56 protein-coding genes (1 of these 56 only partly in view) are annotated in these 55,186 nt (G+C 70.9%); 34 read left to right on the top strand and 22 right to left on the bottom strand.

Annotated features, from left to right (window positions below):
- Nucleotides 1-660: the 5' portion of a BON domain-containing protein gene (locus tag AB0M82_RS03565; protein ID WP_364717355.1), read on the bottom strand. It extends 15 nt beyond the left edge of the window; 660 of the gene's 675 nt are visible here — the first part of the coding sequence; its start codon is at nt 658-660; the stop codon falls past the left edge of the window.
- Between the two features lie 191 nt (nt 661-851).
- On the opposite strand from AB0M82_RS03565, the gene AB0M82_RS03560 reads away from it, so the two are divergent.
- The gene (locus tag AB0M82_RS03560) at nt 852-1,838 is read left to right on the top strand and encodes a hypothetical protein (RefSeq protein ID WP_364717353.1); all 987 of its coding nucleotides are present in this window, start codon (nt 852-854) and stop codon (nt 1,836-1,838) included.
- Nucleotides 1,839-1,876: 38 nt separating this feature from the next.
- Here AB0M82_RS03560 and AB0M82_RS03555 read toward each other — a convergent pair whose 3' ends face one another.
- From AB0M82_RS03555 to AB0M82_RS03545, 3 genes are all read right to left on the bottom strand, one after another.
- Nucleotides 1,877-2,806, bottom strand: coding sequence for a universal stress protein (locus AB0M82_RS03555; protein WP_364717350.1), 930 nt, complete (start codon nt 2,804-2,806; stop codon nt 1,877-1,879).
- Nucleotides 2,803-3,243 carry a flavodoxin domain-containing protein gene (locus tag AB0M82_RS03550; RefSeq protein ID WP_364717348.1) on the bottom strand — a complete coding sequence of 147 codons (441 nt, stop codon included), beginning with the start codon at nt 3,241-3,243 and terminating at the stop codon, nt 2,803-2,805. Before AB0M82_RS03550 ends, AB0M82_RS03555 begins: the two co-directional genes overlap by 4 nt.
- Before the next feature lie 80 nt (nt 3,244-3,323).
- Nucleotides 3,324-4,196, bottom strand: a complete 873-nt coding sequence (locus AB0M82_RS03545) for a universal stress protein (RefSeq protein WP_364717346.1) — start codon at nt 4,194-4,196, stop codon at nt 3,324-3,326.
- Between the two features lie 402 nt (nt 4,197-4,598).
- Between AB0M82_RS03545 and AB0M82_RS03540 the strand changes: the two genes are divergently transcribed.
- The 4 genes from AB0M82_RS03540 (at nt 4,599) to AB0M82_RS03525 (ending at nt 9,562) form a co-directional block, all read left to right on the top strand.
- Nucleotides 4,599-5,717, top strand: coding sequence for an acetate kinase (locus AB0M82_RS03540; protein ID WP_364717344.1), 1,119 nt, complete (start codon nt 4,599-4,601; stop codon nt 5,715-5,717).
- A gap of 63 nt (nt 5,718-5,780) precedes the next feature.
- Complete coding sequence (locus AB0M82_RS03535; RefSeq protein WP_364717342.1) at nt 5,781-6,401, top strand: CBS domain-containing protein; 621 nt, start codon at nt 5,781-5,783, stop codon at nt 6,399-6,401.
- A gap of 37 nt (nt 6,402-6,438) precedes the next feature.
- Nucleotides 6,439-8,856, top strand: a complete 2,418-nt coding sequence (locus AB0M82_RS03530; RefSeq protein WP_364717339.1) for a phosphoketolase family protein — start codon at nt 6,439-6,441, stop codon at nt 8,854-8,856.
- 241 nt (nt 8,857-9,097) lie between these two features.
- Complete coding sequence (locus AB0M82_RS03525) at nt 9,098-9,562, top strand: STAS domain-containing protein (RefSeq protein WP_364717337.1); 465 nt, start codon at nt 9,098-9,100, stop codon at nt 9,560-9,562.
- Between the two features lie 6 nt (nt 9,563-9,568).
- Here AB0M82_RS03525 and AB0M82_RS03520 read toward each other — a convergent pair whose 3' ends face one another.
- Entirely contained in the window at nt 9,569-9,748 is a 180-nt protein-coding gene (locus tag AB0M82_RS03520) for a hypothetical protein (protein ID WP_364717335.1), read from the bottom strand.
- A 593-nt stretch (nt 9,749-10,341) separates the two neighbouring features.
- Here AB0M82_RS03520 and AB0M82_RS03515 point away from each other — a divergent pair.
- From AB0M82_RS03515 to AB0M82_RS03505, 3 genes are all read left to right on the top strand, one after another.
- On the top strand, nt 10,342-10,905 hold the full coding sequence (locus AB0M82_RS03515; protein ID WP_364717333.1) for a hypothetical protein: 564 nt from the start codon (nt 10,342-10,344) through the stop codon (nt 10,903-10,905).
- Between the two features lie 264 nt (nt 10,906-11,169).
- The gene (locus AB0M82_RS03510; RefSeq protein WP_364717331.1) at nt 11,170-11,916 is read left to right on the top strand and encodes a GAF domain-containing protein; all 747 of its coding nucleotides are present in this window, start codon (nt 11,170-11,172) and stop codon (nt 11,914-11,916) included.
- A gap of 20 nt (nt 11,917-11,936) precedes the next feature.
- Nucleotides 11,937-12,683 (top strand): GAF and ANTAR domain-containing protein, encoded by a 747-nt coding sequence (locus AB0M82_RS03505; protein ID WP_364717329.1) that lies wholly within the window; start codon nt 11,937-11,939, stop codon nt 12,681-12,683.
- Between the two features lie 15 nt (nt 12,684-12,698).
- Here AB0M82_RS03505 and AB0M82_RS03500 read toward each other — a convergent pair whose 3' ends face one another.
- Entirely contained in the window at nt 12,699-13,319 is a 621-nt protein-coding gene (locus AB0M82_RS03500) for an ATP-binding protein (RefSeq protein ID WP_364717327.1), read from the bottom strand.
- Between the two features lie 81 nt (nt 13,320-13,400).
- Nucleotides 13,401-13,799 carry a hypothetical protein gene (locus tag AB0M82_RS03495; protein ID WP_364717325.1) on the bottom strand — a complete coding sequence of 133 codons (399 nt, stop codon included), beginning with the start codon at nt 13,797-13,799 and terminating at the stop codon, nt 13,401-13,403.
- A gap of 128 nt (nt 13,800-13,927) precedes the next feature.
- Here AB0M82_RS03495 and AB0M82_RS03490 point away from each other — a divergent pair, with 128 nt between their 5' ends.
- Nucleotides 13,928-14,338 carry a hypothetical protein gene (locus tag AB0M82_RS03490; RefSeq protein ID WP_364717322.1) on the top strand — a complete coding sequence of 137 codons (411 nt, stop codon included), beginning with the start codon at nt 13,928-13,930 and terminating at the stop codon, nt 14,336-14,338.
- Here the strand turns inward: AB0M82_RS03490 and AB0M82_RS03485 are convergent.
- A complete protein-coding gene (locus AB0M82_RS03485; protein WP_364717320.1) occupies nt 14,323-14,754 on the bottom strand; it encodes a metalloregulator ArsR/SmtB family transcription factor in 432 nt (143 codons plus the stop codon). The genes AB0M82_RS03490 and AB0M82_RS03485 overlap by 16 nt on opposite strands.
- 135 nt (nt 14,755-14,889) lie before the next feature.
- On the opposite strand from AB0M82_RS03485, the gene AB0M82_RS03480 reads away from it, so the two are divergent.
- Entirely contained in the window at nt 14,890-15,294 is a 405-nt protein-coding gene (locus AB0M82_RS03480) for an arsenate reductase ArsC (RefSeq protein ID WP_364717318.1), read from the top strand.
- Between the two features lie 26 nt (nt 15,295-15,320).
- Nucleotides 15,321-16,391, top strand: a complete 1,071-nt coding sequence (arsB, locus tag AB0M82_RS03475) for an ACR3 family arsenite efflux transporter (RefSeq protein ID WP_364717317.1) — start codon at nt 15,321-15,323, stop codon at nt 16,389-16,391.
- A gap of 118 nt (nt 16,392-16,509) precedes the next feature.
- Here the strand turns inward: arsB and AB0M82_RS03470 are convergent, their stop codons facing one another.
- A complete protein-coding gene (locus AB0M82_RS03470) occupies nt 16,510-16,944 on the bottom strand; it encodes an SRPBCC family protein (protein WP_364717316.1) in 435 nt (144 codons plus the stop codon).
- Between the two features lie 179 nt (nt 16,945-17,123).
- Between AB0M82_RS03470 and AB0M82_RS03465 the strand changes: the two genes are divergently transcribed.
- Genes AB0M82_RS03465 through AB0M82_RS03455 form a run of 3 tightly spaced genes read left to right on the top strand, consistent with a single transcriptional unit; the run spans nt 17,124 to nt 19,554 of the window.
- Entirely contained in the window at nt 17,124-18,116 is a 993-nt protein-coding gene (locus tag AB0M82_RS03465) for a zinc-binding dehydrogenase (RefSeq protein ID WP_364717314.1), read from the top strand.
- Nucleotides 18,117-18,174: 58 nt separating this feature from the next.
- The gene (locus AB0M82_RS03460) at nt 18,175-18,510 is read left to right on the top strand and encodes an EthD family reductase (protein WP_364717313.1); all 336 of its coding nucleotides are present in this window, start codon (nt 18,175-18,177) and stop codon (nt 18,508-18,510) included.
- A 48-nt stretch (nt 18,511-18,558) separates the two neighbouring features.
- Nucleotides 18,559-19,554 carry an RNA polymerase subunit sigma-70 gene (locus AB0M82_RS03455; protein ID WP_364717312.1) on the top strand — a complete coding sequence of 332 codons (996 nt, stop codon included), beginning with the start codon at nt 18,559-18,561 and terminating at the stop codon, nt 19,552-19,554.
- 64 nt (nt 19,555-19,618) lie between these two features.
- Here AB0M82_RS03455 and AB0M82_RS03450 read toward each other — a convergent pair whose 3' ends face one another.
- Entirely contained in the window at nt 19,619-20,353 is a 735-nt protein-coding gene (locus AB0M82_RS03450) for an SDR family NAD(P)-dependent oxidoreductase (protein WP_364717309.1), read from the bottom strand.
- Between the two features lie 208 nt (nt 20,354-20,561).
- A complete protein-coding gene (locus AB0M82_RS03445; protein ID WP_364717307.1) occupies nt 20,562-21,899 on the bottom strand; it encodes an FAD-binding oxidoreductase in 1,338 nt (445 codons plus the stop codon).
- A 44-nt stretch (nt 21,900-21,943) separates the two neighbouring features.
- Here AB0M82_RS03445 and AB0M82_RS03440 point away from each other — a divergent pair, with 44 nt between their 5' ends.
- From AB0M82_RS03440 to AB0M82_RS03420, 5 genes are all read left to right on the top strand, one after another.
- Nucleotides 21,944-23,128, top strand: a complete 1,185-nt coding sequence (locus AB0M82_RS03440; RefSeq protein WP_364717305.1) for an ROK family protein — start codon at nt 21,944-21,946, stop codon at nt 23,126-23,128.
- A gap of 84 nt (nt 23,129-23,212) precedes the next feature.
- Nucleotides 23,213-24,562, top strand: a complete 1,350-nt coding sequence (locus AB0M82_RS03435) for an aspartate aminotransferase family protein (protein WP_364717302.1) — start codon at nt 23,213-23,215, stop codon at nt 24,560-24,562.
- Nucleotides 24,563-24,585: 23 nt separating this feature from the next.
- Nucleotides 24,586-25,623 carry a phosphotransferase gene (locus AB0M82_RS03430; RefSeq protein WP_364717300.1) on the top strand — a complete coding sequence of 346 codons (1,038 nt, stop codon included), beginning with the start codon at nt 24,586-24,588 and terminating at the stop codon, nt 25,621-25,623.
- A 115-nt stretch (nt 25,624-25,738) separates the two neighbouring features.
- On the top strand, nt 25,739-27,184 hold the full coding sequence (locus AB0M82_RS03425; RefSeq protein ID WP_364717297.1) for an NAD-dependent succinate-semialdehyde dehydrogenase: 1,446 nt from the start codon (nt 25,739-25,741) through the stop codon (nt 27,182-27,184).
- A gap of 46 nt (nt 27,185-27,230) precedes the next feature.
- The gene (locus AB0M82_RS03420; protein ID WP_364717295.1) at nt 27,231-27,899 is read left to right on the top strand and encodes a haloacid dehalogenase type II; all 669 of its coding nucleotides are present in this window, start codon (nt 27,231-27,233) and stop codon (nt 27,897-27,899) included.
- A gap of 74 nt (nt 27,900-27,973) precedes the next feature.
- On the opposite strand, the gene AB0M82_RS03415 is transcribed toward AB0M82_RS03420, so the two are convergent.
- Nucleotides 27,974-28,651, bottom strand: a complete 678-nt coding sequence (locus tag AB0M82_RS03415) for a GntR family transcriptional regulator (protein WP_364717292.1) — start codon at nt 28,649-28,651, stop codon at nt 27,974-27,976.
- A gap of 166 nt (nt 28,652-28,817) precedes the next feature.
- Here AB0M82_RS03415 and AB0M82_RS03410 point away from each other — a divergent pair, with 166 nt between their 5' ends.
- The 8 genes from AB0M82_RS03410 to AB0M82_RS03375 all read left to right on the top strand — a co-directional run bounded on the left by AB0M82_RS03410 (nt 28,818) and on the right by AB0M82_RS03375 (nt 37,468).
- Nucleotides 28,818-29,492, top strand: a complete 675-nt coding sequence (locus AB0M82_RS03410) for a haloacid dehalogenase type II (RefSeq protein WP_364717290.1) — start codon at nt 28,818-28,820, stop codon at nt 29,490-29,492.
- Nucleotides 29,493-29,498: 6 nt separating this feature from the next.
- A complete protein-coding gene (locus AB0M82_RS03405) occupies nt 29,499-30,776 on the top strand; it encodes an FAD-binding oxidoreductase (RefSeq protein ID WP_364717287.1) in 1,278 nt (425 codons plus the stop codon).
- The gene (locus tag AB0M82_RS03400) at nt 30,773-32,248 is read left to right on the top strand and encodes an aldehyde dehydrogenase family protein (RefSeq protein ID WP_364717285.1); all 1,476 of its coding nucleotides are present in this window, start codon (nt 30,773-30,775) and stop codon (nt 32,246-32,248) included. Before AB0M82_RS03405 ends, AB0M82_RS03400 begins: the two co-directional genes overlap by 4 nt.
- A 79-nt stretch (nt 32,249-32,327) precedes the next feature.
- Nucleotides 32,328-33,263, top strand: coding sequence for an ABC transporter substrate-binding protein (locus tag AB0M82_RS03395; RefSeq protein ID WP_364717282.1), 936 nt, complete (start codon nt 32,328-32,330; stop codon nt 33,261-33,263).
- Nucleotides 33,264-33,295: 32 nt separating this feature from the next.
- Nucleotides 33,296-34,165 carry an amino acid ABC transporter permease gene (locus AB0M82_RS03390; protein WP_364717280.1) on the top strand — a complete coding sequence of 290 codons (870 nt, stop codon included), beginning with the start codon at nt 33,296-33,298 and terminating at the stop codon, nt 34,163-34,165.
- Complete coding sequence (locus AB0M82_RS03385; protein WP_364717278.1) at nt 34,162-34,929, top strand: amino acid ABC transporter ATP-binding protein; 768 nt, start codon at nt 34,162-34,164, stop codon at nt 34,927-34,929. The genes AB0M82_RS03390 and AB0M82_RS03385 overlap by 4 nt, the downstream gene beginning before the upstream one ends.
- Nucleotides 34,929-36,086, top strand: a complete 1,158-nt coding sequence (locus tag AB0M82_RS03380; RefSeq protein WP_364717276.1) for an FAD-dependent oxidoreductase — start codon at nt 34,929-34,931, stop codon at nt 36,084-36,086. The genes AB0M82_RS03385 and AB0M82_RS03380 overlap by 1 nt, the downstream gene beginning before the upstream one ends.
- 98 nt (nt 36,087-36,184) lie before the next feature.
- Complete coding sequence (locus AB0M82_RS03375) at nt 36,185-37,468, top strand: aminotransferase class III-fold pyridoxal phosphate-dependent enzyme (RefSeq protein ID WP_364717274.1); 1,284 nt, start codon at nt 36,185-36,187, stop codon at nt 37,466-37,468.
- Between the two features lie 20 nt (nt 37,469-37,488).
- Here the strand turns inward: AB0M82_RS03375 and AB0M82_RS03370 are convergent, their stop codons facing one another.
- Nucleotides 37,489-38,655: an epoxide hydrolase family protein gene (locus AB0M82_RS03370; protein ID WP_364717272.1), complete on the bottom strand. Its 1,167-nt coding sequence runs from the start codon at nt 38,653-38,655 to the stop codon at nt 37,489-37,491.
- A 102-nt stretch (nt 38,656-38,757) separates the two neighbouring features.
- On the opposite strand from AB0M82_RS03370, the gene AB0M82_RS03365 reads away from it, so the two are divergent.
- Complete coding sequence (locus AB0M82_RS03365; protein ID WP_364717269.1) at nt 38,758-39,333, top strand: CGNR zinc finger domain-containing protein; 576 nt, start codon at nt 38,758-38,760, stop codon at nt 39,331-39,333.
- Nucleotides 39,334-39,336: 3 nt separating this feature from the next.
- Here the strand turns inward: AB0M82_RS03365 and AB0M82_RS03360 are convergent, their stop codons facing one another.
- The 3 genes from AB0M82_RS03360 to AB0M82_RS03350 form a co-directional block, all read right to left on the bottom strand.
- Nucleotides 39,337-41,346 (bottom strand): RICIN domain-containing protein, encoded by a 2,010-nt coding sequence (locus AB0M82_RS03360; protein ID WP_364717266.1) that lies wholly within the window; start codon nt 41,344-41,346, stop codon nt 39,337-39,339.
- Nucleotides 41,347-41,851: 505 nt separating this feature from the next.
- On the bottom strand, nt 41,852-42,544 hold the full coding sequence (locus AB0M82_RS03355) for a LuxR C-terminal-related transcriptional regulator (RefSeq protein WP_364717264.1): 693 nt from the start codon (nt 42,542-42,544) through the stop codon (nt 41,852-41,854).
- 662 nt (nt 42,545-43,206) lie between these two features.
- The gene (locus AB0M82_RS03350) at nt 43,207-44,154 is read right to left on the bottom strand and encodes a GNAT family N-acetyltransferase (RefSeq protein WP_364717263.1); all 948 of its coding nucleotides are present in this window, start codon (nt 44,152-44,154) and stop codon (nt 43,207-43,209) included.
- A 132-nt stretch (nt 44,155-44,286) separates the two neighbouring features.
- Between AB0M82_RS03350 and AB0M82_RS03345 the strand changes: the two genes are divergently transcribed.
- Complete coding sequence (locus AB0M82_RS03345) at nt 44,287-44,670, top strand: DoxX family protein (RefSeq protein ID WP_364717261.1); 384 nt, start codon at nt 44,287-44,289, stop codon at nt 44,668-44,670.
- Nucleotides 44,671-44,695: 25 nt separating this feature from the next.
- Nucleotides 44,696-45,580 (top strand): RNA polymerase sigma-70 factor, encoded by an 885-nt coding sequence (locus tag AB0M82_RS03340; RefSeq protein ID WP_364717258.1) that lies wholly within the window; start codon nt 44,696-44,698, stop codon nt 45,578-45,580.
- Nucleotides 45,581-45,592: 12 nt separating this feature from the next.
- On the opposite strand, the gene AB0M82_RS03335 is transcribed toward AB0M82_RS03340, so the two are convergent.
- Nucleotides 45,593-46,564 carry a transcriptional regulator gene (locus tag AB0M82_RS03335; RefSeq protein WP_364717256.1) on the bottom strand — a complete coding sequence of 324 codons (972 nt, stop codon included), beginning with the start codon at nt 46,562-46,564 and terminating at the stop codon, nt 45,593-45,595.
- 293 nt (nt 46,565-46,857) lie between these two features.
- On the opposite strand from AB0M82_RS03335, the gene AB0M82_RS03330 reads away from it, so the two are divergent.
- Both AB0M82_RS03330 and AB0M82_RS03325 read left to right on the top strand, forming a co-directional pair.
- Nucleotides 46,858-47,253, top strand: coding sequence for a hypothetical protein (locus AB0M82_RS03330; RefSeq protein ID WP_364717253.1), 396 nt, complete (start codon nt 46,858-46,860; stop codon nt 47,251-47,253).
- Nucleotides 47,254-47,332: 79 nt separating this feature from the next.
- Entirely contained in the window at nt 47,333-49,663 is a 2,331-nt protein-coding gene (locus AB0M82_RS03325) for a LuxR C-terminal-related transcriptional regulator (RefSeq protein ID WP_364717250.1), read from the top strand.
- 548 nt (nt 49,664-50,211) lie between these two features.
- Here the strand turns inward: AB0M82_RS03325 and AB0M82_RS03320 are convergent.
- From AB0M82_RS03320 to AB0M82_RS03305, 4 genes are all read right to left on the bottom strand, one after another.
- Nucleotides 50,212-51,057: a haloalkane dehalogenase gene (locus AB0M82_RS03320; protein ID WP_364717247.1), complete on the bottom strand. Its 846-nt coding sequence runs from the start codon at nt 51,055-51,057 to the stop codon at nt 50,212-50,214.
- Between the two features lie 11 nt (nt 51,058-51,068).
- A complete protein-coding gene (locus tag AB0M82_RS03315) occupies nt 51,069-51,524 on the bottom strand; it encodes a MarR family transcriptional regulator (protein WP_364717245.1) in 456 nt (151 codons plus the stop codon).
- A 77-nt stretch (nt 51,525-51,601) separates the two neighbouring features.
- Nucleotides 51,602-52,798 (bottom strand): aminotransferase class V-fold PLP-dependent enzyme, encoded by a 1,197-nt coding sequence (locus tag AB0M82_RS03310; RefSeq protein ID WP_364717242.1) that lies wholly within the window; start codon nt 52,796-52,798, stop codon nt 51,602-51,604.
- Nucleotides 52,799-52,843: 45 nt separating this feature from the next.
- Nucleotides 52,844-53,215, bottom strand: a complete 372-nt coding sequence (locus AB0M82_RS03305; protein WP_364717240.1) for a DUF5997 family protein — start codon at nt 53,213-53,215, stop codon at nt 52,844-52,846.
- A 41-nt stretch (nt 53,216-53,256) separates the two neighbouring features.
- Between AB0M82_RS03305 and AB0M82_RS03300 the strand changes: the two genes are divergently transcribed.
- Nucleotides 53,257-53,976, top strand: coding sequence for a LysR substrate-binding domain-containing protein (locus AB0M82_RS03300; RefSeq protein ID WP_364717237.1), 720 nt, complete (start codon nt 53,257-53,259; stop codon nt 53,974-53,976).
- 7 nt (nt 53,977-53,983) lie between these two features.
- On the opposite strand, the gene AB0M82_RS03295 is transcribed toward AB0M82_RS03300, so the two are convergent.
- Entirely contained in the window at nt 53,984-54,265 is a 282-nt protein-coding gene (locus AB0M82_RS03295) for an isoamylase (protein WP_364717534.1), read from the bottom strand.
- Between the two features lie 237 nt (nt 54,266-54,502).
- Here AB0M82_RS03295 and AB0M82_RS03290 point away from each other — a divergent pair, with 237 nt between their 5' ends.
- Nucleotides 54,503-54,985, top strand: a complete 483-nt coding sequence (locus tag AB0M82_RS03290; RefSeq protein WP_364717234.1) for a hypothetical protein — start codon at nt 54,503-54,505, stop codon at nt 54,983-54,985.
- The last annotated feature ends 201 nt before the right edge of the window (nt 54,986-55,186 follow it).

Raw genomic sequence — 55,186 nt, 5'->3', positions numbered from 1 at the left:
CACTTGGTTGTCGACCGCGGTCACCCCGGCGGCGAACCAGGCGGCCTGTTCGGCCGCCCGGCGCTCGGCCGAGGAGGAGACCGTGCCCGAGAGCGTGACGTGGCTGCCGAGCACGTCGACCTCGATGTGCGGGGCCTCCGGAGCCGCGTGCCGGCGCAGCGCGGCCTTGATCCGGCCCTGGGTTTCGGCAGGCGGGACGAGCGTCGCGGCGGTCAACGTGATCAGGTTCCGGATCCCGCTCACACCCGGCAGCGTGGCCATCGCGTGCCGGGCGGCCTCCCGCTGGAACTGCCAGTCCACGTTGCCGCGCAACGTGATCACGTGGTCGGTGACTTCGGCCCGCACCGATCCCTTCGGCACGACCACCGTGTGGCGATCGAAGACGATCGCGGCCTCCCGGGCGAGGTCGTCGTCCGACGGCGCGCCGTCGGCGTGCCGGACGACTATCCGGTCGGCGGACACGGTGACGCCGTGGACGCGGGTGGCGGCGCGCAGGGCTTCCTCCAACTCGGGGTAGGTCCCGACGTTCCCGGACAGCGTCGCCGCGCCGTCGGTGACGCTCACGCCGATCTCCCGGGCGTCGACGCTGGGGGTCCAGGCCAGCTCATCGGTGATCGCGGCCTCGAACTCGTGGTCCGCCCTGTGCTGGGTCTGTGTCATACAGCGACCGTCCTCGCGTCGGCGGCCTCGACCTAGAGTCCTGCGGCACCTCTTCCGAGGTCGTTCGCCGAGCGGCGCTCCGCGACCAGGGGGCCTTAATCCCGGCTTCTGGTGACCAACGGCCGCCGCGGATGACGGCCGCCGCGGGTCATGCTGGGGGCGATACCCACCCTTGACGTCCGGAGTCCGCGATGAGCCGACCGCACGCGACGATGTTCGAGCAGGCCCTCGCCTCGGCCGTCCGGGCACCGTCTCCGCACAACACCCAGCCCTGGCGGTTCGTCCTCGACGGCGAAACGATCGAGGTGTGGCTGGACCGCGAACGAGTGCTCCGGGTGGCCGATCCGCTCGCGCGGGAAGCACGGTTGTCCTGTGGGGCGGCCGCGTTCAACGTGGTCGCCCACCTGAGGTCGGAGGGGATCGCGACGGTCGTCCGGACGATCCCGGACCCGGGCGAACCCGACCTGCTCGCCGTGATCCGACTCGACGGCAACGCGAAGGTCACGCAGGCCGACCGCGATCTGGCCGAGGCCGTGTTCCGGCGGCACACCAACCGCAGGCCGTTTCTCGATCGGCTGGTGCCGCCCGCCACCCGCGTCGCCCTCGAGTCGGCGGCGCTCGAGGAAGGCGGGCAGGTGGAGTTCCTCGATACCTCCGGGCGCTTCTCCACGGTGACGACCTTGGTGCGCCGCGCCGAGGCGCTGCAGGAGAACGATCCCGCGTTCCAAGCCGAGACCGCGTCTTGGATACGGCACGAAACCGAGGCGCCGGACGGCGTGCCGGACAGCGCGGCCGGGCCTCCGCCGTACGGGACCAGAGCAGTGTCACTGCGAGCCTCACACGCCAACCACGAGCTGCCGCCGCGTGAATTCGAGCAGGACCCGGTGCTGGCGGCCGTGCTCACCCGGGACCGCGGGCCGCACGCCGAGGTCCGGGCCGGGATGGCCATGCAGCACGTGCTGCTCACCGCCACCGCGGCGGGCTTGGCGACTTCGTTCCTGTCACAGCCCTTCGAGACGCCGCAGACCCGGGACGCGCTCGATCGGATCTTCGACGGTCTCGGGCAGGCCCACACGCTGCTGCGCATCGGCTACGGCCAGCCGACCGCGAACACGATGCGACGCGCGGTGGCCGACGTGCTGACCCATCGCGAAACCCCGGATGTTCCGGTGCGGTAGGGAAAGCGTCCGGTCGCCCACCACGAACGTCCGGTCCTTCACCGGGTCTCCTCGCTTCGCGCGTCCTGCGACCGGACCACCGCGACCGGGCACGGCGAATGCACGATCAGCGCCTGGCTGGTCGAGCCGAGCAGCATCCCGGTGAAGCCACCACGGCCCCGGCAGCCGACCACGATCAGCTGCGCGTGCTTCGCGTGCTCCAGCAACCTCCGGGCCGGGCGCCCACGGGTCACGTCGAGGTCGATCGTCAGGCTGGGGAACTTGTCCTGCCAGGCGCTCACCTGATCGGTGAGCCTGGCGCGTTCGGCCTGTTCGATCTCGGCGTCGTTCGAGGCGTGCACCACGGTCAGCGGGACGCCTCGCAGCCGTGCCTGTTCACACGCGAACGCCAGTGCGCCGTCACTGTCGGACGATCCATCCGCGCCGGCGATCACCGGGCCCGTGAGCGGCGGCGGATCCTGCGGCCGCCGGCCACGCACCACCACGATCGGGCAGCACGCGTGAGCGACCACGGAAACGGCCGTGGAGCCGACGAGCATCCCGGTGAAGCCGCCGAGCCCGCGGGACCCGAGCACCACCAGTTCCGCGTGCCGTGACTCCTGGACGAGGGCCGCGACCGGGCTCCATTCCCGCGCGGCGGTACCGATTTCGAGGCCGGGAGACTCCGCGAGCACGGCTGTCCGCGCCTCGGCCAGCCAGCCTTCGGCACGCTCGGTCAGCCCGGCACGCACCTGTTCGTGGGTTCCGACCGCGATCGGGACGTGCACCTGCGGCAACGCGTAGACCTGCACCAGACGCAGCGGACGTCCCCACCGGAGCGCTTCGGCGCCCGCCCAGACCGCCGCGCGTACCGCGGAGCCCGAGCCGTCGATGCCGGCGACGACGGCGCCGTGCGGTGTCCGAGCCGTCTCCTGGCCGTCGAGAGGCGCCGGCCAGACGCGGCCCTGATGCCCGGGTGGCGACATCACGACGCGCTTCCGGCCACGGCCGTGGCGGTCAGTGTCGCGCCGATCTCGTGGCCCCAGGCCCGGACCAGCGCCCGGTCGGCCGTCCGGTCGAACACCCGGTGGTCGCGGGCCGCCAGCTGCCGGCCGAGTTCGCGGGCGGGCTCGTCCGCCTCGCCCGCCGGACCGCTGGAAAACAGCCAGAGGGGAAGACCTCGCAGGTCGTCCGAGAAGGATCTCGCGAAATTCCGGGCCGGCTCGAGCCACTGTCCCAGGTAGCGGGCGCTGCCGAGGACCACCGCGTCGAAGCCGTCGAGTGAGGAGATGAGCCCGACGTCGCGCACCTCGACCTCGGGCGCCACTTCGGCGCCGGTCAGCGCGGAGCCGAGCGCCGTGGCGAGGTGCTCGGCGATTTCCCGGGTGGCGCCGTGCCGGGTGGCCACCGCGACGAGGATTCTCATCTTCCCAGCCTCATCCGGCCGCGGCGCAGGCAGCAGAGTCCGACGACCTCGCCGGTCCGGCGAAAGTCACCGAGGCCTGCTCAATGGACGACGGCGACCGGGCAGGTGGCGTGCGCGAGCAGGTCGTTGCCCGTCGACCCCAGCAAACCACCGGCGACCGGGCCGCGGCCCCGGCTGCCGACCACGATCAGCTGGGCGTCGGGGGCGACCGCCATGAGCGCACGAGCCGGCTCACGGTCGTCGACGACCCGCGTCGTGATCTCCAGCTCCGGATGCTTCCGCGTCCAGCCGGTGACCAGTTCCTCGATCTCGCGCCGGTCCTCGGCCCGCTGGTCGGCGAAAGCGGGTTCGATGCTGGGTGTTCGCCGGTGGCCGGCGTGCGTCACGACCAGCGGTACGCCCCGCGCGGCCGCCGCGTCGGCCGCGAAGTGCAGCGCTTCCTCGCTCGCCGGTGAGGAGTCCACGCCGACCACGACCGGGCCCCTCGGGTCGGCCTGGCCGCGGAAGACGACCACCGGGCACCGCGCGGCCGCGGCGACCCTGAGCGCGACCGAACCGACCAGGGCGCCTCGCAGGCCGCCGAGGTCGTGCGAGCCGAGCACGATCAGGCGCGCGTGGGCGGACTCCGCGAGCAGCAGGTCGACCGCGAGCCCGAGCCGCACCTGGATTTCGACTTCGAGCCCCGGCGCCGCGGTGCGGGCGATCTTCGCCGCGTGGCGCAGCGGCCGGTCCACGTGTTCGGGCAGGGTTTCGGAGCCGGCCGGATCGACCACGCACGCGTGGAACAACCGCAGGGACGTGTCGCGTCGAGCCGCCTCCTGAGCTGCCCACCGGACCGCGCGCAGCGAGCCTTCCGAAGCGTCCACCCCGACGATCACCGTGGCCTGCGCGCTTCCGGCCATCGCCGCCTCCTGCTCCTCCGGCGCCGCCCGGACGGCGACCCCGGCCAGCATGTCCGACGGCGCCTCCGCGCGTCAGAGCACGAAGACCCTTTGCCCGGGGACCAAATCCGGGGAGGCATCCCGGCGAGTTCGTCGAGCACGCTGGACAAGCCCGCAGGAGGGCCCGATCGCGTACGCTGTGCGGCGAGTGCCCCGGACCACGGCGCGACGACAGCCGACCCAGGGACTCGCCATGGCACCCGTCGACCTCGCGGGGATCGCCGAGCAAAGTCGCTTTGCGCCGCATCCGGGCGGCCTCACCACGCGGCTTGGTGTCGCGAATGACTCATTCGGAACCAAGGAGCCCCACGCAGCCACCCCTCCGCGACCGGATGCCCCGATACCCGTCGCGCGGCTGCCGCGCGACCTCCGCCCCACCCCCGAAGGGCTGACTTCGCCCGCGAGGGGTGTCCGATGAGAGTGCTCACGGTGAACCCGGGCTCGTCGAGCGTCAAGCTGTCGGTCGTCGACGACGGGCTGGAGGTCGACCTGGCCACGGTCGGGGCCGCGTCCGCCGCCCAGGCCCGGCAGCCGCTGGCCGACCTGGTGGTCCGCCGGCACCCGATCGACGCGGCCGGCGTGCGGTTCGTGCACGGCGGCCTGAGCACCGAGCCGGTCCCGCTGGACCACGCGGAGACCGCGCGGCTGACCGCCTTGACTCCGCTGGCGCCGTTGCACCAGCCGTTGTCGCTGGAACTGGCCGCGGTGGTCGCCGAGATCGTGCCGGGGCCGGTGTACGCGTGCTTCGACACCGCTTTCCACGCCCAGATGCCGGAAGCCGCGGCGCGCTACGCGCTGCCGAAGAGCTGGGTTCGCGAGCACGAACTGCGGCGCTACGGCTTCCACGGGCTCTCCTGCGCGTCCGCCCTGCGCCGCACGGCCGAGCTGCTCGGCCGGGACCAGGCCGAGCTGCGGCTGGTCTGCTGCCACATCGGGGCCGGCGTTTCGGTGACCGCCGTCCGTGATGGCCACGGTGTCGACACGTCGATGGGCTTCACCCCGCTGGAAGGGGCGGTCATGGCCACCCGCTCCGGCAGCGTCGACCCGGGTCTGCTGCTGTACCTGCTGCGATCCGGCGTCACCGACGTGGCGGGTCTCGACGACGCGCTCGACCGCGGGAGCGGCCTCGCCGGGATGACCGGCACCGGCGGAGATGTGCGGGACGTGCTGGCCGCGCGGGATCGCGGCGACCCGGACGCCCGCACCGCGATCGAGGTCTACCTGCACCGGTTGCGCCGGGAGATCGGCGCGATGGCGGCGTCTCTGGACCGCCTGGACGCGCTGGTGTTCACCGGCGGCGTCGCGGAACACCAGCCGGCCCTGCTGGCCGAACTCTGCGGACGGCTGGGGATCTTCGGGGTCGAGGTCGATTCCGGGCGCCTGGCCGCCGAAGGCGACCGGGAGGTCGGCCGGGCGCACGAGGCCGTGCGGGTGCTGGTCGTGTCCGCGCGGGAGGGCCTCGAGATCGCCCGGCAGACGACCTTGGCGATGGCCGCCCGGACCGTGGGTGCCGGAGGACCTCGCGATCGGTGACGAACGACAGCAGCGCGCCCCCGGCCACACCCCTAGCGTGAAGACCGACGGAAGAGGACTTCGATGCAAGCACGCGACATCATGAGCAGCCCCGTCGTCACCGTGACACCGGACATGACGGTGAAGTACGCCGCGAACCTGCTGGCCGCCCACGGCTTCACCGCGCTCCCGGTCCTCGACGCCGACGGCCGGCTCATCGGCGTGGTGACCGAGGCGGACCTCGTGCGGGACCGGTTCCCGCGCGACGCCCGCTACCACCCGGGCGAAGACACCGCGCCGGACAAGCCGTCCGATCCGCCGTCCGGGACCGTCGGTGGGGTGATGACCACGCCGGCCGTCGGGATGGGCGCAGGCACCGACGTGGTCGACCTGGTGCGGGTCCTGCTCGACGACCGGATCCGCAGCATGCCGATCGTCGACGGCGCCCACGTCGTCGGCGTCGTCACCCGGCGCGACCTCGTCCGGGCGCTCGCCCGCGACGACGCGGTCATCTCGGCGGACGTCCGCCACCAGCTGTCGATCTACGGCGGGCCGCGACGCTGGACCGTCGAGGTGCACGACGGCGCGGTCGAGGTCGTGGACGCGTTCGACGACGAGACCGACCGGCACGTCGCGACCGTGCTGGCGGAGGCAGTGCCCGGGGTCACCGCGGTCCGCGTGACCGGCACGAGCCCGGCCGGCTGACCGGCCGGCCCGATCGTCTCTGGAAGGCCACCCCGCGATGCAGCAGTCCACGACCCTGACCGGCACGATGACCACGACTTCGCCGTACGACGAGCACGACCGGGACCTGGACCTGAGGTGGTGGGCCGCGGCGAATTACCTGACCGTCGCCCAGATCTACCTGCAGGACAACCCGTTGCTGCGCGAGCCGCTCTCGGTGGAGGACATCAAGCCGCGCCTGCTCGGGCACTGGGGCACCAGCCCGGGGCTGTCCCTGATCTACACCCTGCTCAACCGGCTCATCCGCGACACCGGCACCGACTGCCTCTACGTCGCCGGACCCGGCCACGGCGGACCGGCCCTGCTCGCGAACGCCTACCTCGAGGGCACGTACGGCGAGGTCTATCCCGCCGTCTCCGCCGACGTCGCCGGGCTGACCAGGCTGGTGCGGCAGTTCTCCACACCCGGTGGTGTGCCGAGCCACGTCGGCGTCCAGACGCCCGGGAGCATCCACGAGGGCGGCGAACTCGGCTACGCCCTCGCCCACGCCGCGGGCGCCGCCTTCGACCACCCGGATCTCCTCGTGGCCTGCGTGGTCGGGGACGGTGAGGCGGAGACCGGGCCGCTGGCGGCGTCCTGGAAGATCCCCGCGTTCCTCAATGCCCGCCGCGACGGCGCCGTGTTGCCGATCCTGCACCTCAACGGGTACAAGATCGCCGGACCCACCGTGCTCGGCCGGGCCGACGACACCGACGTGCTCGGGCTGCTCACCGCGCAGGGCTGGGACCCGGTCCTCGTGGCCGGGGACGACCCCGCCGCGGTGTTCACCGAACTGCACCACGCCCTCGCCGCCGCCCACGACCGGATCCGCGACAACCAGCGGCACGCGCGCGCCGGCACGGCCGAGCCGTTCCGGCCGGTCCGCTGGCCCGCCATCGTCCTGCGCACCCCGAAGGGCTGGACCGGCCCGGACGTCGTCGACGACGCCGTCGTCGAAGGCACGTTCCGGGCGCACCAGGTCCCCCTGACCCAGGTCCGGGAGAACGTCGGGCATTTCCGGCTGCTGGAGCGGTGGTTGCGGTCCTACGCCCCGGAGACCCTGTTCGACGCCACCGGCCGGCTCGTCCCGGAGCTGGCCGCGCTCGCCCCTGAGGGGGACAAGCGGATGTCCGCCGGCCCGTACGCCAACGGCGGCCGGCTGCTGGAACAGCTCGACATCCCCGCACTGGCACCGTACGCGGTCGCCGTGCCGGCGCCCGGTGTCGTGCACCACGGCAACACCCGTCCGTTCGGTGAGCTGCTGCGCGACGTCTACCGCGCCAGTACGCGGAAATCCGACGGCGGCGGCACGTTCCGGTTGTTCTGCCCGGACGAAACGGCCAGCAACCGGCTCGGCGCCGTCTTCGAGGCCACCGACCGCTGCCTGCAGGCGCCGATCCTCACCACCGACGACCACGTCTCACCCGAAGGCCGGGTCATGGAGGTGCTCTCGGAACACCTGTGCCAAGGCTGGCTGGAGGGTTACCTGCTGTCGGGCCGGCACGGCGTGTTCGCGACCTACGAAGCGTTCGCGATGGTCTCGGCTTCCATGCTGATCCAGCACGCCAAATGGCTGCAGCACGCGGTGGACCTGCCGTGGCGGCGTCCGGTCGCGTCGCTCAACGTGCTGCTCACCTCGACCTGCTGGCGTAACGACAACAACGGTTTCTCGCACCAGGGACCGGGCCTGATCGACATCGCCGTCCCGCTCGCGCCCGGTGTCGTGCGCGTCTGGTTCCCGCCGGACGCCAACACCACCCTGTCGATCGCGGATCACTGCCTCCGCAGCCGCGACCACGTCAACCTGATCGTCGCCGACAAGCAGGAGCACCTGCAGTACCTGGACCTCGAGGAAGCGGCCGCCCACTGCGCCGCCGGAGCGTCCACATGGGACTGGGCCGGCACCGAGACGACCGACGGCGAACCCGACATCGTGCTCGCCGCCGCCGGCGACGTGCCGACACTGGAGATCCTGGCCGCCGCCCGGCTGCTGCGCGACTACGTCCCGTACCTGCGGGTGCGGGTGGTCAACGTGGTCGACCTGATGGGTCTGCTCCCGCCCGACGACCACCCGCACGGGTTCGGCGAGCGGAAGTTCGAGCGGCTGTTCACCGCCACCGCCGACGTCGTCTTCGCCTTCCACGGCTACCCACGGGCCGTGCACCAGCTGCTGCACGGCCGCCCGGGCCCCGGCCGGTTCCACGTCCGCGGGTACACCGAGCAGGGCACCACCACCACGCCGTTCGACATGGTCGTGCTCAACCGGATGAGCCGCTACCACCTCGTCCTCGAAGCACTGCGCAGGTCCGCCCGGGTGCCCGAAGGCGGGGCGGCGCTGGCCGAGCACTGCCACGCCATGCTGGTCCGCCACCACGGCTACATCCGCGAACACTTCGAGGACATGCCGGAAATCCGCGGCTGGACCTGGGCCGGCTGACCGGTTCAGCGAACCTCCGACGGCGCACGCGTCGCCCTGGAGCGCACATTTGCCTGTCAGGACACGAAGTTGGGCTGAATGATCAGGCTCATCGGCGCCGGCACGCGGTATGCTCGGGAGGACAACGCCGAAGTGCCCAGCCCCCGCTCTGCGACGACCGACAGCCGATGACCGGACGTCCCTATCGGGCCCGTGCAATGTCCGATGCGGCGAGCCGGACGGCGACGTCTGGAGCGAACCCATGAAACTCAGCACGCTGGCCACCCGCCGCCGTCACGGCCTCGCATCGGAATCGTTGGTATTGCTCATGTTCGGCCCGCACGGGACACCGGCGCTCCCGTCCGGGCTGAAGCTGTCGGAGGAGCTGATCGGCCGCACCGCGATCCTGGCTCTGGACGGCGAGTTCGACCTGCGCACCGCGCCCGAGGTCGACCGCGCCCTCGACCTGATCCTGCGCCGGGCCCCGCGGCGGCTCGTGGTGGACCTTTCGGAGGTCTGCTTCCTGAATTCGGCGGGGCTCGAGGTGCTGCTCGCCTGCCACCGGCGCGCCGCCCCGCGGACCGACCTGCGCGTCGTGGCGACGACGCGATCGACGTGGCGGCCGCTGCAAATCGCCCGGCTGCACGAAACCCTGGTCATCCACACCTCGCGCGCGGCCGCCGTCGCCGCCCCGGTGTCCAGGGAGCAGCGCGCTTTGTCGCCATGATCGTCGTCAGTTCCGGGCACGCTCGCCGAAGCCGGGTGGGTGGGCGTCGACGATGTCGGTCGCCCGGACCAGGGTGGCCTGCTCATCGGAGGCCGCCCCCGGTGGGCGGACGGGCACCCAGGTGGTGCTGGTGTGCTCGTCGCGCAGACTGTGCCCCGCGACAGTCCCGACGTGCTCGCGCCACATCGGCGCCGAACACGACGCCGGACCGGTCCGACCGACGCGGCTGCGGTAGCGGACGAGCCAGCCGGGTGGGTAACCACCGCTGCGACGCGCGGGCCAAGCCCGGTGCGGGTTACCCGTCTGGCCTGACACTTGCCGATCGGTCTGCTCGCCATCCACCGGCGCCCGCCTTCGCTCGCGGTGCACCGGGGTGCACGTCGTCGGTCGCCGGGGTCCGGGGCTCGGTTTGCCAGCCTAGGACGGGCAGCGCCGGGAGCGGTTCACCCAGGCGAGTGGTTTCCCCGCGAGCCGGCCGGCGAGCCTTGCTGTCGGCCGCGAACGTGACCTGAACCGTCGCGGTCCCGAAGCGGAGCCGGCTCGGTTCCAGCCCCACGACCGGGACCGGTGCGGGCTCCACCGCGACCTCGTTCTCCCTGGCCGCGGGGCTATAGTGAAGACGACGCCCCAGACCTCGGCGGTCGTGGTTTCCGTGGCGCGGGCCCTCCGGCTCGGCGCCCGACCGGACGGCGAGGCGCACGGTGTCGGCACGCGTGGCAGGAACGCTCCTGATTGTCCCGGGCTGTGTCCTGGCCATGATCGGTGCGAGGAACACCTCCGTGGACGCCCTGATCGGCTGGAGCCTGGTGGGCGCGAACGTGGGGGCTCTCGTCGCCATCGGCGCTCCCCGGCTGCGGCGTGGGCGACCGGTCGGGGTGAGCAGGCCCGATATGCCGGCGGGCGTTGTCGCCGCGGCGGCGTTCGTCGCGGCCTACCTGGTGATCGCCGGGCTGCTGGCCGCGTTGGGCGGCGGCCTCACCGCGGCCGTCCTGATCCTGCTCGCCGTTGCCGGGCTGCGAGCCGGGCATCGCGACCGGACGGGGCTCCGGGACGCGCCGCCCGCCGCGCCGAAACCGTACGACGTCCTGACCTCGGCCACACTGCCGGCGCCATCCGTGGCGGTGGCCGACATGGCGACCGAGGATCTGTGCGTGGCTTGGCGGCGCAGCTACTTCCTCCTGTTCATCACCGCCGACGACTCGGCGCACCAGGTCGTCGTCCAGCGACGGCAGGACTTCCTCGACGAGATCGAACGCCGGGATCCCCGCGGGTTCCTCCGCTGGCTCGACAGCGGCGCGAAGGCCGGCAGCGATCCGGCTCCGTACCTCACCGCCCGAGGCTGACCGAGCGGGGAAGGGACATCATGACCATGGTCGACGGCGGGCTCCTCACAACGGGCGCTGACCGCGCTGCGCCGGCACATCACCGCCGCGCCGGTGTCGTGATGCCGGGCGCCAGGCGGGGGGCGTGGGTACGATCTGGGCGCGTGGCCGCGGCTGCGGTGCTGATCCGGGCTTGGTCGTGTCCGAGTTGCGGTGGCGATGACGGGTGCCTGCTCGGAGGGGACCGGAGGGTGGATCGGGTGGCCGGCGGGTGGTGGGTGCGTGGTGGCTGAGGTCGAGGTCCTGCGTGCGAGTGTGCTGGCCGCGTTGGTGGAGGGTGGGGCCGGTAGCGGGGTTGATGTTGTCGGCCGGGTGTGCCGGGCGTGTGTGCGTCTGTTGCCGGTGGATGGTGCGGCGGTGTCGATGATGGTCGATGCCGGGCATCGCGAGGTTGTCTACGCGAGTGACGCGGTGAGTTCGGCGTTGGCGGAGTTGCAGTTTTCCCTTGGCGAGGGGCCGTGTTTCGAGGCCTATGTCGCGGGTGGGCCGGTGTTGGTGCCGGATCTGGTGGCTGGGCCGCCGGCGGGGTGGCCGGTGTTCGCTGCTGAGGCGGTGGTGCATCCGGTGGCGGCGTTGTTCACGTTTCCGGTGCAGATCGGGGCGGTGCGGGTGGCGACGTTGGATACCTATCGGGGGACGCCTGGTTCGTTGCGGCCTGGTGAGTTGTCGATGGCGTTGCAGGTGGCCGACGTCGCCGCGCTGGCGTTGTCGGGACTGCGGACCGGCGGTGACCACTGGCTGGATGGGGACGGGCGGTGGATGGAGGGTGCGGGGATGCGGTACCGGGAGGTGCATCAGGCCACCGGGATGTTGATCGCGTACCTGGATTTGCCTGCTTCGGCTGCGTTGGCGCGGTTGCGGGCGTATGCGTTCGGGCACGGACGTCCGCTGCTCGAGATTGCGGGCGATGTCGTGGCCGGGCGGCTGCGATTGGACGAGGAGTTCGGTGAGGGTCACGATGCAGGCAGCTGAGGTACGAGGAGATGGTGGGCATGGCCGACCGTGAGCGACAGGTGACCCGGGCGTTCGTCGCGTTGGCGGACACGTTGGTCGATGACTACGACGTCGCTGATCTGCTGCACACGCTGGTGAAGCAGTGTGTGGAGCTGCTCGACATCGAGGCGGCCGGGCTGACCCTGGTCGACGAGCGGGGCGGGCTGCAGGTGCTGGCCTCTTCCACCGAGCAGGCGCGCCTGATCGAGCTGTTCCAGCTCGACACCGAAGAGGGCCCGTGCGTCGATTGCTTCACCTCCAGCACCCCGGTGCTGGTGGCCGACATCGCGGCGGAGGCGGGGCGGTGGCCGCGGTTCGCCGCTGAGGCGGCCAGTGACGGGTTCGCGTCGGTGCATGCGTTGCCGTTGCGGTTGCGTAGGCAGACGATCGGGGCGCTGAACCTGTTCGGGCACACGGCGGGTGAGTTGTCGGCTGATGATGTGGCGTTGGCGCAGGGGCTGGCCGACACCGCGACCATCGGGATTCTTCATGAGCGAGCCTTCCGCAAGGGGGAGATCCTGTCCGAGCAGTTGCAGACGGCGTTGAACAGCCGGGTGATCATCGAGCAGGCCAAGGGTGTGCTCGCTGTCAGTGGGCAGTTGAGCATGGACGCGGCTTTCACGGCGTTGCGTGGTTATGCCCGGCGGACCAACCGGCGGCTCAGCGACGTGGCTCGTGCCTTGGCCGAGCGTGAACTCGTGCCCGCGGTCGTACTGGCCCCGGCGGCGGCGATCCATCGGAGCTGACCGGGCAGGCCGGTTTCAGCGCAGATCGTTGACCTCGACTGACAAATGTGGCGACGACACCGTCCAGCTCAGCAACTCGTCGACCTTCACGTCGCCCATTGCGCGAACGGCCTCAGCCGGACGGAAATGGACAGCCGTTCCCGTGGATCCGTCCGCGGTGATCGGGATCAGATCTGTCACCGGCAGTGCGTTCTCGTAGCGTTGGGTCCAGGAACCGTTGTCTCGCCTGTTGGTGTGCACCAGCCACTCGCTGAGCGCGGCCACCACCGAGATCCCTCTGCGCGGGTGGCCGTCCGGCAGACACGGCGTGTCGGGCGCGTCGAAGAATCGGAGATCCCTCGACACCATGACCGGCTTCTTGACGACCTGTCCCTGCCGGTCGACCACGGTGGCGGTTCCCCTCCCGCCGTCCGACACCGCTATCGACCCGTCGGCGTGCAGCGTGATCGAACACCGCCCGCCACTGTTGGCCTCGGCCTCCTCCTCGGCGTAAGCGACGACCTCGAGGATCAGATGTGCCGCCCCGCCCGGGGCGAACAGCGCCGGCGCTTCGCGGATGCGCTCAAGGTGGTCGACGTCCACCTGGCTCGTCCAGTCATGTGTCGTGGTGCGTCCCGGATTCCTTGCCTGGTCCATCCGGCAAGCATTCCAGGCTGGTCCATCGATGAGTTCTCCAGTGTTCAGCGGAAAGCACCGCGTTGCTTGCCGGCGCCGTTGTCAGGTGCTTCTGCTGAGCAGATCGAGGTTTTCCGCCGCCTGCTCGTCGCCGTGCTCGGCGGCCCTGCCGTACCAGGTGATCGCCGTGTCGCGCTCGTCGAGGAAGTCGTAGATGTCCCCCAGCAGGCTCATGGCGTCGACCTCGCCCAGATCGGCGGCGCGAAGTAGCCACGGCAGCGCTTCCTCGTCGTTCTCCTGAACGTGCCAGAGAAAGGATCCCAGTTCGGCGAGCGCTCGAGGCAGACCGTGCTCGGCCGCACCGAGCAGCAGGTTCTCGATCTCCTGCTCCGCTTCGGTGTTGTCGTCGGCGTACGGGTCCAGTTCGGCCTCCAGGCGCAGGGCCAGTGCCAGCATCGCGTCCGGCGCGCCGGCCGCCGCCTGCGCACGAAGATCGTCCACCCCTACCTCCTGCTCGCGGGCCGGGCACGAGGCTAGATCATCGGTCACCTGCGGTCGTCGCCGAGCCGCGAGTTTCTCAAGCGGTCCCCGGCCTGCCGGTGCGCGACCGGGCGGGTGATAATCGGCCGGTGATCATCGTCGCCACCCGTCAGATGGGGGAGTGGGCCGCGGAAATCCGGGACGACGAGGTGGTCTTCCGGTTCGCTCCGCCGGCCGAGGACCCGGACGCCGCCGTCGAGCTGCCGCGCGTGTGGCCGGGCCGCGGGCTCGGCGTGCTCGAAAGCGCCCTCCCCGGCCTGCGGGCGGCGCTGGGCGAGGTGATGAAGACACCCAGGTACTGGCGTGGCCGCGCGGCGAACCGGCCCGGGCCGGGCTGGCAGGCACCGACGCGGGATCCCGAGGACGGTTTCGTCTACCTGGCCGGCCCCGCCGAAGCCAGGAGCACATCAGCTGGGTACCAGGCCGTCCCCTCCTTCACAGTCGCCCTGGCGGACATCCGCGACCTGCGCATTCGCGTGACCGCCTACCTGGCGTCCTGACGCCGGCGCCGGACGCGGCCGGCGCGTTCGGACAGGGGTGCGGGGCGGTCGGCGAGCGGGCCGCCTTCGCGGAGCAGGTGTCCCAGGGCGGCAAGGGGCTCGGGCACCAGGCTGTACCAGCTCCAGGTGCCACGGCGTTCGCGCGTGAGGATGCCGGCGGTGACGAGGACCCGCAGGTGGTGGCTCAGTGAGGGCTGGGGCATGTCGAAGTCCTCGGCGAGGTCGCAGAAGCACGCCTCGCCACCGGGTGAGTGCCGGATCAGGGACACGAGCCGGATCCGTACCGGGTCGGACAGCGCCTTGAACAGCTTCGCGGCCGTCTCGGCCTCGGTGCCGGAGACGACGGCGGCGGGCTCGGCGAGCAGGAGGGTCACCGCGACCGGTTTCGAGCGGACGTGACCGTTGTGCGCGGCCATGGCTCCTCCTCGGTGGTCGGCGGTGTCGATCGTACCTCAGCTGAATTGACAAGAGTCGATCCAAGCGTCTTCAATCGCATCGGCGGACTTCGATCCAGCCGCTCGGCAGCCGACCTGACACCGAAAGGACCGTCCATGTCCCGCACTCCCGAGGTGCTGTTCGTCTGCGTGCACAACGCCGGCCGCTCCCAGCTGGCCGCCGCGCTGCTGCAGCACTACGCGCTCGGCCGGATCGCGGTGCGGTCGGCCGGGTCCGAGCCCGCCGGGAAGGTCAACCCCGCCGCGGCACAGGCGCTCGCCGAGTGGGGCCTGGACATCACCGCCGAGGTGCCGAGCAAGCTGTCCGCCGAGGACGTCGAGGCCTCCGACGTCGTGATCACGATGGGCTGCGGCGACACCTGCCCGGTCTTCCCGGGCAAGCGGTACCTCGACTGGCCCCTCGAAGACCCGGCCGGGCAGGGCGTGGACGCGGTCCGCCCGATCCGCGACGAGATCGACCGCCGCGTCCGCGGCCTCGTCGCCGAACTCCTCGACAACTGAACATCCCGAACCAGGAGGCCCGGTCCGTGACCCAGACCGCTGACGCCGACGTTCTGCACCGACTGTCCTTCTTGGACCGGTTCCTGCCCGTCTGGATCATCGCCGCGATGGCCGTGGGCCTGCTGCTCGGCAGCGTGGTTCCCGGTCTGCAGGGCGTGCTCGAGGCCGTCAAGATCGGGCAGGTGTCGCTGCCGATCGCGCTCGGGCTGCTGCTGATGATGTACCCGGTGCTGGCCAAAGTCCGCTACGACAAGCTGGACACCGTCACCCGCGACCGGCGCACCATGGTCCTGTCGCTGGTCCTGAACTGGATCCTCGGCCCTACCTTGATGTTCGCGCTCGCGTGGCTGCTGCTGCCGGACCTGCCGGACTACCGGACCGGGCTGATCATCGTCGGGCTCGCCCGCTGCATCGCCATGGTGATCATCTGGAACGACCTCGCCTGCGGCGACCGGGAAGCCGCCGCCGTGCTCGTCGCGCTCAACTCCGTGTTCCAGGTGATCATGTTCGGCGTGCTGGGCTGGTTCTACCTGGATCTGCTGCCCGGCCGGCTCGGCCTCGACACGACAAGCGTCTCCTTCTCGCCGTGGGAAATCGCCCTGAGCGTCGTGATCTTCCTTGGGATTCCGCTCGCCGCCGGTTACCTGTCCCGGCGGGCCGGAGAGCGTGGCAAGGGCCGCGACTGGTACGAGGGCAAGTTCCTGCCGAAGATCGGCCCGATCGCGCTTTATGGGCTGCTGTTCACGATCGTCGTGCTGTTCGCGCTGCAGGGCGAGACGATCACCTCCCGGCCGCTGGACGTCGCGCGGATCGCGTTGCCGCTGCTGGCCTACTTCGCGATCATGTGGGGCGGCGGCTACCTGCTCGGCAAGGCCTCCGGATTGTCGTACGCGCGGACCACGACGCTCGCGTTCACCGCGGCGGGCAACAACTTCGAACTCGCGATCGCGGTGGCGATCGGCGTGTTCGGCGTGACGTCCGGCCAGGCCCTCGCCGGTGTCGTGGGGCCGCTGATCGAGGTCCCGGCCCTGGTCGGGCTGGTTTACGTGAGCCTGTGGCTGCGCAAGAGGTGGGTCGAGAAGACCCCGAAGTACTAATCCGGCCAAAAGTAGGCCGACCCTCACGCGGCACGTAACTGTTGCTGCTAAGCCATTCGGCCGTGGCTGTGGTCGGATTAGTAACGATCGACACAGTGACCGTCCGCTGCGGGCGTCGTCAGCCGCTCTCCAGGCAGCGTCGCAGCCGGTCGAGGTCGGCGGTGATGCTTTGGCGGACCTTGCGAGCCATCAGCGCGGTGGCCCAGCCGAAGAAACGGCCGGGCGCTCCGGTGGCGTGGATGGTCACCAGGGTGCCGTCGGGGTGTGGTTCGAGTTCGTAGCGGACGGTCATGGGGAAGGGGCGATCGACCTTCAGTTCCACGAGCCGATCCGGTTCGTGGCGGGTGACCACGTAGCCGTAGGTGAAGGTGCGGCCGAGGAACCGTGCGGTCCGCTCGACGGTGGCGCCTTCGATCAGCGGGCCGGGCTGTGCGGGTGTGCTGGCGGTGATGCCGCCGGTCCAGCGCAGGTCGTTGGCGGGGTCGAACATGAACGCGGCGACCTCGGCGGGCGCGCGGCGCACCAGCTTGCGGGGGCTGACGTCGACCGCCATCGGCATCCTTTCGTCTCATCGAGTCTCGTTGAGACGGTGCCGGTCGAGCGTAGCCGCCGGACAGGGGTGGTGCGAGTCGACGGTGGCCGATTCCTTTCCGGGGTGGCCGGGATCTACCTGGCAGGAGGCGCGGGCCGCGCCTCCCGCCGGGCACGCCGAAAACGAAAGGCCGATCGCCGATGGACACTCCCGCGACCATGCGCGCGTTGCAGCAGACCTCCCTCAACGGCCCCCAGGACATGCGGCTGGTCACGGATGCCCCGGTGCCCGTTCCCGGTCGGGGCGGGGTCCTGATCCGCGTCGGCGCCGCCGGCGTCAACTTCGCCGACATCTCGAAGGCCCACGGCACGTTCCTGGATGGCCCGCGGCCGCCGTACGTGGCCGGTTTCGAGGCGGCAGGGGAAGTCGTGGCGGTGGGCGAGGCGGTGACCGGCCCGCGGCCGGGGGCCCGCGTCGTCGGCGTCGGAAACGGCGCTTTCGCCGAGTACATGCTGTTGCCCGCGGCGGCGGCGATGCCGGTGCCGGCCGGCTGGACGGAGCAGGAGGCGCTGGGCCTGGTCGTGAACCGGCCGACCGCGCTGGCCGCGCTCAAGCCGCTGGGCGGCCTCACCGCCGGGCAGACCGTGCTGGTCCACGCCGCGGCGGGGGCGACCGGCCAGGCCGCGGTCACGATGGCCAAGCACTACGGTGCGACGGTCATCGCGACCGCCTCGCCGGGCAAGCACGAGACCGTGCTCGCGCTGGGCGCCGACCACGTCCTGGACTCCCTTGGCGGCGATCTCGCCACCGAGGTCCTGCGGCTGACGGGTGGCGCCGGCGTCGATGTGGTGCTGGAGTCGGCGGGCGGCGCCACCTTCGAGGCCAGCTTGGCCGCGGCCAAGCGGGTCACCGGCCGGGTCGTCGTCTACGGCGTGGCGGGCGGGGAAGCCTCGATCTCCAACTGGGAGCTGGTGTACCAGCACCAAGTTCACGTCATCGGCCTCAACATCGGGACGCTGATCCAAGCCGCGCCGCGGATCTTCGGCGAGGTCATGGGCGAGCTGTCCGCGCTGATCACCGCCGGCGTGCTGACCCCCGGCCGGCCCACCGCGTACGACCTGGCCGACGGTCCGAAAGCGCTCGCGGAACTGGAAACCAGAGCCACCGTCGGAAAACTGGCCCTGCTGCCCTGAGAAACCCTTCGTACCGAGCCGGTGCCACCCCAGGTTCCCATGACAGGAGTCGAAACAGATGACCGTCGATCCAGCCGTCACGCCGAGGGCGCGATTCGTCGTGATGTACGACGAGCCCTCCGACATCGACGCGTTCGAGCGCCACTACAACGAGGTCCACATCCCGTTGGCGAAGCAGTATCCGGGCCTGCGCCGTTACACCCGCAGTCACGAGCCGGCAGCCGTGATCGGCGAGCCGTGCTACCTGGTCGTGATGCTGGACTGGGACGACCTGCCCGCGCTCGAAGCCGCGCTCGGGTCCGAGATCGGCCGGCGCACCGCCGAGGACGCCGCGGCGAACCTGGCCCGCTATACGACTTTCCGCGGCATGATCCTGCGGCTCGATGAGGTCTGATCGTCCGATGCCGCCTCCGCGAAAATGCCGCCGCACTAGGCTCGCGGCGTGACATCGGAGGTGCGGGCGCCGCGGGAGCAAGATCGGTTCGAGGCCGAGACGGCGCGGTTCCGGCGGGAGTTGCTGGCGCACTGCTACCGCCTGGCGGGCTCGGCGCACGACGCCGAGGATCTGGTGCAGGAGACGTACTTGCGGGCGTGGCGCTCCTACCCGGGATTCGAGCACCGCGCGTCGATCAGGTCCTGGCTCTACAAGATCGCCACCAACGTATGCCTGCGGGCGTTGGAGCCGCGCCGGATCCGGCTGCTGCCGTCGGGACTGGCCGGCCCGGGTGACGAACCCGGCCGCGTGCCGGGTCCGGTCGCGCCGGGCGAGGTCTCGTGGCTGGAACCGTTGCCGGACTCGTGGATCAGCCCGCCCGCCGATGATCCGGCGGCGGTGGTGGTCGCGCGCGAATCGGTGCGGCTGGCGCTCATCGCGAGCTTGCAGCACCTGCCCGCCCGGCAACGAGCGATCCTTCTCCTGCGCGAAGTGCTCGCGTTCTCCGCGGCCGAGACCGCGGAGATCCTCGACACCACCACCGCGGCGGTGAAGAGCGGTCTTCAGCGCGCTCGTGCCCGGCTGGACGAACTGGAGCCGGCGCCCGAGCACCTGCTCGAACCGACCGACCAGCGGGCGCGGGCGCTGCTCGACGGCTACATCGCGGCGTTCGAGGGCTCCGATGCCGCCTTGCTGGAGCAGGTGCTGCGCGCCGACGCCACCCTGGAGGCGACGCCGTTCCGCGGCTGGCAGGCCGGCCGGGCGATGTGCGTCCACGTGCTGGCCGCGTACGTGCTGGGTACGCCGGGCGATTGGCGGATGATCGCCACCACCGCCAACGGCCAGCCCGCGGCCGTCGTGTACCACCGGGACGCGCACGGCACGCTCCGAGCCGACGGCGCCGTGGTGCTGGCCCCCACCGCCACCGGCGTCGCCCGCGTGATCAAGTTCCACGATCCCGCGCTCGTCGCGACGTTCGGCTTCCCGGACGTGCTCGCGCACTGAGCCGCCGGCCGATCCCCGCTGAACGGGCTACGGGGGCGGGCCGACGTCGGAGGCTCCGGAGTGTTCAGAACGCGGTGTAGCCGCCGTCGACCGGGAGGACCGCTCCGGTGATGTAGGACGACTCCGGTGACGCGAGGAAGAGGATCGCGTCGGCGATCTCTTCGGGGCTGGCGAGCCGTCGGAGGGGGATCTGGTCCTCGCGTTGGCGGCGGTAGGCCTCGGGGTCGGGCCTGCGCCGGAACGACGCTTCGATGATCGGGGTGGCGGTCAGGCCCGGCGCGACGACGTTGACCCGGATGTCGCGCGGGGCCCATTCGATCGCCGCGCCCTTGGCGAGCATGATCAGGCCGCCCTTGGCGGCGGAGTACAGGACTTCCTCGGACTTGCCGACCATGCCGAGCCGTGAGCTGACGCAGACGAACGAGCCTCCCGCGGGCGGCATCAGCGGCGCGAAGTGCTTCATCACCAGGAACGCGCTGAGCAGATTGCTGTGGAGCACGTTCTTCGCGTCGTCGTAGGCCATCTCGGTGAGCGGGCCGCTGACCTGCAGGCCGTGGTTGAGGACGACGACGTCGACGGTGGCGAAGGACTCGGCGGCCTGGCGGGCCAGCCGCTCGACGAACGCTTCGTCATTGAGGTCTCCGGGGACGTACAGGTCGCCGGGCTCGGCGGTGTCGAGCCGCTCCCGGCGGCCGGTGAGGAGCAGCCGTGCGCCTTCGCGGCGGAACCGCGCGCTCACCGCCTCCCCGATTCCGCTGCCGGCGCCGGTCACGAGGGCGGTGACGTTCTCGAGTCTCATGTCAGGCATTCCTTCGGGGGATGGGCCGGGTCAGCTGAGGAATCCGCGGGCGTCGACCGGCCACCGCCGCGGTGACGTGCCCGCCCTGTCGGTGACGATCAGCTCATCGAAATTGATCACGACCGGGCAGACGTGGTTCGGCCCCACCGGGACTGCTCAGTAATGAGTGTCCGCGACGAATCGTCAACTGTCAACAGTTGACGAGGGTCTACCCGATGAGGTCCCGGAACTTGTAGTAAGCGCCGGCGAAGGGCAGGAACCACGGCGGGCCGAAATGTCCCGGGATCCGCGTGAACGCCAAGTCTCGCCAGGGGTTGGCCTCCGGCCGCCCGTCGAGGTATTCGGCCATCTGCTTGCCCATGTGCGTGGCCATCTGGACGCCGTGGCCGGAATAGCCGGCCGAGTAGTACAGGCCGTCCTGCCGGCCGGCGTGCACCATCCGGTCCATGCTCATGTCGACCAGGCCGCCCCAGCAGTAGTCGATGCGGGCGTGCGCCAGCTGGGGAAAGGCGTCGGTCATCGCCTTTCGCAGGATCTGCCCGCTCTTCTCGTCCGACTGGGGGCTGGACATCGCGAACCGGGCGCGGCCGCCGAACAGCAGCCGGTGGTCCGGGGTGATCCGGAAGTAGTGCAGGAGGTTCTTGGTCGTCGAGGCCATCCGCCGGTTCGGCAGCAACCGGTCGCAGACCTCCTCGCCCAGTGGTTCGGTGACGATGATGAAGCTGCCGACCGGGGCGATCCTGACCTGGAGCCAGCGGAACGGCCGGCCGGTGTAGCCGCTGGTCGCGACGAGGACCTGATCGGCCTGGACGGTCCCGCGCGGTGTCACCAGCTCGTGCTTCGTGCCGCCGAGTCGCTTGACCTGCTCGACGGGTGCTTTCTCGTGGATCGTGGCGCCGGCCCGCGCCGCGGCCTCGGCGAGCCCTTTGACGAACTTGCCGACGTGCAGGCCGCCACACCGGGGGTCGATGAGCCCGCCGTGATAGGAGCCGGATCCGATCTCGGCGCCGAGTTCGCTCTTCGGCACCAGGTGGGTCTCGCGGCCGAGGTGGTCGGCCAGCGCGGCTTGGGTCTTGCGCAGGCCGTCGAGGTGGGCCGGCTTCGCCGCGAGGACCAGCTTGCCGGAACGGGCGAAGTGGCAGTCGATTCCTTCGTCGGCGACGAGCTTCTCGACGGTGTCGAGCGCTTCGATGTACGCCAGGTAGTACGCCTTGGCGGCGTCGACCCCGTAGCGGTCGATCGCGTCGCGGAACCCGATCGCCATGCCCGTGGTCGCCATGCCGCCGTTGCGGCCCGAAGCGCCCCAGCCGACCGTCTCGCGCTCGAAGACGTGCACGTCGGCACCTTTGCGCGCCAGGTGCAGTGCCGCCGACAGGCCGGTGAGGCCGGCTCCGACGATGGCCACGCCGACGCGGCCGCCGATCTCGGTTCCCGACCGGTCGGGTCCCTTCGGTGCGGTGTCGAGCCAGTACGGGGTGAACTTCATCGCGCTTCTCCTGCCGTCGCTCCAGGTCGAGCTGTCGTCGGCGGGGAGCGTATCACTCATGGTTTCAGTTCCAATCTGAAACTTTTTACCGCTATGGTCACGAGGTGACGAGCAACCCCACATCGCGTGACTACAACAAGGCCGCGGTCCTCGAGGTGGTCCTTTCCCAGGCACCGTTGACACGCAACGAGGTCATCGAACTCACCGGCCTGAGCAAGGCCACGGTGTCGCGGGCGGTGGAAGAACTCCGTGCGGACGGTTTCGTCGCCGACGGCGGGGTCGGCGCGGTCACCGGCCGAGGCAGGCGATCGACCTATCTGGACGTGCCTGACACGACCGGGCACGTGGCCGGGGTCAGTTTCGGCGTGCTGACCACCTGTGTCCTGGTCGCCGACCTGCGGGGCCGCGAGGTGTGCCACGTGGTCGCGCCGACCCCGAACCACGACGAGGTCGGCGCCGCCGCCGTGTGGCTGGCCGGCCTGGTCGAGAAGACCGCCGCGGCCGCGCGAGGACCCCTCCGCCAGATGGTCGTCGCGGTGCCCGGCCGGGTCCGCGACGGCACGGAGATCTTCAGTCCGTCGCGGTCGATGAAGATCTTCACGGGCTCCGGCCTCCATCGCGCCATCGTGGATCTGGTCCACGCTCCCGTGCTCGTGGACAGTGACGCCAACGCGTCCTTGCTGGGCATCCTGGCCGAGGACACCGGAATCAGGAACGCCGCGCTCTTCAACGTCAGCAGCGTGCTGAACTTCGCCGGCTGCACCGAACACGAACTCGCCCGGGGGCGCACGCCGGCTTTCGGCGGGATCGGTGTCCTCTGCGCCGGTGCCGGCCAGGAGACGCTCGAGGGGCTGATGAGTGCGCGCGGCCTCCTCAAGTTCGCCCGTGGCCGGGGACTGGATCTGACGCGCGTCGAGGAACTCTGGCGAGGGCGGCGGGACGACGCGGCGCGCGCCGGGGTGCTGGACGCGTTCACCGCGGCGATCGTGACCGCCACCAGCGCTGTCGCCGTGACGCTGGACCCGGAGACGGTCTACTTCGCGGGCCGGTTGTGCCCGCTCGTCGAGGAGATTCTTCCCGAGGTGCGCAGCCGCCTCGACCGGATCCTCCCGGCGGCTCCCGAGATCAAGACCGTGCCGCAGGTCGTCGGTCTGTCCACGGCACGCGGGGCGGTGTTCGCCTGCCTGGCGCCGGCCCGGGAACGGCTGCGGGATGCGGTGCTCGGGGCGCGCGGCCGACGCGGGGCTCCGTCCAAACGGGACTTTCCCGGCGGAAGCACCCGAGGTTAAAAGTTTCAGGTTGGAACTGGAACGAACTGTGCTATGGTCGGTCCATCAGCGAGCAACACCGACCGAGACTGAAGGTAACCGCCGATGACTTCGACGTTGAGTCGGGCAATCGCCAACTACCCCAACCGGTTCGACCCCCGGGTGCTGGGCGAGCTTCCCGCGACCCTCCGAGAGACCATCCGCCGCCGCGGCGAGGTGCTCGGTCCCGGCTACACGCTCATTTACCGGGAGCCGGTCGAGTTCGTCTCCGGGCACGGGGCGCACCTGATCGACCGCGACGGCAACGACTACCTGGACGCGTACAACAACGTTCCCTGCGTCGGCCACGCTCACCCGCACGTGGCCGAAGCGGTCGCCCGCCAGGTGGCGACGGTCAACACCAACACGCGCTACGTCCAGGAGTCACTGGTCGCCTACGCCGAGCGGTTGCTCGCGACCTTCCCCGAAGGACTGAGCAGGCTGAGTCTCGCCTGCAGCGGTTCGGAAGCCAACGATCTCGCGGCGCGGGTGGCGAAGTTCCACACCGGCGGCACCGGGATCATCGTGACCCGGTGGGCTTATCACGGCATCACCAGTGAGGTCGCGAGCTTCTCACCCACGCTGGGCGCAGGCTCACCCCTGGGGCCGAACGTCCGCGTCATCGATCCGCCCGACCCGCGGCTCGCCGCGCCCGGGGTCTCGCTCGCCGAGCACATGCGTGGTCAGATCCGCGGCGCGATCGACGATCTCGAGCGCCACGGGTTCCGGCTCGCGGCTCTGATCACCGACGGCGCGTACTCCAGTGACGGGATCTTCACCGACCCGGTCGGCTACCTGCGGAGCATGGTCGAAGAGGTGCACGCGGCAGGCGGGGTCTACATCGCGGACGAGGTGCAGGCGGGGTTCGCCCGGCTCGGGGAGACGATGTGGGGCTTCAGCCGCCACGGCGTGCTGCCGGACATCGTCACCATGGGCAAGCCGATGGGCAACGGGATGCCGATCTCCGGTGTCGTGTTCCGCCCCGAGGTCTCCGACGAGTTCGGGCGGAACGTCCGCTACTTCAACACCTTCGGTGGCAGCTCGATCCCGGTGGCCGCCGGTGCCGCGGTGCTGGACGTCTTCGAGGAGGAGAACGTCCAGCAGCGCGTCCTCGAGAACGGCACGGCCCTCCGGAAGGGGCTCGAAGAGATCACGAAGGACTCCGCGCACGTCGCCGAGGTCCGCGGCAGCGGCCTGTACGTCGGTGTGGAGATCGTCGGGGACCGGCAGGCGAGCGAGCCGGATCGAGCGCGTGCCGAGGAGGTCATCAACGACCTGCGCGATCGCCGGGTCCTCATCAGCGGCACGGGCCAGGCCGCGAACGTCCTGAAGATCCGTCCGCCCCTGGCTTTCACCGCCGCGGACGTGACCCGGTTCCTGGAGACCTTCGCCGAGGTCGCGAAGGTCCGGCTGTAGCGGCCCGCCCGAAGGAAACGATCGTGACCACCGCACCGGACGCGAGCTTCGCTCAGTGGCTCTTCGAGGAGAGCGGCCTGGCGTCGTCGCACGAGCCCATGGACGTGGCGCTCGTGAGCGCCCTCGTCGAGAAGCACTACCACGTCGAGGGAAACCTCGAGAGGCTGGCGACGGAGAAGGACGACACCTTCCGGCTCAGGACCGGCTCGGGGGACTACCTCGTGAAGGTCTCCCCGCCGGACGAGCCGGAGTCCGTCGTCGCGCTCCAGACCGCCGCGATGCGCTTTCTCGAGGACGCTGCCCCGGAGCTGCCGGTCCAGCGGGTGAAGATGACGGTGGATGGGGCCGACAACGTCGTTCTCGCGGCGCGCGACGGCAGGACCCGCGTTCTCCGGGTACTCGGCTTCGTCGACGGCGAGGTCCTGGCGCGGACGAACGCGGAACCGGGTCAGCTCGCCCGCGCCGGTGAGATGCTGGGCCGGGTCGACCTCGCGCTCGCGGCGTTCACCCATCCCGCGGACCGGCGCGGGCTGGTGTGGGACATCCGCCATTTCCACCGGCTGACCGGACTCGCCGAGCACACGCCGGACCCCCGGCACGCCCGGCTGGCCAGGGAGGTCTTCCGCCTCTTCGACGCCGCGGTCGTCCCGCACCTGGGTCACCTCGAAACGCAGGTGATCCACGGGGACTTCAGTCCCCACAACGTCGTCGTCGACCCGGAGCGCGAGGACTTCGTGATCGGCGTGATCGACTTCGGCGACGCGGTGCGCAGTGCCGTGGTCTTCGACCCCGCGGTGCCGATGGCGAACCTGCTCGGCCGGACTCCGCACGACCCGTGGCTGGAGGCGCGCGCTTTCGCTGCCGGCTACACCCGCGTGCGCCCGCTCGGGGGCCGGGAACTCCTGGTGCTCCCGGTGGCCGCACTCGCCCGGCTCACGCTGCGTGCGCTGATCACCGACTGGCGCGCGGAGCGCGCACCGAACCGGCGTGCCTACGCGCTCAGCCACGCCAAGGACGACTGGACCAACGTGGAGCGCGCACTCGCGGCTCGCCGAGAGTGAATCGGCGACGACTCAATGTAAACTGTTGACAGTTGACGATAATCGTCGACAATCAACACAGCTTCTTCCGCCCGGCCCCCGCTCCTGACCCCGGCATTCCGAACGGAGACCACCCATGAACGTCATCGACCAGGTCCCCAAGCAGCTCTTCATCGCCGGTGCCTGGCAGGACGCGGAGGCGGGCCGCACACTGTCCGTCGACGACCCGGCGACCGGGAAGGAGCTCGCCCAGGTCGCCGACGCCTCACCCGCCGACGCCAAGCGGGCTGCCGACGCCGCGGCCGCCGCCCAGCCCGGCTGGGCCGCGACCCCGCCCCGCGTGCGCGGCGAGATCCTGCGGCGCGCCTACGAGATCGTCGTCTCCCGCACCGAAGAGCTCGCCCTGCTCATGACGCTGGAAATGGGCAAACCGCTGGCGCAGTCCCGCGGGGAGGTCGCCTACGCCGCCGAGTTCTTCCGCTGGTTCTCCGAAGAGGCGGTGCGGATCGACGGCGGGCTGTCCACGGCCCCGGACGGCGGAAACCGCATCCTCGTCATGCGCCAGCCGGTGGGACCCTGCTTGCTGATCACGCCGTGGAACTTCCCGCTGGCCATGGGCACCCGCAAGATCGGCCCGGCGGTGGCGGCGGGCTGCACCATGGTGCTCAAGCCGGCGCCGCAGACCCCGCTGTCCACCCTGGCCCTCGCCGCGATCCTGACCGAGGCCGGGCTGCCCGACGGTGTCCTCAACGTCGTCCCGACCTCGGACGCGGCCGGGGTCGTCGAGCCCCTGCTGCGCGGCGGGCAGATCCGCAAGCTCTCCTTCACCGGCTCCACCCAGGTCGGCCGGATCCTGCTCGCCCAGTGCGCCGACACGGTCGTCCGCACGTCGATGGAACTGGGCGGCAACGCCGCGGTCCTGGTCTTCGACGACGCCGATCTCGACGTCGCGGTGGAAGGCACGATGCTCGCGAAGATGCGGAACATGGGAGAGGCGTGTACCGCCGCCAACCGCATCTTCGTCCACCGCTCGGTCGCCGGGGAGTTCGCGTCCCGGGTGGCCGCCCGGATGGCCGCGCTCACCGTCGGGCCGGGCACCGAGCCCGGCGTGGACGTCGGGCCGCTCATCGACGACGCGGGCCGGCACAAGGTCGACAGCCTCGTGCGCGACGCCGTGGCGCACGGCGCCGAGGTCCTCACCGGCGGCGAACTGCCGGCCGGGCCGGGCTGCTTCTACCCGCCGACCGTGCTGACGGGCGTTTCCGGCGACGCCGCTCTCATGCGGACGGAGATCTTCGGCCCGGTCGCCGCGATCACGGCGTTCGACACCGAAGAGGAAGCCCTCGCTGCCGCCAACGACACCGAGTGGGGCCTGGTCGGCTACGTGTTCACCCGCTCGCTGGACCGGGCGTTGCGGGTCAGCGAGCGCCTGGAGACCGGCATGGTCGGTCTCAACACCGGCCTCGTGTCCAACCCGGCGGCGCCCTTCGGCGGCGTCAAGCAGTCCGGCCTCGGCCGGGAAGGCGGCCGCGTCGGGATCGACGGGTTCCTCGAGGACAAGTACGTCGCCATCCCCTTCTGACCCCCACGGTCCCGGCGTCCGGCCGGGCCACGAAAGGAAAATCGCCATGATCGAGTTCGAGCCGAAGTACATCACGTTCGACATGCACGGGACGCTGATCCGGTGGCACATCACGGACCTGACCCGCAAGCTGCTGGCCGACATCGTCCCCGACGACCGGATGGACGAAGTCCTGGCCAGGTTCAAGTGGCAGCGTCTCGACGAGGTGCTGAACCCCTGGAAGCCGTTCCCCGACATCATCCACGACTCGCTGCGCAAGGCCCTGGAACGCTTCGACCTGCCGTACCGCAAGGCCGACAGCCAGGCCATCGTGGACGCGATCCCCACCTGGGGTCCCTACCCCGAGGTGCCCGAAGCGCTGCGGACGCTGGCCTCCCGCTACCCCCTGGTCATCCTCAGCAACGCGGCCGACAACCAGGTGATGAGCAACGTCGAGAAGCTCGGTGCCCCGTTCCACGCGGTCTACACCGCCGAGCAGGCCCAGGCCTACAAGCCCCGGTACCAGGCGTTCGAGTACATGCTGGACCAGCTCGGCTGCGGGCCGGAGGAGATCCTGCACGTCTCCGCCAGCCCCCGCTACGACCTGATGGCCGCGAACGACCTGGGCATCACGCACAAGGTCCACGTCAACCGCGGGTTCGAGCCCAGCACCCCCGGCTACGGCTACTACGAGGTCAACCTGCTCTCCCAGGTTCCCCCGTTGCTGGGCCTCTAGACGTGGTCTGCCGCGGCTCGTCGTGAGTGGTAAGTCGGGTTCCGACCCTCATTGCCACTCACGACGGATCCGCGTCAGCCGCGCCGGCTCTGCCCCGTGTTTTCCGTGAGCGTCTGCAGGTAGTGGAGGTCGAGTGCCCGGGTGAAGGCGGCTTGGTCCCGTGCCACCAGCGCGTCGACGATGGCTTGGTGTTCCGCGAGGAGCGAGTCGTCGGAGGGATACCAGCGCTCGAGCCGGTTGATCGACAACGACGACTCGGCGATCAGTGTGGAGTAGGCGCGCTGGATCCGAGAGTTGCCGGACGCGGCCACCAGGGTGCTGTGGAAGCGCAGGTCGAGCTCGACGACTTCGCGCCACCGGCCGGATCGCTCGGCCGGGCCGATCTCGTCGACGATCGCCTGCAGTTCCCGCACGGTTCCTTCGAGGGCGCCGTCGTCGGCGGCCAGCACCTTCGTCCCGCAGCGGGCTTCCAGTGTCTGGCGGGCCTCGTAGATCTCGGCGATGTCCTCGGGCGTGATGTCGGTGACGAAGACGCCGCGGTTGGGGATGCGGACCAGGAGCCCCTCCTGGACCAGCCGCTGCAGTGCCTCGCGCACCGGGCCGCGTGACACGCCGAGCTGCTTGGCGATCTCGGACTCGGACAGCGGCTGGGATGGCTGCAGGATGCCGCCGAGGATGTTGTTCCTGATCTGAGTGGCGATCGTGCCGGACACCGACTGGTAGTCGATGGCCTGGAGGTTCAGGTTCTTCATTCGTTCCCCCTGTTGTGAGACCTACGGTGGTTGTTCGTTCACTGAAGACTGTTGACGATACACCAGTCGACACACAACGTTCACAGCAAACTGTTGACAGTTTACAGTGACCCGGCTTACTGTCTCCTCCTGCCGGACACCTCCGCTTCACCTGGAAAGGGCCACCGTGATCGACTCAGCCTTCCGGCCGAAGTACGTCTCGTTCGACTGCTACGGCACGCTCATCGACTTCCAGATCACCCCGGTCACCCGCGAGCTCGTCGGCGACCGGCTGACGCCCGCGCAGTTCGACCGGTTCGTGACCGACTTCCGGGCGCTGCGGTACGACCAGGTCTGCGGCGAGTTCTACGCGTACAAGCAGGTCCTCCACGACGCCTTTGCCCGTACCTGCAAGAAGTGGGGCTTGGCGGTCGCCGAGGACGCCGGTCAGCGCTTCTCCGACGCGGTGCTGTCGTGGGGGCCGCACGCCGACATCCCCGACCCGCTGAAGAAGCTGGGCGAGCACTACCCGCTGGTGATCCTCTCCAACGCCGACACCAGCTACCTCGACGTCAGCGTCCCCAAGCTCGGAGCCGAGTTCCACGCCGTGTACACCGCCGAGCAGTCCGGCTTCTACAAGCCCCGCTACGCCGCGTTCGAGTACATGCTCGACCAGCTGAACACCCCGCCGGAGGAGTTCCTGCACGTCTCCTCGCACACCCGGTACGACCTGATGCCGGCCTACGACCTCGGCTTCACGAACACCGTGCTGCTCGACCGCGGCTACGACCCGCCGGCGCCGGTGTACGGCTACACCAAGGTCGATTCGCTCGATGAGCTCAACGGCTTGCTGGGGCTCTGAGCGACGATGAAACTGACTTCCTACTGGCAGGACACCGCCGTTCCCGGCGCGGACCACCGGCGTACGGCGATCCCCGAGCGGGTCGACGTCGCGGTCGTCGGCGGCGGCCTCACCGGGACCTCGGCGGCCGTGGAGCTGCGCAAGCTCGGCGCGTCGGTCGCGGTGCTGGAGCAGAACACCATCGGCTGGGGTGCGTCGGGCCGCAACGGCGGCATGGCCACCACCGGACTGGCGATCGGCTTCGGCACCGCCGTCAAACGGTACGGCGCCGACCGCGCGGTCTCGATGTTCCGCACCTACAACGACGCGATCGACAGCATCGAGAAGCTGGTCGCCGAGCACGGGATCGACTGCGACTTCGAGCGGTCGGGCAAGCTCACCCTCGCCTACCGCCCGTCGCACTTCCAGGCGATGCTGAAGACCCAGAAGGCTCTCGCGGACCTCGCCGGGCACGAGGTCGTCACCGTCCCCAAGGCGGAGATCCACCGCGAAATCGGCTCCGACTTCTACCACGGCGCCACCGTCGACCCGCTCGCCGCGGGCCTGCACGTCGGCAAGTTCGTCCACGGCCTCGCGGCCACCGCCGACACGCTCGGCGCGACGATCTGCGAGAACGCCGAAGTCACCGTGCTGGACCGCGACCCGGGCGGCGGGCACGTCCTCCAGACGACCCGCGGCCGCCTGCACGCGGACCAGGTCCTGATCGCGACCAGCGGGTACACCGGCAAGGTGACGCCGTGGCTGCGGCGGCGGGTGATCCCGGTCGGCAGTTTCATCATCGTCACCGAGCCGCTCGCCCAGGACGTCGTGGACCGGATCCTGCCCCACCGGCGGCAGGCGTCGGACAGCAAGAACCTCATCTACTACTTCCGGATCACCCCCGACAACCGGCTGCTCTTCGGCGGCCGGGCCCGGTTCGCCATGTCGAGCCCCGACTCCGACGTCCGGAGCGGGCAGATCCTCGTCAAGGCGATGTCCGAGGTGTTCCCGTACCTCGCGGGCACCCGCGTCGACTACACGTGGGGTGGCCTGGTCGACCTGTCGATGGACCAGCTCGTGCACGCGGGCGAGCGCGACGGTGTGCACTACTCGGTCGGCTACAGCGGGCACGGGGTGCAGATGGCCACGTACATGGGCCAGCGGATGGCCCGCTTCATGTCCGGTGACGCCGAGGCCAACATCTGGGGCGACGTCAAGTTCCCGCCCGTGCCGGGGCACTTCGGCCGTCCGTGGTTCCTGCCGCTGATCGGTGGCGGGGCGCGCGTGCTGGACGCGATCTCATGACCGCCACGGCCACGGTGACCGCGTCGTTCGGCCTGCCGGGCGGGGCGCTGGTCGACGGCGAGTGGCAGACCGGCGAGCTCACCCTGCCGGTGTCCGACCCGCACGACGGCGCGCCCGTCGGCTGGGTCGCGCGCAACGACGCGGCCGACGTCGACGCCGCCGTCCGCGCCGCGGCCCGCGCGGTCACCGAGCCGTGGCCGCTGTGGCAGCGGCGGGAGGCCCTGGACGAGGCTGCCCGGCTCGTGCGGGACGAGGCGGCCTGGCTGGCCGGGATCATCCACACCGAAGGCAGCAAGACCATCGTCGAGGCCGAGCAGGAGGTCCGGCGCTGCGCCGAGACACTGCGCCTGTCGGCGGCGGCGGCCGGAGTCCTGCGCGGCGAGGTGCTCGAGTTCGCCGACAGCGACCGGGGCGAGGGCAAACGCGGCTGGTTCGTCCGCGAACCACTCGGCGTCGTCGCGGCGATCACGCCGTCCAACGACCCGCTCAACCTCGTCGCTCACAAGGTCGGCCCGGCGCTGCTGGCCGGCAACGCGGTCGTGGTGAAACCGGCGGACGCCACCCCGCACTCGGCGCTGGCCCTGGCGGCGATCCTCCTGCGGGCCGGGGTGCCGGCGACCCGGATCGCGGTCGTGTGCGGCGACGGGGAAACCGGGCACGCGCTCGTCACCCATCCTGGTGTCGCCGCGGTTTCGTTCACCGGCGGGCCGGCCACGGCCGCGCGGATCGCCGCCGCGGCCGGGCCGAAGAAGCTCCTGATGGAGCTGGGCGGCAACAACCCGGTGATCGTGTGCGGCACCGCCGACCTCGACGCCGCCGCCGACGCGATCGTGCGCGGCGCGTTCGGGTGCGCCGGGCAGAACTGCCTGTCCGTCCAACGGGTCTACGCCGACGCATCGATCCACGAAGAACTGCTGGCGCGAATCACGGCCGGCGCCCGCGCACTGAAGGTCGGCCCCAAGACCGACCGGACGACGGACGTCGGCCCGATGATCAGCGAGGCCGAAGCCGCCCGCGTCGAAGCGTGGGTCGGCGCGGCACTCGCCGGGGGCGCGCGTGCGCACACCGGCGCCCGGCGCGACGGCGCGTACTACCGCCCGACCGTCCTCACCGACGTGCCGCAGGACGCCGACGTGCTGGTGCGGGAGGTGTTCGGGCCGGTCGTCACGGTCGTGCCGGTCGAGTCCGTCGCGGCCGCGGTCGCGGCGGCGAACAGCGCCCAGGCGATGCAGGCCGGTGTCTTCACCGGCGTGCTCGACGAGGCACTGTCCACAGCGGACCGGCTGCACGCCGGTGCCGTGGTCGTCAACGGCACGAGCGACGTACGGATCGATTCGATGCCGTTCGGGGGGTTCAAAGGTTCGGGGATCGGGCGCGAAGGCGTCCGGTTCGCGGTGGAGGCGATGAGCGAGCCCAAGAGCACGATCATCATCGCCTCGCAGGATCAGTCCACAGTGAATCGCACACAGTAGACAACAGGAACCCGGGCATGTTCTGCTCGTTCGGCGGCGCTACCGCCGCCCGGGCAGCCCCCGTCGAAGGAGAAATCGAATGCGGGTCAAGGCGGCAATGAGCGTGGTGGTCCTCACCGCGACTATGAGTCTCACAGCGTGCAGCAGCAACGCGGGGACGGTACCGGCGGCGGGCGGCGGCGGTGCAGCAACCACCGAACACACCGACGACATCTCGGTCGGCGTGCAGCCGGACCCGGCGGCGGTCGCCCTGCTGCCCGCCGAGGTGAAGGCCAAGGGCACCCTGGTGAGCGCGGAGGACCTGAGCAGCCCGCCGACCACCTTCATGGCTTCGGACAACAAGACCCCGATCGGGTTCAACCCGGACATCGCCCGGCTCATCGCGGCCAAGCTCGGCCTGAAGCTGGAGATCAAGAACGTCAAGTTCGACGTCATCATCCCCGGCCTCCAGGGCAACCGCTACGACCTCACGGTGTCGACCATGGGGACCTCGGCCGAGCGGCTGAAGGTGCTCGACATGATCAACTACTTCACGAACGGCTCGACGGTCGCCACGGCCCACGGCAACCCGAAGCAACTGGCCATGGACTCGCTGTGCGGCGCCACCCTCGGCGTGCAGTCCGGCAGCACCCAGGAGCTCAAGTGGCTGCCGAAGCTCAACCAGCAGAACTGCGTGAGCAAGGGGAAAGAGCCGATCAAGGCCGTCTCGCTGCCGAGTGTCAGCGACGCGCTGACCCAGGTCGCCTCCCGGCGCATCGACGGCGTCTTCTACGACGCGACGTCGCTCAACTGGGCGAAAGCCAAGCAGCCCAACGCCTTTGACGTTCTGCAGCCGGTGCTGAATCCGTTGCCGGTGGCTGTCGCGCTGAACCTGAACTCGCCGCTGACCCCGGCGGTGCAGGCCGCGCTGCAGTCGATCATCGACAGCCCGAAGTACCAGGAAGCCTTGTCGCGCTGGGGTTTCACCGGTCTGGGCGTCACCAAGGCCGAGCGCTCCAAGCCCCAGCCCAAATGACGCAATCGCTGACGAGGAGCAGGAGGCAACCGGTGACCGGACTCCAGCCAGAGCAGAAGAAACGGATCAGGCCCCCGCGCACCCGGGACTACCTCGCCTGGGTGGTGGCGGTCGCGATCGTCGCCGGCCTGGTCTACGCGCTGATCAGTAACCAGAACTTCCGCTGGGACGTGGTGTTCCAGTACTTCACCGCTTCCTCGATCCTCGACGGCGTCGGCATCACCCTGATGCTGACCGCGGTCAGCATGGTGCTCGGGACGGTGCTCGGGCTCGTTCTCGCCGTGATGCGGATGTCGCCGCAGGCGCCGATCTCGGGCATCGCCCGGCTGTACATCACGTTCTTCCGGGGCACCCCGGTGCTGGTCCAGCTGGTGTTCTGGTTCAACGTGGCCGCGCTGTACCCGAACCTGTCCATCGGCATTCCCTTCACGAACGTGTCCCAGGCGCTGGACATGAACGCGCTGATCACCCCGCTCACCGCGGCGATCATCGGGCTTTCGCTCAACCAGGCCGCCTACATGGCCGAGATCATCCGCGGTGGCTTCGCGTCGGTGCCTCGCGGCCAGTTCGAGGCCGCCGAGTCGCTCGGCATGAGTGGGTTCACCAAGCTGCGCCGGGTGATCATCCCGCAGACCATGCCGGCGATCATCCCGGCGACCGGCAACCAGGTGATCGGGATGCTCAAGGAAACGTCACTGGTCAGCGTGCTCGGCGTCGCGGATCTCCTGCAGAGCGCGCAGTCGATCTACGCGCGGACGTACGAGACGATCCCGCTGCTGATCGTGGCGAGCCTGTGGTACCTGATCATGACACTCTCCCTCAGCGTGCCGCAGTCGATGATCGAACGCCGGTTCTCGCGCTCCTCGCGGCCGGTAGTCAAGGTGAAGGAGTCGTTGCTGTGAGCGCCGACGGGACGATCGTGGCACGGAAGCTGTGCAAGAGCTTCGGGCACCACAAAGTGCTGAAGGAAATCGACCTGACCGTGGCGGCCGGGGAGATCTCCTGCATCATCGGGCCCAGCGGATCGGGAAAATCGACACTGCTGCGCTGTATCAACGGGTTGGAGCAGATCGACCGGGGCGTGCTCCGCGTCAACGGCGAGGACTTCGGCTACGTGGAGCACGCGAGCGCGTACCACGCGGTGACCCCGCAGCGCCTCGCCGAACAGCGGACCCGGATCGGCATGGTGTTCCAGCAGTTCAACCTCTTCCCGAACATGACGGCCGAAGCCAACGTGATGTCCGGGCCGGTACTGGTCAAGAACGTCCCGCGGAAGGCCGCCAGGGCACAGGCCGCCGAACTGCTGGCGCGGGTGGGGCTGGCGGACTGCGGGCAGAAGTACCCGGCCCAGCTCTCCGGTGGTCAGCAGCAGCGAGTCGCCATCGCCCGCGCGCTGGCGATGGACCCCACCATCATGCTGTTCGACGAACCGACGAGCGCGCTCGACCCCGAACGGGTCGGCGAGGTGCTCGCCGTCATGCGCGATCTCGCCGACCTCGGGATGACGATGCTCGTCGTCACCCACGAGATGGGGTTCGCGCGGGAAGTCGCCAAGGACATCCTGTTCATGGACGACGGCGTCGCCGTGGAGCGTGGTGACGCGCGCGAGGTGCTGGCCAACCCGGCCGAGCGGCGGACTCAGGAGTTCCTCGAAAGGGTGCTGTGATGGACGGCAAGCTGGCGGTCGTCGGCGTGGGCAGCGTGGGCAGCATGGCCCTGTGGCAGGCGGCGCGCCGGTCCGGCACCCGGGCCGGCGAGGTCGTCGGGTTCGAGGCGCGGACCACGGGACACACCCGCAGCGCGGTCGGCGGCGACACGAGACTGTTCCGGATGACCTACCGCGGCGGGACCGGCTTTGCCCCGCTGCTGGAACGGGCCAACGTGTTGTGGCCGGAACTCGAAGCCGAGACGGGGCACGAGATCCTGACCCGGTGTGGCGGTCTGTCGATCGGCGCCCGGGACGGGGAGTACCTGCCGGAGCTGCTCGCCACCGCGACGGCGAACGGCACCCCGTTCGAGTTCCTCGACCACGACGAGCTCGCCGCCCGCTACCCGCAGCACCGGCTGCGGCCGGACGACTGCGCGCTGTTCGACCCGCGAGCGGGCTTCGTGCGCACCGACCGCGCGGTCGTCGCCGCGACGGAGGCCGCGCGGGCGGCCGGCGCCGAAGTGCTCGAAGGCACGGGCATCGACGAGATCCACGAGGAAGCGGACTCGGTCGTGCTCAGGTGCGGGACGCGCACCTGGCGGTTCGAGCGGGTGATCGTGACCGCCGGAGGCTGGTCGGCGCGCCTGCTCCCGCCGCCGGTCGCGGCCGCCGTCCACCCGCGCCGGAACTACCTCACGTGGTTCGTGGCCCGGCGACCGGAGGAGTTCACGCCGGAGCGGTTCCCGGTCTTCATCCGGATCGAAAGCGACCGCTCGCTCTACGGGGCGCCGAGCACCGACGGGGTGACCGTGAAGGCGACCCTCGACGGGCGCTCCACGCCCGCCGAACACGCCGACCGGATCCGGCGTGAGCTCACCGAGGAGGAGATCACCGAGACCCAAGAAACGGTGGGCGAGTTCCTGCCCGGTCTGGTCCCGAGCATCGTGCGCGCCGACGCGTTCCCGGACCTCTTCACGGCGGATCACGCCCCGTTGCTGGGCAGTCTGCCGGGGCGGCCGCGCACGGTCTTCGCCACCGGTTTTTCCGGCCTGGGCTTCAAGATCGCCCCGGCGTCCGCCGAAGCCGCGGTCGCGATCGCGTTCGGCGAGCCCGCGACCGAGGCGAACGGCCTCCACCCCAACCGCTTCGACACCACCTCACCATCCCTGCGGTAGTCCGTCGTGGCCCGGCAACGCCGTCAGTCCCGGCTCTTCGAACGTCCTCAATGGACGCTTTCGGCCGCACCGCACACCGAGCAGCCCTGGAGGGCACCATGGTTGAGAACGCGTTCCCCGTCCTCGACGGGCCCGCGCTGTGGAGCGCCCAGGCCCACCTGCCCTCCGTTCTCGGCCGTCAGCTCGTGGTCACCCGCGCCGAAGGCAGTTACGTGCACACCGCCGACGGGCGCGCGTTGTTCGACGGCACCGCCGGCCTGTGGCACGCCAACGTCGGTCATGCCCGCGCCGAACTGGCCGACGCGGCCTACGCGCAGATGCGCCGCCTGGAGACCTACCACGTCTTCGGCCGGTTCCTCAACGACCGCGCGGTCGAGCTGGCCGACCGGCTCGCCGCGCTCGCGCCGTTCCCGGCGGCCAAGGTGATCCTCAACAGCGGCGGTTCCGACGCGATCGACGTGGCCTGCAAGCTGGCCCGCCGGCACTGGCAGGTCGCGGGCCGCCCGGCCAAGACGACCGTGCTGAGCCGGGAGTTCGCCTATCACGGGCTGCACGCCTACGGCACCAGCATCGCCGGCCTCGACTTCAACCGCGCCGGGTACGGCACCGACTCGCTCGTCCCCGAGACCGCCCGGATCTCGGCCGACGACATCGCCGCGGTCGAGCGCACCGTGGCGGAGATCGGCGCGGACCGCATCGCGGCGATCGTGGCCGAGCCCGTCCAGGGCACCGGCGGCGTCAACCCGCCCGCACCCGGTTACCTCGAAGGGCTGCAGCGCATCTGCCGCGACAACGACATCCTGTTCGTCGTCGACGAGGTCATCACCGGATTCGGGCGCACCGGCGAAATGTTCGCCAGTGAGCGATACGGGCTGACGCCGGATCTGCTGACGTTCGCCAAGGGGATCACCTCCGGGTACGCCCCGCTCGGCGGGGTTCTGGTCGCCCCGGCCGTCTGGGAGCCGTTCTACCGCGACTCGGCCGAAACCCCGGTCTTCCGCCACGGCGCCACCTACTCCGGACACGCCACCGCCTGCGCGGTCGCCCTGCGCAACCTCGACCTGCTGGAGGAGGAGAAGCTGCTGCCGCGGGTCGTGGAGCTGGAGTTCCTGCTGGCCCAGGAACTCGAGGGGCTGCGCGCTCTGCCCGGCGTGTCCGGCACCCGCGTCGCCGGGCTGCTCGGCGGAGTCACCCTCGCGGGCGACCTCAGCGCCGAAGCGGTGGCCGACGAACTCGTGGAGCACGGATTCGTCACCCGGCCCCTGCGCGGCAACACCCTGCAGCTCAGCCCGCCGTTCATCACGACCGACGACGAACTCCGCGGTCTGGTCCAGGCGATCGGCGCCGTCGTCACCGAACCCGCGAGGTCTTCGGCCCATTGAGTCGCCGGGCCGCCCACCGATCAGGCGGCCAGCACGGCCGCGAGGCCCTCTCGCAGATCTTTGACGAAATACCCGGGGACCTCCAGTGACGGGAAATGTCCTCCCGTCTCGGGCGACCGCCACCGGACGATCCGCCGGTACCGCTCCCGCGCCCAGGCGCGCGGGCACTTCTCGATGTCGCGGGGGTACATGGTGATCGCCGACGGGACGTCGACCCGGAGGTCGGGATCCAGCGAGTTGTGGCTTTCGTAGTAGATGCGGGCCGCCGACGCGCCGGTCCGCGTCAGCCAGTACAGGGTGACGTCGTCGAGAATCCTGTCCAGGGAAATCGTCTCGAACGGGCTGTCTTCGGTGTCCGACCACTCGGCGAACTTGTCGAGGATCCAGGCGAGCAGCCCGGTCGGTGAGTCGACGAGCGAGTAGCCGATGGTCTGCGGCCGGGTCGCCTGCTGCTTCGCGTACGCCGCGCGGTGGTGCCAGAAGTCGCGGGTTTCCTCGGTCCACTCGCGCTCGGCCGCCGTCAGCCCGTCCGTTGTCAACCCGGGCGGTCCCTCCGCGAACGTCGTGTGGATGCCGAGAACGTTCGCCGGGAACCTGCCGCCGAGAACCGTGGTGATGTTGCCTCCCCAGTCGCCGCCGTGGGCGGCGAACTCGCCGTAGCCGAGCCGTCCCATCAGTTCCACCCAGGCGGCCGCGATCTTCTCGGTTCCCCACCCGGTGGTGGCCGGCTTGTCGCTGTAACCGAAGCCTGGCAGCGACGGGACCACGACGTGGAACGCCGGCGCGGCCGCGTCTTGGGGATCCGCCAGTTCGTCCACCACATCGACGAACTCGGCGATGCTGCCCGGCCAGCCGTGCGTCATGAGCAGAGGGGTGGCGTCCGCGCGCGCGGATCGGCGGTGCAGGAAGTGGATGCCCAGCTCGTCGATGGTCGTGCGGAACTGGCCGATCCGGTCGAGGCGCTCTTCGAACGCCCGCCAGTCGTACCCGGTGCGCCAGTAGTTCACGACATCGACGAGGTCGGCGAGCGGAACGCCCTGTGCCCATCGGCGAGGGCCGGGCGCGGCGCCGTGGACCGTCTCGGCCTCCGGGAGCCGCGCCGCGGCCAGTCGCGCGCGCAGGTCGTCGAGGTCGGCGTCGGTCGCGTGGGGTTCGAATGCTTGCACGTCGCTGGTGGGACGGGGCATGAGACCTCCTGCCATCGCGGAACCGGTCGCATCCTTTCGTGAACCGGCTAAGACGGTTCTAACATGCGTTCGTGCCTGCCTGCAACTTGCTAAGGTGGTTCCATGCGGGTCGAGTTCCCTGACTTTCGCCTCGGCAACGTGCTGGCGACCAGCTTCACGGCGACTCTGACGGAGCGCCGCGGCGACGCGGTGGAGCGCATTCCCACGCCGCGCCGGCTCGTCGACTGGCTGGCCGTGAGCGGCCTCGCCGTGGACTCCTGCACCACCGCCCAGCTCGACCTCGCCCGGGAACTGAGGGAGTCGATTCACGCCGCCGCGACGGCGGCCGCGATCCAGGACGCGCTCCCCGTGTCCGCTGTCCAGGTCATCAACGACCGCAGCGTTCAGGGCCGGGCCGCGGCGGTCCTGACGCCCGATGGCAAGCGGCGATGGCAGCTCAGCTCGGCTTCCAGCGTGGAAGACGCCCTCAGCGTGATCGCCGCCGACGCGATCAGCATCATCGCGGGCGAACGAGACGGGAAATTGGCCTTGTGCGCGTCGCCGACCTGCCAAGCCGCCTTCTTCGACACCAGCCAAAGCCGTACCCGCAAATGGTGTGACATGAACACGTGCGGGAATCGTCAGAAGAAAGCGCGCTTCAATGCCAGCCGGCGCAAAAACCCTGGATCGGCGGAGTGATCGTCAGCTCCCCGCGGCGTCGGTGAGGGTCCACCGCTGGTTCGCGCCGGAGTTGGGCGTCCAGGTGGACACCCGCGCACCGTCCGAAGTGGACTGGCCAGGCACCTCGAGCAGCCTGCCGGTGGCGACGTTGACCAGTGTCCACGTGCCGTCGCCGGTCGTGGACGTGATCCACTGCGCGGTCGTCGCGGGCCACGGAGTGCCGGGATCCGCCAGGACGGCCTGATTGTCCCGCACCGTGAGCCGCTTGCCGGTGGCCGCGTCGACCACCAGGTAGCGTTCGCGGTTGCCGGTGCCCCAGGTCAGCTTGACCACCTTCCACCGCTGGGCCGGGTCGGCGGCGTCCGTGGTGCGAATGACGACGCCGTCTCCGGCCGCGGTCAGGGACTTCCCGCTCTGCGCGCCCTGCAGCCGGTAGGTGTGCCCGGGCTGGACGGCCGCGGCGTCGTGCGCGACGCCGAGCACCCCGTCGACGACGAAGGTCGCGACCGACTTCGCGGGGGCCGTCAGGCTCGCCGTCTTCCCGGTGACCCGGACCGGCGCGCCCTTGACCAGTGCGCCGGCGGCGCTGGTCGTCACCGGCGTCACCGAGGCCCACGGCGTGACCCAGCCGAACCGGGACAGGTCGAGGGTGACGTCCCGCGCGGACGTCGTGCTGTTCACGTGGACCACCGTCGCGCCCAGCCCGTTCTGCTTGACCGCGGCGACGCTGCCGGGGTCGTCGACCTTGACGAGGTGGTCGCCGGGCCGGATGTAGTGGGTGAAGTTGCGGATCGTGTCGAACTTCGTGTTGGTCCGGATCGGACAGGTCGCCAGGGTGTCGGCCGCCGTGCAGGTGAACGGGATGTGGATGCTGCCCCAGTTCTTGCCCGCCTGGGTTTGCGGGCCGGCGTCCTCGACGGGTTGCCAGAGCACCCAGGCGGACGGTTCGAGCTCACGCAGGTCGCCGACCATCCGGCCGGCGATCCCGAGGCCGGGTTCCATGCCGGTGTAGTCGGTTCCGGTGCCCCAGGTGCCCTCGACCTCGCTCATCCACAGGTCCTTGCCGGTGCCCTTGGCCAGGTCCCGGGCACTCGTCCGCTGGCCGGTGCCGTAGGTGTGCACGTTGAGCCGGCTCACCGCGGCGCGCGCCTCCGGCGTGTAGGCGTTCACGTTCTGCGTGAAGATGCCCGGGTTCGTCTCGTCCATCGCGGACACCCGTGCGTGCGTCCGCGCGCCGTCGAGGGCCTGCCGCAGCGCGAGGATCACCTTTTGCTGGAGGGCCGGCCCGGCGTGCGCGCCCTCCTGCCGGCCGCCGACCGGCTGCCCGTCCGCGCCGAGCGTGGTTCCCCAGTACGGCGTGTTCGGTTCGTTGAGCGGGTCGATGGTGTCGAACCTGATGTGGTGCGCCCGCTCGAGCTGTTCGGTCACGCGCACGAGGTAGGTGGCGAAGTCGTCGACGCGGTCCGCGCGGATCTGGTCGGTGCTCGGGTCGAACCCGCCGGACACGTAGCCGCTGACCGTCTGGAAGTACGGTGGCGAGTTGCTGAACGCCTCCCACTTGGTGACCCGCCGCTTGACCTGGTCCACCCACCAGCGCTGGTTGGCGTCGGCGGCCCAGTTCCAGTCGGCCGGATCGGCCGGGTTCCACCAGTCCGTGTCCCGGTGGGTGGTGCCCGCGGGCGCCTGCCAGAACCCGGGCATCGTGGCGCCGTTCTTCATGTAGTCCGTGCGGACGTCGGGCGCGTTGCCGCCGCCGATGTTGTAGCGGGCGATGTTGAGGGCGAGGCCGTCCGCGCCGAACAGCATGTCGGCGAGCTTCCGCCGGATCGGGTCCGGGTAGCCGCCGGTCGCGTTGGCGAACCAGACGAGACTGGTTCCCCAGCCTTCGAAGGCCGGTTGCGCGTAGGACGGGTCGACCCGCACCGTGACGTCGCCGGCGGCCGCGGCCGGCGTCGGCGTCGGCGTCGCGCTCACGAGGAGGGCCACGGGGAGGGCCAGTGCCAGGCCACGGAGTCCTGCTGTTCTCGGCACGGCGTCGTCGCTCCTGTCGAAAGTGATGCGTGCACCTTCAGGGCGCACCCGATGTGGAGTCAACAACTTGCGACAGAAGCGATCAGAAACGATCAGAAGGGAAACGGCGGGTCGCGACGGGCCCGGAGAGCGAAAGAATGGCGGACCGCCGCAATTTCCCCTCCCGTTCCTACTCCATTCGGGCGCGGTTCGCCGAGGCGGGGAATTCCCGATGATCGCAGTACGGCCGCTCATGACGCGCTACCCGACGACGGCGGGCACAAGCCGTCTTCGAGCCGCGCGAGCCTGGGAGCTGCTTTCCTCGACCTGATCCGCGGACGCGGCCGAAGACCCGGCGGGAGACCTCCCTCCTCCCGCCAGCGAGGTACGGCGTCCGGCGCGTCCAACCCCCAGAATGATGCGCCGGGCGTCGTGCCGATTCCCCGGTTCGCGCCGCGACGTCAGTTCGTCGATGTTGCGGTCCAGCAGCAGCGGGACGTTCAGCGCGCTGGTCCGGACGGCGGGGTCAGCGGATGTACTGCGGGATGACCTTCGGCGGCCAGTGGCCGATGGACAGGATGCCCTGCGAATACGCCTTCGAGACCAGGGCGGAGCGGTTCGGCGACTTGAACTGCCGCAGCATCGCGCCGACGTGGTACTCGACACCCTGTCTGCTCAGGTAGAGCTTCGACGCGAGCTGCACGGTGGAGATGCCGGCGGCGACGCCCTCGAGCACCTTCGCGTCCAGCTCGCTGAGCAGCTTGGTCTTTTCGGCCGCAGGCCGTGGGGCGTCCGCGGCCCGGTCCGGCTTGACCAGGACGACGATCGTGGTGACCTGGCCGGTCCGGCTCCGCACCGCGATGCCGGTCAGCCCGCCCGAAAGCACCGGCTGCGCCGACCGCGCGCCCACCAGGCGCGCGCTGAACCGGTCGCGCTTGCCTTCGTTCAGTTTTGCCAGCTGCTGCAGGGTGAACTGCTTGGCACTCGGGTGCACGAAGTCCACAAAGCTCTGTCCATAGACGTCGGCCGAGGTGCGGCCCAGCTGCCGGAGAAAGTCGCCGTTGGCTTCGATCACCCGCAGGTCGGGCCCGAGGTTCGCGATACAGACGTCGGACATGTCGAAGGACGGGACGCTCGGCTGCTGCCTTTCGGCGACGGTCGGCAGGGCGGGCCGCAAGGTTGTCGGCCGCTCGACCACGGAATCAACACGCGTGTTCATCGAGTTCTAACCCCCAGAATCATTGTGCATGTCGGGGCATCGTCGAACGGACAAAGACGTCAAAGACCCCCCATGTGCCCCGTCGAAGGGTCCAGCAGCTGTCCGGGCGAATCCTTTTCGCCACCCCAGCGGAAAACCCGAGTCCTTCCCCAGAACAACCTCGAGTCCCACCCGGACAGATCTGTTCGGCTCGTTTCGTTGAAAACAAACCAAGCCGACGACTCGTACGCTAGCCAACGGGGTATGGCCCGTCAATGCCGGCGCAGCGGTTCGGCGCCAACACTGGGGTAGGCCCCGCCGCAGGTACGGACCCCCGGCCCCGCCTTCGGTAGGGGTACCCGGCGCGGCACGGCCACGGCCGCGGGGGAGGGGGGCGACCCGCAGGTGCTCGAACCGGTCGAACAGCGGCCGCAGCGCGATCAGCGGCGACTCCGCCCCGACGCCGGCTGGGTCAAGGCGGACCCCGAGGCCGGGCTGGCCGGCGACGATCTCCTGCTCCTGTGGCCAAGCGATCCCGGTGGCTCGACGAAGAGGACAGCTCGCGGTACTGACCGACGCGGGAACCGCCGTTCTGGAACGGGCCGCGCCCGGACACGTCGCGACTTCGCTGAAGCGGCCCGGCGGTCAGAGCATCGCCTCGGCGGAGGTTCCCTGCCGGGGTTTCAGCCCGCGGTCCCGGGTTTGCTGAGCGGCGCGTCCCGCGACAGCTCCCGGAACCCCACGCCGTAGTACAGCTCGCGCGCCTCGGGACGCCCCGGCGCCCCGAGGCAGGCGACCGTCATCTTTGTCGCCCCCGCCGCTCGCGCCAGGTGCATTCCGTGCAGGAGCATCGCCCTGCCGAGCCCCCGGCGCCGGTAGCCCGGATGCGTTCCGACCGGCTCGAACTCGGCGGTCTTGTTCACCTCGTCGAGCCACATGATCGTCGACGCCGCCATCGTCCCGTCCGGCGCTTCGACCAGGACGTGCAGGTCGGCGCGGTACGGCGCCGTTTGCCGGACGCCTTCGTAGCTCTCGGCCGTGTACGTCGTCGGCGCCCAGGCGTCCACATGGGCCTGGACCGCGGCCTCCGGCCCGGCTTCGGCGGCGGTGCGGAACCGGAAGCCGCCGGGCAGGACCGGCTGTTCCACGTCGGTGAGGTCCCGCTCGTTGAGCTGGGTCCACGATCCGGTGTCGCCGAGGGCGGCCTGGTCGGGCACATAGCCGTGCGCCGCCCACCGCTCCAGGGCGAACGCGTCGCCGGCGCCCGGCAGCACCGTGCGCTCGACGGCCCCCGCCGTGTCGTCGTACCAGGCGATCACCTCGTCGACCAGCTCCGCGTGGCCGGGATGGACCTGATACGCCAGGTAGGCGCCGGCGACGTCCGTCACCGAGCCGTCGCTCCGCCGCACCCGGCGCGGGAGGGTGACCCAGCCCCACGCCACCGGATCCCCGCCGGCGAACCACAGCCGGCGCCGCCAGCTCGCGCCGTCGACGGCGTGTCCCCTGCCCCAGTTCCAGGCCAGCTCGCCGAACGACGCGTCGCTGTTCACCAGGTCCGGGCGGGTGGCGGTGACCCGCTGCGCCAGCTCCTGCATGAGCTGCACGTCCGCGGCGGTCAGGAGTTCGGCCATGGGCGCACTGTGGCAGCCATCCGCGAGCGGGTCGAACCGTTTTCCGGCCCGGCGGAGTGATCCGGGTCATGCCCTGTCACAGCCCGCCGTTCCGCGGTGTCTCGAGGCCGAACCGGAACGAAGGAGAATCTCGTGAACCTCGCACTGTGGATCGCCGCCGGCCTGCTCGCCGTCGTCGCGCTGGCCGGTGGTGTCAGCAAAGCGTTCGTGCCCCGGGCGAAACTGGCCCGCACGCCGGGCGGGGAGTGGACCGCGGACGTCGGCGCCGGCTTCGTCAAGACCCTCGGCGTCCTCGAGCTCCTGGCCGCGGCCGGGCTGATCCTGCCCGCCGTCGTCGGGATCGCGCCGGCGCTCGTGCCGGTGACCGCCGTCTGCTGGGTGCTGCTGATGATCGGTGCGATGATCACCCACGCCCGCTACCGCGGTTACCGGTTCGTGGCGCTGAACGTGGGCTACCTGGCCATCGCGGTGTTCGTCGCCTGGGGCCGGTTCGGTCCCGCGTCCTTCACCGCCTGACGACCACGAGGGAGAAGGCCGAGCCATGAGCGACCCCGCCACCGACGTCTTCGTCGCCCACCGCAACCTGCTCTTCACCGTCGCCTACGAGATGCTCGGATCGGCGGCCGACGCCGAGGACGTCCTCCAGGAAACGTGGCTGCGGTGGGTCGAAGCCGACCAGGGAGCGGTGCGCGACGAGCGCGCCTACCTGGTCCGGATCACCACCCGGCAGGCGCTCAACCGGCTGCGCACGATGAAGCGCCGCAAGGAGGCGTACGTCGGCCCCTGGCTGCCCGAGCCGCTGCTCACCGCGCCGGACGTGGCCGAGGACGTCGAACTCGCCGAGAGCGTGTCGATGGCGCTCATGCTCGTCCTCGAGACGCTGGCGCCGACCGAACGGGCCGTTTTCGTGCTGCGCGAAGTGTTCGAACTCGGCTACGACGAGATCGCGGACGCCGTCGGCAAGAGTTCCGCGGCCGTCCGCCAGATCGCGCACCGCGCCCGGCGGCACGTCGACGCCCGGCGGCCGCGGGCGACGGTCTCCGCGAGCGAGACCCGGGCGGTCCTGGCGTCGTTCCAGCGCGCGCTCGACGGCCGGGACCTGCAGGGCCTCCTCGACGTGCTCGCCCCGGACGTCGTCCTCCTCAGCGACGGCGGCGGCGTCAAGCAGGCCGCGCTACGGCCGGTGTCCGGTGCCGGAAAGCTGGTCCGCTTCATCCTCGGCGGCATCGGGCGGACCGAGCAAACGCTCACCACCGGTCCCACCGTGGTCAACGGCAACCCGGGACTCGTGCTGCGCCTCGACGGCGAGATCGACGGCGTCATGACGGCCCGCGTCGAGGACGGCCGCATCACCGGCCTCTACTACGTGCGCAATCCGGAAAAGCTGACCCGCGTCGAATCCGAGACCGCGCTTACGCTGAATTGATCAGAGCGGGCTTCAGACGTGCGTCGAGCTGACGACGAACGCCGTGATGTGGTCGGCCAGGCCGCGGACCGAGGCGTGGTCCCGGCGTTTCTCCGCGGCCAGCTTGAGTGGCCGCAGGCGGTCCTTGGTGCGCACGGACTTGAGGGTCTCGGCCGTGTCGACCGCTTCGGTGCCGATCTCCGAGCCACGCTCGAGCTCGCCTTCGAGCAGGTGGTCCATGGCCAGCATGGCCAGGCAGAACGCGCGGCTGCGGGCCATGTCCGGACCGTACTGGCCGACCGCCTCGGTCAGCGCGGCGACCGCCGCCCGGGCGCGGGACGGCCGGACGCGCATGGCGAGTTCGGTGTGGACGGTGCCCACCATCGCCGCCACGTCGGTCTCGGTGAAGAACCGCGCCCAGTCCGGTGGATCGCCGGAGCCGGCCGCCTCGAACTCCTCGGTGGCGCGGCCGAGGAGTTCGAGCCCGAGTTGTTCTTCGCCCTTCGCGGCATAGGCCCACGCCTGGTTCGCGCTGAGGATGCTCGCCGCCAGCGAGGAGCCGGACCGCCGCGCGGCCAGCCTGCCGTGCTGGAACTGGACCAGCGCCTCGTCCGCCGCGCCGTGGTGCAGGTGGATCCGGCCGCGCCGGTAGTAGAGGTTGGCGGCCAGTTCGTCGTTGCCGCAGTGTTCGGCCAGTGACAGCGCCAGATCGAGGTGGTGGTGCGCCGCGCCGACGTGTCCGCTGTCGAAGCTCGTCCAGGCGGCCAGGTTGTGCAGGTCGGCCACCGCGGAGCACAGCCGGGTCCGCAGCGGCTCCGCCCCGCACGCCACGAGCAGCTCGTGCCCGCGGCGGATGCGGACGAGCACGGCGTCGCGGCACATGCCGCCGCCGCTGCGGTAGTCGACCGCACGCAAGGCCCTGGTCTGCTTCTCCAGCTGCTCGGCGTCGTTCGGTCCGGGACGCTCGGGGAAGGCCTGGCGAAGGTCGAACTCGGGGTTGGTCATGGACCTCGACTCCTGGCTGCACCCGTCGTTGGGGTCCTGCATTCTACTCGCCGGGTGCCGCACCGGCGAGCGCCATCAGTGCATACAGTAGTCAACCGAATGCGGTATGTGGTCAAAACAGGTAGGGAGTCGCGTACTTGTACGGGTGTGGTGCCGTGCGGCCCGGGGGAGGCTCGAACCGCTGTCGAGGACCGTGGGAGGTCGGAAACATGTCGCGTCCCCACCTCCGGGTGGTCGCCCCCTCAGACACCTCAGACACCTCAGCCACTGCAGACACCGCAGGCACCTCGCGATTGCGCCAGGCCCCGGCCGCGCCGCGTGATCGCTACGCCGGCCTCGCCGACCGGCGGCTGGCCGCCATCCTGGCCGCCGAGGACACCGCCGAGGAATACGGCCTCAGCCCGCACACCCGGAGCACGTGCTACGTCCACCGGTGCTGGGTCCACGAGTGCGTCGGCGATCCGCTGCACGTCCTCGTCGTCACCGGGCACCGGTGGTGCCGCGGCTGCGAACGCCCGGTCGAGGTCGCCGTCGACGTGACCCCGCCCGGTGCCGTGCACGTGTTCTGCCCGGGCTGCGGCCAGGCCGGTTCGGCGGCCAACCGCGAGGTGCGCCAGGCCTGCCGCACCAGCTTGGCCGCGATGCACGGCGGGGCCGCGCCGGCGCTGTACCGGCTCCCCGAGGCGTGACGTCGCGGGGTTGCATCCTCCGAGGGACGCCCGTTCGGTCGCATTGACCTGCCCGCCGGGCCGTCCTTACGGTTCAACGGTGAGCAAGGCGGGCGCGGGGTGCGGCAAGGGCAACCTGCCTGCGGACACCACGAGTTTCGTGGGCCGCAAGTCCGACGTGGCCGAGGTGAAGCTGCTGCTGACCCGGGCGCGGCTGGTCACCCTGAGCGGTGTGGGCGGGGTCGGCAAGACCCGGCTGGCCGTGGAGACCGCCGCCGGGTTGTCCCGCGCGTTTCCCGACGGCGTCTGGCTGGCCGAGCTCGCCGGGCTCCAGGACGGGGCGCTCGTCGCGCACGCGGTGCTCGAAGCGCTGGGGGTGCCCGACGAAACCGGCCGGAGCACGGGACTCGTGCTCGCCGAGCACCTCCGGGACCGGCGGCTGCTGATCGTCCTGGACAACTGCGAGCACCTGCTGGACGGCTGTGCCACGCTCGCGTACGACCTGCTGCGGGCCGCGCCGGGCCTCCGGCTGCTCGCGACCAGCCGGGAGCGGCTCGCGCTGCCCGGCGAGCACCTCTGGCCGGTTTCCCCGCTGCCGGTGCCCGAACCGGGGCGGCCGCTGCCCGATGGGGCCTGGCTCCGCTACCCGGCGATGACGTTGTTCGCCGAACGCGCGGCGGCGGTCGATCCGGGATTCGCCGTCACGGCGGAGAACCAGGAGCGCGTCGCCGAGGTGTGCCGCCTGCTGGCCGGCATCCCGCTGGCGATCGAGCTCGCCGCCGTCCGGCTGCGGGTGCTGACGCTGGCGGAGCTGGAATCCGGGCTGGGCGACTGCTTCCGGTTGCCCGGGACGGTGAAGCGGGGTGGCGAGCCGCGGCACCAGACCCTGCTGGCCGCGGTCGGCTGGAGCTACGCGCTGTGCGACCCGGCCGAACGGCACCTGTGGGCGCGGGCGTCGGTGTTCGCCGGCGGCTTCGACCTGACGGCGGCCGAGCGCGTCTGCGCCGGCGACGGGCTGCCCGCCGGTGAGCTGTGGGAGCGGCTGGCCGGGCTGGTGGAGAAGTCGGTGCTGATCCGGGAAGCGGACGACGACCGGGCACGGTTCCGGTTGCCGGAGCCGCTGCGGCAGTTCGGCCGCGCCAGGCTGAGCGAGTCCGGGGAAACGGCGGCGGTGCTGCGGCGGATGCGGGACCACTGCTTCGCGCTGGCCGTGCGGAGCGAACGGGCCTGGTTCGGCCCGGAGCAGGCGGAGATCTTCCGGCGGACCCGCGCGGAACACGCGAACCTGCGGGCTGCCCTGGACTACAGCCTCACGGTCCCGGGCGAGCTGAAGGCCGGGCTCCGGCTCGCTTCGACCCTCTGGTTCTACTGGGCGGGCTGCGGGGTGTTCGGCGAAGGCCGTCACTGGCTCGACCGCGCGCTCTCCCTCGCCGCCGAACCGAGCGAAGAGCGCGCGAAAGCCTTGTGGGTCAACGGTTACGTCGCGACTCTGCAGGGCGACAACGTTGCGGCGGTGGCGATGCTGGAGGAATGCCGGGCCTATGCGACGCGCACCGGTGACGAGGTGGCGCTGGCGTACGCCACGCACCGGCTCGGCTGCAACCTGCTGGTCGGCGACGACGTCGGCGACGCGAAAACCCTCTTCGAGGAGGCGCGGGCCCGGTACCGCCGGCTCGGGGAGCTGAACAGCAACGTGATGCTGGCCGGCATCGAACTGGCCGTGGCCTCGATCTTCCTCGGCGATCTCGACCGGGCCGGCGAGCTGTGCGAAGAGGCGTGCGCGACCGGCTTCGCCCACGGTGAGCAGTGGGCCCGTGCCTACGCGATCTACGTCCAAGCGCTGGTCGCACTGGGCCGCGGCGACTTCGACCGGGCGGCCGAACACGGGCGCCACTGCCTGCGCGTCAAGAGCATGTTCCACGACCTGCTGGGCATCGTGCTCGCGATGGAGGTGCTGGCGTGGACGGAGGCCGCGCGGGAACACTGGGAACCGGCCGCGACGATGCTCGGGTGCGCCCGGTCGATCTGGCCGGCCGTCGGGTTCCCGATGTTCGGTTCCCGCTACCTCGGCGCCCCGCACGGCGACTGCGAAACGCGGACCCGCCGGGCACTGGGGGAGACGCGGTTCGAAACCGCGCACCGGCGCGGCCGGGAATTCGGCCTGCCGGAAGCGATCGCGTACGCGCTCGGGGAGTCCCTCCAGCCGGCCCCCGTCCCGGAGCGGCCGACACCGCTGACGGACCGGGAACAGGAGGTCGCAGTGCTCATCGCGGACGGCCGGTCGAACCAGGAGATCGCGGATCGCCTGGTCATTTCCCGCCGGACGGCGGAGGGCCACGTGAACCGGATCCTGCGGAAGCTGGGGTTCGACTCCCGGGCCCAGGTGGCCGCCTGGGCGACCCGGACCGCGCAGGTGCCGACGACGCCCTAGTGTCGCGCGTCCAAGGTTCGTTGACGAGGGCCCGGGGTTTGCGCCCCAATGTGGCGTTGGGTGCGTTGGATGCACCGAACGCCACATTGGGTGCGTTGGACGCACCGAACGCCACATTGGGGCGCTCGGCCGAACGTCAAACAACTTGCGACGCGCGACACCAGCCGGCGTTGGGCTCGATCGCGACCCCGCCAAGTCCCGGTGAACCCCGGTGCCACGGCGGCCGCGACTCGCTGGTGACCTCCCGCGAGGCCTACGAAATCGCGATGTTCGAAACGAACGGGTCCGCTGATCCCCGTCCGCGGCTTCGGCGGAGTCATGTGTCTGAAGTGGACGGAGTGTCCTGGCAGCTTCCTGGCGGGAGAAGGGATCAACGAGCTTTGAAGATCGAGACCAAGACCCCTGCAGCCACCCCTCGCCAAGCCTGCTGCGCGCGGTCGCGTCCGCGACGCACGGCGCCGGCACCGAGCCTCAGCCACGTCATGCAGCCGTCGGACACCCCGGCCCGCGCCGCGGGCGCGACCCCGCGGCTGCGGCGCACCTGACGGTCAGCGGAGGCCGTGCCGGTCCAGCCATGCGGCGATCTCGGCGGCGATCTCCTTGGGCCGGTCCTCGTGGGCGTGGTGCCCGGCTTCCCCGCAGGCGACGACGTCCAGCGCGGCGACGTGCTCCGCGCACCACTGAGCCATGCGCTCCCCGATGAGCAGCGTCGGGGAGCCTTCGAACGTCATGAGCAGCTTCGGCGTGCCGGCGCTGGTCGCCAGCCACTCGTCGTAGGCCTCGATGCGCGTGACGAGCTCGGCCGGGTCGCCGCCGAGCGGCATCTGGCGGGCCCAGGCGAGGAGCGGGCGGCGGCTCTCCGGTGTCGGGAAGGGCGCGAGGTAGACCGCCAGGTCGTCGTCGGACACCGGGGTCAGCACGCCGCCGGTGAACGCCTGGCGGACGGCCTGGTTCTGGTTCAGGAACAGCTCTTCGCCGACGCCCGGCGTCCGGATCTTCCGCGACCGTTCCGCCGCCTGCGGCGAAAGGTCTTCCCAGGCCATGGGCTTCACGATGGTCTCGAAGAACGCCACCCCGCGGACGCGGCCGGGGTGCCGCGCGGCCCAGTCGAAGGCGAGCGCGCCACCCCAGTCGTGCCCGACCAGGACGACGTCGTCGAGGCCGAGCGCGTCGAACCACGTGTCGAGGTGGCGGGCGTGGTCGGCGAAGGCGTACGGGATGTCGGGCTTGGCGGAGCGGCCCATGCCGATGAGGTCGGGCGCCAGCAGCCGTCCGGCGCCGACGCCGGGGAGGACGTTGCGCCAGCCGTACGACGAACCGGGGTTGCCGTGCAGGAAAACGATCGGGGTGCCGGTGCCGGACTCTTCGTGGTGGAGTTCGGAGATCTCGGGCATGACTTGTCCCTTCAGGGATCCAGTGGGGTGTCGAGCAGGAGGGTGAGCTCGCGGACGAAGGCTCCGGCGCGCTCGCCGTCACGACCGCCGAGCGGCGCGAGGAGCCGGTCCAGCAGCTCGCGGACGGTGGCGATCGCCGGCCGGACGACCTCGCGGCCGCGGTCGGTGAGCGTCAGCCGGATGGTCCGGGTGTCCGCGGCGTCGCGGGTGCGCCCGATGAGGCCGTCGGCGTCGAGGGCGCGTGCCAGCTTGGACACGTAGAGCGCTTCCAGCCCGGTCCGGTCGGCGAGCTCACGCTGGCTCGGCTGCTGCCCGGCGCGTTCCATGCCATACAGCGAAGACAGCAGCACGTACTGGGCGTGCGTCAGCTCCAGCGGCGCGAGGGCGCGGTCGACGGCCACTCGCCATTTCATGGCCAGCCGCCAGACGAGGGAGCCGGGCGTCGGTCCGTTCGGAGTCCTGCTCACCGGAGATACAGTACATGGCTACTAATTACATAGCTATTATCTGACCGTCATGAACGAGCCGTTCGTGACGGCCGGGCTCAGCCGGCCAGTTCGCGGATGCGGTCCATGGCCCGCCGGACCTCGGCGAAGCCGGTCGTGAGCGGGCTCAGCCCGATGCGGATGCCGTCGGGTCGGCGGAAGTCGATGAGCACGCCGTTCTCGATGAGTACCCGGGAAAGCCGCTCGGCGTCGAGGTGCCGCAGCGTGACGTGTCCGCCGCGGCGGGCGTCCTCGCGGGGCGAGGCCACCGTGAACCCGAGCGGGACCAGCCAGGCGTCGGCGAGGGCGAGCACCCACCGGCCCAGCGCGACGGCCTTGGCCCGCACGCGCGTGATGCCCGCTTCGGCCAGCAGCGCGACGCCCTCCTGGACGCCCACCATGCCCAGCACCGGCGGGGTGCCGGACAGCGCCCGCCGGATGCCGGGCGCGGGCACGTAGTGCTCGGCCATGCCGAAGGTGTCGGCCGCGCCCATCCAGCCGGTGATGGGCTGGCCGAACGCCTCGTGGTGGCGCGCGTTGACGTAGAGGAACGCGGGCGCGCCGGGCCCGGCGTTGAGGAACTTGTACGTGCAGCCGACGGCGAAGTCGGCGCCGGCCGCGTCCAGCTCGACGGGGAGCACGCCCACGCTGTGGCAGAGGTCCCAGACGACGAGGCCGCCGCGTTCGTGCACCAGCCGGGTGACGCCGGCCAGGTCCGTGATCGCCGCCGAGCGGTAGTCCACATGGGACAGGACGACCACCGCCGTCCGCGGCCCCGTGACGGCGGCGACGTCTTCGGTTTCGAGCCATCGGACGGTCAAGCCGAGCTCGGCGGCGACGCTCTCGACGAGGAACCGGTCGGTGGGGAAGTTCGCGGTGTCCGTGACGATCTCGTCGCGGTCCGGCCGCAGCGCCACGGCGCCCCGGAGCGCCTTGTAGAGGCACACGGACGTCGAGTCGGCGACGATGGTCTGGCCGGCCGCCGCGCCGAGCGCGACGCGGCCCAGCTCGTCCCCGATCCGTTCGGGCAGCGCGAGCCAGCGCTCGTCCCACGACCGGATGAGCCGGGCACCCCATTCGTGGTCGACGAGTTCCCGCAGCCGTTCCGCGGTCGCGCGCAGCGGGCGGCCCAGGGAGTTCCCGTCGAGGTAGGCGACGACGCCGGGGTCGGTGATCGGGACGAACCGGTCGCGGAACCCGGCGAGCTCGTCGGCGGCGTCGAGGCGCCGTGCTTCCTCGAGCGAGACATCGGTCATGGCGGTCCTTCCGACCGGGTGCGCCGCCGCCTCGGACGCGCGGCCCTAGCGGCCGGTTTCCTTGGCGCGCACCGCTTCCTTGCGCACCTCGGCCTGGGTGGCGCGTTCCCGCACCAGCCAGTCGGGGCTTTCCGCCTTGAGCGCGTCGATCTGCTCGGTGGTGAGCGCCTCGGTGACCCCGCCGCGGGTGAGGCCGCCGATGGAGACGCCCAGCTTCGCCGCCACCACCTGCCGCGGGTGCGGGCCGGTGCGGCGCAGCTCCCGCAGCCACTCGGGCGGGTCGGCCTGCAGCGCGTTCAGCTCGTCGCGCGAGACGACGCCCTCCTGGAACTCCGGGGGCGTGGCTTCGAGGTACACACCCAGCTTCTTCGCCGCGGTCGCGGGCTTCATCGTCTGGGTGGTCTTGTGCGACGTCATGCCGTCCAGGGTAGCCAGCGCCCGCCGGGTAGCCTGACCCGGTGACCGGCCCGGACGTCCCCGCCTCCTTCCGGCTCGCGTACGTCCCGGGAGCGACGCCCGCCAAGTGGGTGCGGACCTGGGGCGAGCGGGTGCCGGAGGTCCCGCTGACCCTTCTCCCGGTCGCGGCGGCCGACGCGGCCGGCCTGCTCCGGGAGCGCGGCGCCGAGGCGGCGCTGGTGCGGTCGCCGATCGACCGGGACGGCCTGCACGCGATCCCGCTCTACACCGAGACGACGGTGGTCGTGGTGCCGAAGGACCACCTGATCGCGGCGGCCGACGAAGTGTCCACCGTGGATTTGGCGGACGACGTCGTGCTGCACCCCCTCGACGACACGCTCGAGTGGGCGAGCCTGCCGGGCCGCCCGGCGTTCGAGCGCCCCGCGACGACGGCGGACGCGATCGAGCTGGTGGCCGCAGGCGTTGGCGTGCTCGTCGTCCCGCAATCGCTTGCGCGGCTGTACCACCGCCGTGACCTGACCTACCGGTCGGTCGCGGACGCGCCGCAGTCGAGCGTCGCGTTGTCGTGGCTGGAGGACGAGACGACCGACCTGATGGAGCAGTTCATCGGGATCGTCCGCGGCCGCACGGTCAACAGCACGCGCGGACGCCCGCAGGCGCCCGCGGAGCGCAAGCGCCCGGAACGCAAGCCGGCGGCGGCGAAACCGGCCCGGCGCGGCGGCGGTGCGCCGAAGCGCGGCAAGCCGCGCCGCCGGTCCTGAGCCGGCGTCAGTTCGTCACGCAGACGCAGTTGCCATCGGCGCGGTCGGGCAGGTCGGGGTCGTCGAACCAGAAGCCGTCCTCCCCGAGGTAGCGGAACTGGATCACGGCGCCCGGCGCCACGTCGACCGAAACCGAGCGGCGGCCGTTGGACCGCGGGGTGAGGGGGTGCCGGCCGGGCGTCCACTCGTTGAAACAGCCCACGACGCTCACCTGTCCGGGTGGCGCTTCGAGCGGGAGGCTGAAGGTGACGCGCTGGGTGCCGGCCAGGCTTTTGCTGATCTTGATCACGGCGGCGGTGGCCTTTCCGGAGACGGTCGAGGGCGTGCTCGGCACTGAGCGCCGACAGGATGACACAACGGTGACGGTTCGGTCACCTGAAGTGCCCGAAGGAGGGACAACGCCGCTCAACGGTTCGCCACCGACCGGGTGGTCCTGGTATGAACCATGATCATTTTGGCGTCGGAAGTGTGCTGCGGTGGGAAACTTACAGTCGTGACCGTCGCCGCTGATAGTCAAGTCAAGGACATGTGTGCCTGGCTCAGCGCCGTCACCCACGAGCTCGTCGGCGTGCATCCGGCCGACAAGCGAGTGGTGCTTCTGACGGTGTGGGACGGGCTGGTTGCCGCCCGGCTGGCCGGGTTGCACGCGGCTGTGGCTTCGCCTCGCTGGCAGGCCCGGCAGCGTCACGCCGAAGCGGTCGAGTTCGACCTCGCCGTGCAGCTGGCGCGCAACTGCACCATCGGAACCGGCCTGGCCATCCCGGCCCGGCTGCCCGGAGCCGCGGTCGCCTGGCCCGGCGAGCGGGCCGACGCAGCGGTCGCCGCGATCGTTTCCTTCTGTGGCACGGCCGGAGCGGTCCTGCGCCGGGCGGGTGAGCTGACGCCGGTGTGGGAGGACAGCCTCCTCGGGCCGGTCGCGCTGACCTGCTGGCTCGCCGACTGCTGGACGGGCCGCCACACGGGCCAGCCCCTGCGACTGCCGGTGCCCCCGCCACCGTGGTGGCGCTAGCGCTGGTGCCGGCGTTGCTCCGACCGGGCGTCCGGTCGGCCTTCAAGCGCCCCAATGTGGCGTTGGTTGCGTCCAACGCACCGAATGCCACATTGGGTGCGTTGGACGCACCGAATGCCACATTGGGTGCGTTGGACGCACCGAATGCCACATTGGGTGCGTTGGACGCACCGAATGCCACATTGGGTGCGTTGGACGCAC

This window comes from Amycolatopsis sp. NPDC051128, from assembly GCF_040682715.1.
Taxonomy (GTDB): domain Bacteria; phylum Actinomycetota; class Actinomycetes; order Mycobacteriales; family Pseudonocardiaceae; genus Amycolatopsis.
This window is presented reverse-complemented; position numbering and strand designations above follow the sequence as displayed.

What these genes read in the sequence shown, in the direction of transcription:
- AB0M82_RS03560 (WP_364717353.1), top strand. Translation starts at nt 852, where the DNA reads ATGAGCCGACCGCACGCGACGATGTTCGAGCAGGCCCTCGCCTCGGCC.
- AB0M82_RS03550 (WP_364717348.1), bottom strand. Translation starts at nt 3,243, where the DNA reads ATGAGAATCCTCGTCGCGGTGGCCACCCGGCACGGCGCCACCCGGGAA.
- AB0M82_RS03545 (WP_364717346.1), bottom strand. Translation starts at nt 4,196, where the DNA reads ATGCTGGCCGGGGTCGCCGTCCGGGCGGCGCCGGAGGAGCAGGAGGCG.
- AB0M82_RS03540 (WP_364717344.1), top strand. Translation starts at nt 4,599, where the DNA reads ATGAGAGTGCTCACGGTGAACCCGGGCTCGTCGAGCGTCAAGCTGTCG.
- AB0M82_RS03535 (WP_364717342.1), top strand. Translation starts at nt 5,781, where the DNA reads ATGCAAGCACGCGACATCATGAGCAGCCCCGTCGTCACCGTGACACCG.
- AB0M82_RS03530 (WP_364717339.1), top strand. Translation starts at nt 6,439, where the DNA reads ATGCAGCAGTCCACGACCCTGACCGGCACGATGACCACGACTTCGCCG.
- AB0M82_RS03525 (WP_364717337.1), top strand. Translation starts at nt 9,098, where the DNA reads ATGAAACTCAGCACGCTGGCCACCCGCCGCCGTCACGGCCTCGCATCG.
- AB0M82_RS03520 (WP_364717335.1), bottom strand. Translation starts at nt 9,748, where the DNA reads ATGTGGCGCGAGCACGTCGGGACTGTCGCGGGGCACAGTCTGCGCGAC.
- AB0M82_RS03505 (WP_364717329.1), top strand. Translation starts at nt 11,937, where the DNA reads ATGGCCGACCGTGAGCGACAGGTGACCCGGGCGTTCGTCGCGTTGGCG.
- AB0M82_RS03500 (WP_364717327.1), bottom strand. Translation starts at nt 13,319, where the DNA reads ATGGACCAGGCAAGGAATCCGGGACGCACCACGACACATGACTGGACG.
- AB0M82_RS03485 (WP_364717320.1), bottom strand. Translation starts at nt 14,754, where the DNA reads ATGGCCGCGCACAACGGTCACGTCCGCTCGAAACCGGTCGCGGTGACC.
- AB0M82_RS03480 (WP_364717318.1), top strand. Translation starts at nt 14,890, where the DNA reads ATGTCCCGCACTCCCGAGGTGCTGTTCGTCTGCGTGCACAACGCCGGC.
- AB0M82_RS03470 (WP_364717316.1), bottom strand. Translation starts at nt 16,944, where the DNA reads ATGGCGGTCGACGTCAGCCCCCGCAAGCTGGTGCGCCGCGCGCCCGCC.
- AB0M82_RS03465 (WP_364717314.1), top strand. Translation starts at nt 17,124, where the DNA reads ATGGACACTCCCGCGACCATGCGCGCGTTGCAGCAGACCTCCCTCAAC.
- AB0M82_RS03460 (WP_364717313.1), top strand. Translation starts at nt 18,175, where the DNA reads ATGACCGTCGATCCAGCCGTCACGCCGAGGGCGCGATTCGTCGTGATG.
- AB0M82_RS03450 (WP_364717309.1), bottom strand. Translation starts at nt 20,353, where the DNA reads ATGAGACTCGAGAACGTCACCGCCCTCGTGACCGGCGCCGGCAGCGGA.
- AB0M82_RS03445 (WP_364717307.1), bottom strand. Translation starts at nt 21,899, where the DNA reads ATGAGTGATACGCTCCCCGCCGACGACAGCTCGACCTGGAGCGACGGC.
- AB0M82_RS03435 (WP_364717302.1), top strand. Translation starts at nt 23,213, where the DNA reads ATGACTTCGACGTTGAGTCGGGCAATCGCCAACTACCCCAACCGGTTC.
- AB0M82_RS03425 (WP_364717297.1), top strand. Translation starts at nt 25,739, where the DNA reads ATGAACGTCATCGACCAGGTCCCCAAGCAGCTCTTCATCGCCGGTGCC.
- AB0M82_RS03420 (WP_364717295.1), top strand. Translation starts at nt 27,231, where the DNA reads ATGATCGAGTTCGAGCCGAAGTACATCACGTTCGACATGCACGGGACG.
- AB0M82_RS03415 (WP_364717292.1), bottom strand. Translation starts at nt 28,651, where the DNA reads ATGAAGAACCTGAACCTCCAGGCCATCGACTACCAGTCGGTGTCCGGC.
- AB0M82_RS03405 (WP_364717287.1), top strand. Translation starts at nt 29,499, where the DNA reads ATGAAACTGACTTCCTACTGGCAGGACACCGCCGTTCCCGGCGCGGAC.
- AB0M82_RS03400 (WP_364717285.1), top strand. Translation starts at nt 30,773, where the DNA reads ATGACCGCCACGGCCACGGTGACCGCGTCGTTCGGCCTGCCGGGCGGG.
- AB0M82_RS03395 (WP_364717282.1), top strand. Translation starts at nt 32,328, where the DNA reads ATGCGGGTCAAGGCGGCAATGAGCGTGGTGGTCCTCACCGCGACTATG.
- AB0M82_RS03380 (WP_364717276.1), top strand. Translation starts at nt 34,929, where the DNA reads ATGGACGGCAAGCTGGCGGTCGTCGGCGTGGGCAGCGTGGGCAGCATG.
- AB0M82_RS03375 (WP_364717274.1), top strand. Translation starts at nt 36,185, where the DNA reads ATGGTTGAGAACGCGTTCCCCGTCCTCGACGGGCCCGCGCTGTGGAGC.
- AB0M82_RS03370 (WP_364717272.1), bottom strand. Translation starts at nt 38,655, where the DNA reads ATGCCCCGTCCCACCAGCGACGTGCAAGCATTCGAACCCCACGCGACC.
- AB0M82_RS03365 (WP_364717269.1), top strand. Translation starts at nt 38,758, where the DNA reads ATGCGGGTCGAGTTCCCTGACTTTCGCCTCGGCAACGTGCTGGCGACC.
- AB0M82_RS03355 (WP_364717264.1), bottom strand. Translation starts at nt 42,544, where the DNA reads ATGAACACGCGTGTTGATTCCGTGGTCGAGCGGCCGACAACCTTGCGG.
- AB0M82_RS03350 (WP_364717263.1), bottom strand. Translation starts at nt 44,154, where the DNA reads ATGGCCGAACTCCTGACCGCCGCGGACGTGCAGCTCATGCAGGAGCTG.
- AB0M82_RS03340 (WP_364717258.1), top strand. Translation starts at nt 44,696, where the DNA reads ATGAGCGACCCCGCCACCGACGTCTTCGTCGCCCACCGCAACCTGCTC.
- AB0M82_RS03335 (WP_364717256.1), bottom strand. Translation starts at nt 46,564, where the DNA reads ATGACCAACCCCGAGTTCGACCTTCGCCAGGCCTTCCCCGAGCGTCCC.
- AB0M82_RS03320 (WP_364717247.1), bottom strand. Translation starts at nt 51,057, where the DNA reads ATGCCCGAGATCTCCGAACTCCACCACGAAGAGTCCGGCACCGGCACC.
- AB0M82_RS03310 (WP_364717242.1), bottom strand. Translation starts at nt 52,798, where the DNA reads ATGACCGATGTCTCGCTCGAGGAAGCACGGCGCCTCGACGCCGCCGAC.
- AB0M82_RS03305 (WP_364717240.1), bottom strand. Translation starts at nt 53,215, where the DNA reads ATGACGTCGCACAAGACCACCCAGACGATGAAGCCCGCGACCGCGGCG.
- AB0M82_RS03290 (WP_364717234.1), top strand. Translation starts at nt 54,503, where the DNA reads ATGTGTGCCTGGCTCAGCGCCGTCACCCACGAGCTCGTCGGCGTGCAT.